The sequence below is a fragment of the Bacillus sp. FSL K6-0268 genome (assembly GCF_038005425.1).
GTDB lineage: Bacteria > Bacillota > Bacilli > Bacillales > Bacillaceae_G > Bacillus_A > Bacillus_A thuringiensis_S.
On the sequence record NZ_JBBOTF010000001.1, the window covers coordinates 4195928 to 4252287 of the forward strand.

A 56360-nucleotide genomic window follows, 5' to 3' on the forward strand; every position below is an offset into this window, starting at 1 on the left:
ATCTGAGAAATCTGAGAAGTCTTGGGATGAAGTACCTGATGAAATTAAAGCAACATTTGATAAATTAGGTATTCCAGAAGCTGAGCAAAAATATTTAGCTGGTGTATCTGCACAGTACGAATCTGAAGTTGTATACCACAACATGAAAGAAGACCTAGAAGCTCTAGGAATCGTCTTCAAAGATACAGATAGCGCATTAAAAGAGAACGAAGATATTTTCCGTGAGCATTTCGGAAAAGTAATCCCACCAACAGACAACAAATTCTCTGCATTAAACTCTGCAGTTTGGTCTGGTGGATCATTCATCTACGTTCCAAAAGGTATTAAAGTTGATACACCACTTCAAGCGTATTTCCGTATTAACTCTGAAAATATGGGACAATTCGAGCGTACGCTTATCATCGTAGACGAAGGTGCACACGTACACTACGTAGAAGGTTGTACAGCACCTGTTTACACTACTAACTCACTTCACAGTGCGGTAGTAGAAATCATCATTAAAAAAGATGCGTATTGCCGTTATACAACAATCCAAAACTGGGCGAACAACGTATACAACCTAGTTACAAAACGTGCGGTTTGTGAAGAAAACGCGACGATGGAATGGATTGATGGTAACATCGGATCTAAATTAACGATGAAATACCCAGCAGTTATCTTAAAAGGCGAAGGCGCTCGTGGTTTAACATTATCAATCGCGATTGCTGGTAAAGGCCAACACCAAGATGCTGGTGCGAAAATGATTCACTTAGCACCAAACACGTCTTCAACAATCGTTTCTAAATCGATTGCGAAGCATGGTGGTAAAGTAACTTACCGTGGTATCGTACACTTCGGACCAAAAGCGAAAAACTCTCGCTCTAACATCGAGTGTGACACGTTAATCATGGATAACCAATCTACATCTGATACAATTCCTTACAACGAAATCAAAAACGATTACGTTTCACTTGAGCACGAAGCGAAAGTATCGAAAGTATCAGAAGAACAATTATTCTACCTAATGAGCCGCGGTATTTCTGAGCAAGAAGCTACAGAAATGATCGTAATGGGCTTCATCGAGCCATTCACTCGCGAACTTCCAATGGAATACGCAGTTGAAATGAACCGCCTAATCAAGTTTGAGATGGAAGGTTCTATAGGATAAAGAGATTATAAGTGTATCAACGGCTAATTGCAAATCGTTATTTTTATGATACCGATATGATACCAATTAGTCGTCGAATACGCTCATAGCTTTTTGTTTCCGTTCAATATACAGATGTCCATAAGTATCAGCGGTTTCTTTGATATTTTCGTGACGCATTAATTCTTTAACGAGATAAATATCTACGCCTTTATTTATAAGATATGCTGCATAACTGTGACGTAATGAATGGATACGTAATTCTGGGAAAACTTCCTTATACTTTTTATGATAGTGGTTATAGTGATATGGAGTAACGCCACAAAATACAAAATGATTTTCATCGAATCCGTATGTTTTTTCTGCGGATTCTTTTTTTATCCCACCGAACATTCCTACTAATAATTTTGGGATTGGAACAATCGCTTCACTTGCAGCTGTTTTTACCGATGTTAAAACTCTCTCATTTAGACTCCATGATTTATTAACGTTAATTTGCTGTTCAGCTAAATCAATATCAATCCACTTTAAAGCAAGCGCTTCTCCTACACGTAATCCTGTATAAAACATGAGAATCGTTAACTCTTTATAGTAATGCATATTAAATTCTTGTACACGTTTATCAAAATCTTCTCTTTTAATAAAATCAATTCGTTTTTTGCCTCTAGGCATAGTTGGTACTTGCAATGTTGGATCATACCGAAGGTTATAGAATCTTTTAGCATGATTCATTAATACTTTGAAATTGCTATAGACGGTTCTTGCACTTTCAGGAGAACTTAATGAACTACTTAAATACTTTTGGAAATCTAGAACTTGTTGAGTATTAATATCTTTAACTTTAATGTGACCAAAACGTGGTTTGATATGTAGATTATACTCATTAGTACGACGACGAATAGTCTTAGGTTTGTAAGTTTTAAAATTGATATTATGTTCAAATACTTCATCAAAGGTCACTTCATCTGTGAATGCATCTTTAATACTTGCAACAAATTCAGCTTCAGCTAGAATAGCATCTCCACGTTTTTTAAAACCTCTTTTTAATTTTTGCTTATTTCTACCGTACATATCTTTATATCTAACTTTGAAATACCAAGTTTTTCTCTCTTTATCTTTATAAACAGGCATTAAGGTTACTCCTTTTATATATAGTTAAGAGCAGCAAACGTATATAGATTAGCTGCTCCTTCTGTATAATTCTCTTGCGCAAAAGAATTACAAATCTTGAGTAAATCTGATTGCTTTGCCGATTATCTTAGCTGGGTTATTTTCATCTATAATCATTGGATTGTGCGTTGGGTTATCTGGCATAAGCATAATGATATTCCCTTGTTTTTTAATTCTTTTTAAGGTGGCTTCGGTATCTCCATTTACTAGAACCGCAGCTATTTCTCCAGATTCTACGTTCGGTTGTTCGCGAATCATTACGTAAGCGCCATTAGGTATTGTCGGTTCCATTGAATTCCCTTTAGCTTTAAGATATAACAATTTTCCACTTGGAAGATGGTCAGCTGCTTCACAACGATATTCTTCGTAATTTTGTTCAGCTAGTATAGGAGAACCACAAGCAATGGCACCTAGTACTGGAATCTGAACACTTATTGAACATTCTTCATCATAATTTTGTTCTTCTTCGGTTAAATCTGATCGAGTAATTTTGAAATAATCTGCTAACATTTGAATTTTATCTGGTCTCGGATAAGTTTTTGCTTGCATCCAATTTGAAAAAGTAGTTTCTGGTATATTCAGTTCATTTGCTAAATCTGTTTGAGAAATCCCATTCCGATTCAAATATTTTTTTAGGTTATTTGAAAAAATTATTTTTAAAGTATTAGCATCCATGTTCCTTTGTTCACCTCACTTTCTAATACTATAATACCGAAAATCGGTAGCATTGTAAATGGGGAAACTACTTTTAAAAGGAATTTTTTTACCGAATTACCGTTGACAATTCGGTAAAACGGTAGTAAATTAAAATCAGAACTTGTCGAAAGGAGTTGAAAAAGATGTTTCAAATTACATTAGCCGCAGCGAGAGTTAATGCTGGGCTTAAGCAAGAACCGGCAGCCGAAAAGATTGGAGTTACTGCAAAAACACTTAGTAATTATGAAAGAGGTATTACTGCTATTCCCGGTACCGTGTTAAAAAAAGCATCTTTAGTATACGGCATACCTTCAGATATGATTCGTTTGCCACAAGTACACGATGGTATTTATGATGATGAATTTTTTTTGTATCACGGTACCGTTTAAAGGTAGTTAGGTCGGAGGTGTTTAAGAATGAATAAAAAACTTTTCTATAATTCAAAGGAAGTACAGTCAATGTTGGGGCTTGGCTGTATAAGAACCGCTCAAATAAGAATTAAAGTTATGAATGATGAACTAAAAGCAAAGGGATATTGGGTTGAGCGTGGGAAAGTGCCAATTGCATTTTTTTATGAAAAATATCCATATGTTGAACAAAGGTGAGGTGAATTAAATGAAAAATGGCAAAAAACCAACCAAGAAGGAAAAAATACATATTAAATCATACAATTTAAATCCTGATAATTGGTTGATATTTAAAAAGGTAAGTAATGAATTGTATTTAGTACATCGTTATACAAATGCAACTAAAGTGATTCCAAATTTATAGGAGGTAACTAATATGGATGGATTAACTATAGTAAATGAAAGAAAAAATAAATTGGTATTTGAAAGTAATGGGAAAATTGTAACTGACAGTTTGACGATTGCAAGTATGTTTGGAAAAGAACATAACAATGTATTGAAAGATGTCCGTAAACAAATCGATTATGCAGGTCAAGAATTCGGACAGGTAAATTTTCACCAGTCCACTTACATTAATACGCAAAACAAACGAATGCCCAAATACGATTTGACAGAAGAAGCTTTTGCGTTGGTTGCAATGAGTTACAACACAAAAGAAGCTGTTCAAATGAAAATTAGGTTTATTGAAGAGTTTAAACGAATGAAACAACACATACAAAATCAGCAACAACTTCCTAAAGATCCGATGAGTATTCTGAAACTCACATTTGATGTTTTAGAAGGTCAAAAACAAGAAATTCAAGATATTAAATCAGATGTGAAGGATTTAAGAGAAAACGCTCCTTTATATGCTATCGAATGTGATGAAGTATCAAAGGTTGTAAGAAAGCTAGGTGTTCTTCTATTAGGTGGTAAAGAATCTAATGCCTATAGGGATGTTAGCCTTAGAAAAAAAGTGTATAGCGATATTTATAGTCAATTACATAGAGAGTTTGGAATTAGTAGTTATAAAGCTATTAAACGTCATCATTTAGATAGAGCGATTCAAATCATTAATGAAGAATATTCACTTCCAATTATTTTAGAAGAAGAAATTACAGCTACAAATGCACAAATAAATATGGCGGAAGTTCAGTAGGAGGAGCAATCATGCAACAACAAATTCTAGTAATTGTTACGAGTTTATCCAGTACACCAAATGTTTTTGGATACAAAACAAAGGATGCAGCAAAAGAAGGAGTTCAAAAATTGATTAAAAAAGGAATGAGTCCTAATTCAATTATTGTAGCTCAAGAACTACCTATGAACATCGATATTCAAGTGGATATTGAATTTTAAGAAGAAAGGTTTAGGTGGGAAAAGCAATGGAAGTCATGATTGATTTAAATACATTTGCTGATGGAGCACTTGCTGAAAGATTTCATCAAGAGTTTGAGCGTGTAATGGAAAATATGGCGGATTTAAATACTGATCCTAAAAAAGCAAGAAAGATTGTTTTAACACTTTCGTTTGCTGGTGATAAAAAGCGTGATGTATGGAATTGTCAGGTTCAAGCCACTTCGAAACTAGCACCAACCGAAGCGGTAGAGTCTAAGATTCTATTAGATATGGATCAAAATGGAAACCTAGTTGGTCAAGAGCTAGCTTCTGGAATCCAAGGACAGTTTTATATGGATCTACAGGGTGATGTGAAAACAGATGTTGGACAACCTGTAGAAGAAGTAGAAGAAAAAGAACAAAGTCAGGCTGCTGAGAAGCAAACAGTAGTAATCGATTATTTGAAAACTAAATCTAATTAAGAAAAGAGGAAATAAAAAATGACTATGACAAGAGAAGCAATTGAAAAGGTATTAGAGATTGGAACAATTAAAACACACAAAATCGGTGAACAGACATATTCAACGCAACGCTTACATCTTGTGCAAGAACCAACACCAGCGGAAATTGTTGTACGTAGTTTATCTGGATTGGTAAGTTACATTAAATCGGAGTTTGATACAGCGGTACCTTTAATGATTCATATCGAGAACCCGATGACAGTTAGTGTATTTACAGCAGTTAATGGCGACAAGGTAAGAAGTACATTTATCCAAGCGAAAGCATCTATTCCACGTTTTAACTTTGATAGTTTTTATGACAGAGAAGAACTTAATATCGCATTACAGTCAGGATTTGTAGAAAATGATCATCGTGGCATTATTTTAAAGGTGATAGGAAATGTTGTAGACGAAATGGTAAAAGGAATTGAAGATGATGGTGTATCGCAAGCTGTAACTGTAAAAACAGGAACTGCTACAAGAGGGCAGGCGAAAGTTCCTAACCCAGTTGAGTTAATGCCATATAGAACATTTGTAGAAGTAGAACAACCAGAAAGTAGGTTTGTGTTTAGAATGCGTGAAGGTGCTCGTTGTGGTTTGTTTGAAGCTGACGGTGGGGCTTGGAAATTAGAAGCAATGAATAACATTAAAGAGTACCTAAATAAAGCATTATCGCAAGAAGTGGAATCTAAAAAGGTGTTTATTTTAGCCTAATGGACATTATAACGGTAGAAAGTACAACGAATGTCTGTATCTTTGGATTAGGGATTGCGATACTTGCGTATGGAGTTTATAAAGGCGGTACTTTCATTGAACGAAAGTTTGATGAAAGTGATCGTTTAGAAAGGGAGCGTTTAAACAATGGGAACCGAAAACAGAGTACTTCCAGAACATTTGATGATGGCATCAGAATTAGAAAAAGAGCGTAAGGAATGTATACAGAACCGACAACTTTTATATAAACAAATGGAGCAAGCCAATAGAAACGGCGACAAAATTGCTTATGTTGAACTTCATGATTTATATCAAAAGCAAAATAGCAGAGATTTAGAAATTTCAAAGGAGTTATCAGCTATGTACTTCAAGAAAATAAAAAATGATTCTTCTAAAGAAAGAAAAAAGGTTTTAGAAGTAGCAGATCGTTTGGAAGAAGTGGGAGGAAGAAAAGAAGTTGTCGATAGTATTCGACGGAATTCATAAAAAAGAACCCGCTGCAACGGGTCCTATTAGAAAAAATATTACTTGATAAGTATAACATTAAATATAGTTCTTGAGAATTTATGAGGTGGCTTTTATGGGGATTATCCGAGTGAAAAAAGACAGCAATTATTCTGTCATAAATAATACCGGTTTAAAAGATGAAAGGTTGTCTTGGAAGGCAAAAGGGATTTTAGCTTATGCACTTACATTACCTGATAATTGGACTTTTCATATAAGTGAGTTATCACAACACGCTAAGGACGGGGAAGACTCGTTACGTTCAGGGTTTAAAGAGTTAAAAGCGCTAGGATATATAAAGCGTTACCCTGTTCGTGATGAAAAGAGCAAGAAGATAACAAATTGGGAAACTGAAATTTATGAAACACCAGATATGGGGAAGCCACATGAGGAAGAGCTACTTATGGAAATTCCACATGTGGAAAACCCAGATGTGGAAAAGCCACTTGTGGGAAACCTACATGTGGAAAATCCGACACTACTAAATACTAATATACTAAGTACTAATAAATTAAATACTAATATACAAAATACTAATTATTATCATGATGATAAGAAAGAAACGAAATCACATGTATTAGTCGATGAAGAATTTAAAGTCAGTTATAACTTTTTAAAAGGTGAAGGAATTCCGTTAAGTGAAATTGCTATTACGGAATTAGGAGAGTTTTGTGATTCGTTTGGTAGCGAATTAATTAAACATGCTGCTCACAAAGCTATTGATGAAAATAAGCCAAAATGGAATTACATTAAGGCCATTTTGAAAAGCTGGGAAAAGCAAAAAGTAAAAACATTAGATGATGTTGCTGCATTAGATAGACGCTTTGAAATGAGTAAGAACAAGCGATTGAATGGTTCGGGACCAGGTCGTTCAAATAGAAAAGAAATTGTTCCAGATTGGTTACGTGAAGATGTTGAGCCAACTAAAAAAGAAATTGAAAAGCAAAACTCGCAATCTATTGATGAAGAGCGTGAGAGATTGCAAGAAGTGCTAAACAAATATAAATCATAGGAGCGATTTACATGTTAAATCTATTTGAAGATGTAATTGGAGAAGAGTGTTATAAATGCGAAAATCCTTTTCCTGAGTCTGATATGAGTAAAATATATATTTTTGGTTTGGAAAGGACTTTATGCAAGCAGTGTAGAGAGCAGCTTGAACAGAAAGTAAAAGTGTTAGATTTTCGTGTCATTCATGACGTACTAAAGGAATTAATAATAGGATTCGGCCGTGAGAAAGTCCGTCAATTTGATTTAGTAACTGCAAAAAGGTACGTGATTGACAACGAAGTAGGTCTAACAATTGAAAAACGTGGTGGCAGGTTCAATCAAGAACCTTTAGGAGAATTTGTTTCCTTATCTACCGAAGAGTTAATTGTAGTCATCGAATTTTTAATGAGAAAAATGAATCCTAATTTATGGATGAATGCTGTGATAGGGAACGTTTTAGAGCAACAAATGATTATTACACTTTCACCGATAGAAGGTGAGCGAAATGACTGAACAAATCACAATAGATCATGATTTTATTTATGAGCCACTTATAGATACATACATGGTGGATATTGTTACAGAATCAGGATTTAAATTAGAATTTTGTGAAGCTGAAACGAAAGAAGAAGCGGCGTTAAAAATTCGTGAAAAATATCGTAAGAATTATAGTTTTAAGATTCGTAGTATTGAAGTTTCGAATAGATCGTTAAAAGAAATTCAAGAACTTAATTAACAATTGAATAGGAGGAGATACTCATGCGGAATCCATATGATTATTATATAACTCCAGAAGAATATGAGGCGGCTGCAAAGAATGGAATTAGTAATGAATTACTGACACGTAGGATTAGAAATTTGGGATGGGACAAAGAAATTGCAATGACAAAACCATCAAGATATAACGCAAATAGATGGAAAAACATTAAAGAAATAGCTTTGAAAAATGGTATCTCTCATTCAACTTATACAGCAAGAATAAAAAAAGGTTGGAGATTGATTGATGCAATCAGTAAGCCACCTATAGATAAGTATCAAGCATTAAAATTGGCGGAACAAGCCAATTCAAAATGTAAAAATAAAGTGTTAACTGATGGACAAGCGGAACAAGCTGAATTAAATGGTATTAGTTATAGTACGGCACGTGACAGAGTTAAACGTTTGAAGTGGACTGTAGAAGAAGCCATAACAACTCCAGTGTTAACACGATCAGAATGTGGAAAGAAGGCAAAAGAAGCTTCACCTTGGTCAAAGTTGGTTATACCAGCAAGAGAAGAAATAATGAAGCGTAGAAAGCTAACTTATATAGCAAATTAGTTTGAATTCATAAATCTTGAATTAAGGAGAAATAGGAAATGAATTTACAAATTGATGAAAAGAAAGTAACTGCTGGTCAATGGGTTGTATGCGAATCGAAAGATAACAAAGTTATTACACAAGTGAAACGATTGATTAAGGATACATTTAATAACAAAGTGGAGTTATGGGGAACGTGGGGATGTGAAGGAGCAATACATGGTGATTGGGGATACAATCATGCGAATAAATGTAGATATGCAACAGTAGAAGAAATCAATGCAGAAAGTGTAAGACGTGTATTTGCACAAAAGGGACGCAAGCCAAATGAGTATCGTTCTGGTGATATTGTAACAGATGACGTGTACTCATCTCGTGTTTTACACGTAATGGATGATAGAGCAACAGTAGAAGTTATGAATTTGCATCAAACGTATGAAGTAGCAACAGGAAATTTAGAAATTCTATTTTTCGCTGAAGATATGGCTGGATAAAGTAAGTGAATAAAAGGAGTGATGCTATGTTCTCGTTATTTGTAGGAATTATAGTGTTTATCATAGTGTTGTCATTTTTGTGGATTATAGCAGGTAAATTAGGAGTTTTTGAGTGTATTGGAAACGTAGTATTAAAAATTAAAAACATGTTCAAGGAGGAAAAATAAAATGAATACAAAGAAAATCGTAGGTGCGGCATTAGTAGGATTCAGTCTTTTAACAGGTGGAATTTTAACTGCAATGAGCGTAAAGGTGATTGACCAGGGACATGCAGGTGTTGTTTATAACAGAAGTACAGGAATTGAAAAGGAGACCTTAGGACAAGGATGGCACTTAGTTTCACCATTTAAACGTGTAACAGCTTATCCTATTTCAACAGAAACGGTTAAAGTGGATAAATTCAGCGTACAAACCAAAGATGGTAAGCCTCTAACAGTGAGTCTATCTTATGATTACATGAATGATGCAGAGAAACTGCCTAAGATTTATAACAAGTTCAAAGGACAAGCTCCAGATGTAATTGAAAATGGTTGGTTACAAACTCGACTTAAGAAAGCTACATTAAACGTTTTCTCTAACTATTCAGTTCTTGAGGTATTTCAACATCAAGGGGAGATTAACGGATCAATAGAAAAAGAGTTTAGAAAAATGGTAGACACTACTGGATTCTTAGTAGATTCCGTTACGTTAGAAGCACCTAAACCAGATGCAAATACAGCGAAAGCAATTCAAGGAGTAGTAGACGCTCAACAAAACCTTGAAAAAGCTGAGATTGAGAAAAAGCAAGCTACAATCAATGCAGAGAAAGCCATTGAGGAAGCAAGAGGGAAAGCTGAAGCGAATGAGATTATTAAGAAGTCTTTAACTCCAGAAATTGTAGAAATTAAAAAAATTGAAAAATGGGATGGTAAGTTACCGCAAGTAAGTGGAGAAGCTAATCCGATGATTCAAGTTAAATAGATTATGTTCTCAGGACTTTCTGAAATGAGAGAGTCCTGGAGTGTTATTAAATTTGAATTTTATAAGCAAAGGAGAATGCAAAGTGCAGAAATGCAATTATGTTGGTTGTAAAAGTGATGCCACAACTAAGGGATTTGTATTAGCAAGAGATTCACAAGGTAGAAAGCACCTTCCTACAGATGTGTTTGCATGCGATAAACATAAAAAATCTAAAAGTTTCTTTGAATATAAAGTTACAAAGGCATAATTAACAAAATAGTATTTGAGAAAGGAGTTGTTATTATGGCTTACAGTGGGGATCATGGAGCTGCGTTTGAGAATCTAATTAATTTTTCGAATGATATGTACAAGAGAAAGAACATAGCATTAATTACAAAACGTGCTACACCTGTAGTTGTTACAAAGTTATTTAAAGATGGAAGAATAAAAGAAGGATATTTCGAAAAAAAGTCAACCGTTGATTATGACGGAATATATAAAGGGCGAATGATAGCATTTGAAGCAAAAGCGACAACAAATAAGACAAGCTTTGCTTTACAAAATATATCACCACATCAAATTGAGTATCTAGAACAAGCTGAAAAGTTGGGGGTGATTTGTTTCTTCTTAATTGAATTTAGTATAGAGCATTCCATTTTCTTAGTTCCGTTTGAATTAATAAAAGAATATGTTCATGCTGCGAAATTAGGTGGACGGAAATCAATACCACGAGCAGTATTTAATGATAAGGCTTATCTTGTAAAACCAACTGATAGGGCGTTAGTAGATTACTTGTACTATGTAGATAAGTTAGAGTGGGTAGCGATATGAATAAAAAAGAAGCCCGTATTGCAATTTTAGATTTACAAGAGAAACATTGCACAGGTTGTGATTATAGATGTAGTAGAGATGTAGCGCATTGTTGGACAGAATGTGCTACAGGAATAAGAATAAATAAATTAGGCGTTTTGTTAGGTGGTCGTATTGGTACGGACCAGAAGAAAACAAGAACAGTGAACGAATGGAATGCATTTTGTAAGAAGGCAGTAACCATGAGTGATAAAGGAATGACATATGTGGGGATTGCAAAGAAATTGGGTGTGACTACAGCAAATTTACATACTCAAATGAAAAAACGAGGATTGAAATAATTAATTTCACATACTGTAATTGTGATATCAAAATAAAAGACACGTTTCGACAAAGAAACGACCGTCAGAACCGTAGTAATTTGGAATTATTTTTCTTTCTGAATACAAATAGGTGTACAAGTGTTAAAACGTCTTAGAAAGGGAAATAAACGTGTTTTATGAAATTTGTTGTTTTTTAATAGAAAGTAGGTGAATCATCATTTGTTTAACTGGCTAAAGGTATATCAAGAATTAGAACAAGAAGTTGCTTATCTAGATTACAACTTAGATAAAACAAAAGCTGAATTAAAACGCTGGGTCAGTGGTGATTTGCAAGATGTACGTTTAACTGCTGAATCAGAAGGTGCAAAGGTAGAAGAACGTATTGAAGCAATTGAATACGAATTAGCACATAAGATGAATGACATGTATAAACTGAAAGAATTAATTAATACCTTTAAAGGGTTGGAACATAAAATTGCATATCTAAAATATGTGGAAGGCATGACATTAGAAAAGATTGCTGAGGAGCTTAACTACAGTTCACAGTACATTTACAACAAACATGCTGCCATGAGAGAAAAGATTGAGTACTCAAATAGAACTTAACATTTACTTAAGGTAAGTAATCATTATACAAACCCTTGAAAAAATGAATTATAGTAATAACATAAGATTTTGACGAAAGGATAATGGATGTTGTTCATTCTTTTTCTGTGTAGATAGAAAAAAGTTTTAGTGGGAATGGACTATTTGAGCCATAGTAGAAGGGCCTATATAAAAATGGCCCTTTTTACTATGTTGTAACTGTTGTCGTAGCGCTTGGTGTAAATTGTACAATTTCCAAAACAATAGGTGTTCCTGTTATTAAATCATCTGCACCAACTGGAACAGTAATGGCTAATGAACCAACGCCTGTTGCACCTGGGGTATACACTGAAATATCTCCCATTTGTAAAACACCATTTACAAACACGTTAACATAACTATTATCAGTAGGTAGAACGGGCAAAGCAGTAACAGCAGATCCATCATCTTGGAAAAAGTCTGCAGCATCAATAGTTAATGTATTTCCTGCTGTAGTGGGAGCTGCAGCAACATAGAAAAAACGTAAACTTTCAGGATCAATATTGGTAGAAGTAGAAGCTGTAATAGCGAGTTTCATAAGTTGTAATGCCATGAAAAAATCCTCCTTTTCTTTAATATGGCTGTCCTATTGTAGTATATGTGAGAGGGGGAATTGTGTTCCTACGGATAAATGCTAATGAATTGTAATGTAATAGGTGCATGTAAGGAAGGTGGCTCTTCTGATAATAAGATTAATTTTCCAGGTTCAACAGTATATGTTGAGAGAGGCTGGATAACGCCATTAATAAATAAATTGAAATAAGATACTTCAGAAGGAGCGAGAATATTGGAACTTTTATATTCAGTCAAACCATCTGCATTGGTATATACGAATTGATCTTGTTTAGCAAGAGTGTGATACATGGTGTTTTGGACAGATTTATAAGGTGAAAAAAGAATCGCCAAGGGGCGTTTAGGACTGCAGTTTGGCAGTTTACTTTTATAGTGCATAAAGAGGTCTCCTTTTAGTTGAGATATTATATTGTATGAAAAAATGAGGTAGACATGTATGGGTGGGAGCTTATTTTGATGAGAGGATGTTACTGTAGTATGTCGAAAGGGAAGCTGAAATACAATTTTCTTTTGTTGTATAAAAGAGAAAAATTTGGATAGAAAAGTTTCTAAAAGAGGAAAATGGATATGTAGTAGGAATGAAGAATGCAAGAATATGTAAGTGTGGTGGGTTATTCTAGATGAAAGGTATTCTGTGCATTCTTCAACCTTTTGAATAAAAATAGGAGGAAGAAGAACGAATATTATTTGGTATACGATACACGAGTGGGTATAAGCACATGCAGTGCACCAATTTGATGGTAGGTTCTTCCTCTATTTGTATTATGGACTTTGAATTGGTTTTTAATACCAATAAAAATGAATCAATAAAAAAAGGCGAATGAAATCGCTTCTTCTTTACATGGATACCAGGAAATGCAATAGAGCGTGTTCATATACTATATTATAACTTTGGTTATGTAAAAAACGAGTACGTGTGCCAGCGTACCCATTTTTTTGAATTTACAGTCACTATTACCGTTATGTGTGTGAGTCATGAACAAATAATAGTTCGAAAAGTAAGGGTTCAAGATAATATATGTAAATGAGTTGGGAATGGAACTAAAAGACAAAATAAATATGGTTTTTACAACCAAAAAATATCGATAGTCTTATCATATGACGTTAATTACACGTTTATTTTTTCTTTATTTACCAAAAAAATAGAACTTTTTAAAGGGATAAGCATATATTAAAGTGTAGGACAACACCTATTGATGGTGCTTTTTCTAGAAACCTTCCTTTCGATATAGATTATGTAAGAGCGGCCATTCTTTGGTAGCTCTCTTTTTCTTTAACTTAAATAGATCCATGCTCATTTTGGATGGAGTATGGAAAATAAAAGAACAGCCAAATTATGTTGTGATACATAATCTGGCTGTTCAGTGTGTGAATAGATAGTGAAAAACATAAATACCTTCGTAGGGGGAAGGATTATGTTTGATTGTAATTTTATACTAGCATGGATTTGTTAATAAGGTCATCTAAGAAATGGCATGTAATAAAGGTAAAATAAAGTTGGATGAAGAGCGACTGTATGATGATAAAGAGGAACTTTATGAATTGAGATACAAGTACGCTCGTCATCCACCTAAATGGAAAAGCTGAAGGGGAACATATGTATTTGATGCCATAGGGTGTTGTAAGAATGAGATATGAAAAAGAGAGTATCTTTACATATGTTCTTTATTCGTACTCTTAGTATAGGAAGTGATTAGGGTTTTTATACCAATTGAGTATACGAGTTAAAGCATCCATTCGAGTGCTTTATTTTGGATAAGGAGTGAGAACAAATGAAACTAACTAAACAGGAACAGGCGGTTGCGATTGGTACATTCATTTCACTGTTAGGGCAAGAGCTTGTAAATGAGCGTATTGATAAACGACAACTAGAGAGTGTAATTCCCATTTTTAATGAATTGGAAGATAACACAACACCAAAGCAAAGAAGAGAAGCGATGGTTAGCTTGTTAGATAAAACTATGGATGAACTTCTGAAGGAATAATAAAAAAAGCACAGTTACCGTATCAATTGTGGATGATAAGTAACTGTGCAAATAGAGAAACAGAAAGGTTTGATATAACTTGTATGTGATATCAAATATGATTAAGAGATTATTATTATAACATGAGGAATATACAATGGGATTGATAAAAATGTCCTTGACAAGGACAAAATGAGAGAAGATACCCCAGTATGGATGGAAGTCTATTTCCTGTTAGGAAACCTAAATATGTAAAGAATGGAAAAGGAATAAAGAACGACTGTATAATTGTAACAAAAGAAAATATGGTTTAGTTTTAATGTGAATTACATAGTACGTTCCTTATCCTTCATGGAGTGACTGAAAGGATGAAGCACATACATATTCATACATTTCAAAGATGTAGAATAGCTAATTGGGGTCATTCAATGTACAAAGCCGTAGTGAAAATTTTTCATCCACTCTTATTATTTGTTAGTTTTGGTTTTGTATACCAATAAAAATGAATATAAATTAACAAATGCCCCAATGGTATTGGAATGAGAACAGATACGAGGAGTGGAGAAGATGGAACATATTGAAACAGAGGTACAAAAGAAAATTGATGCGCTCGGTCTAAGTCCTTTGGACGATATAATTTATCATAGATATTTTAAAAATCGAACGGTAGTAGAAATGGATGAACTTCAGTTTAAATATTATAAAATGTATGGGCAACAACCTATGTTCTATTCAATGACTCATCTTATGGATTCGACAATAGAAGAATTAGTAAAGAATGATGAAAAGAATCAAAAACAATTCAATCCTTCCTTTTTTATGAGGTTAAAAAGAAGGGTTGATAGATGGTTGTTTAGAGGAGTAGTTCGAAAGTAGAGTGGTAAAGAGAGAATGAGAGAATATAAAACAAAACAACAAAAACGTAAGTTCTATGACAGTAGGGCATGGAAACAATTGCGAGAAGAAGTAAAAAAGCGAGACAATTATGAGTGTCAGGAATGTAAACGAAATGGTCGTGTACAAACTGATACCAATGAGTACAGTGAGCGTGCCAAGCGTAAGAAGATTCAACTCGTTGTCCATCATATAAAAGAACTAGGACATCATCCAGAACTTGCATTAGAAATAGATAACTTAGAAACAGTCTGTGTGGATTGCCATAATAAAGAACACGGTAGAACATTCAAAAAGAAACCGAACAAATGGGAAAACGATGAAAAGTGGTGAAAATGATTCAGGGATAAGGCCCCCCGGTTTGAAGGTTGGGCTTTTTTTCGTCTAAGGGGCACCGGAGGAGGGGGTCGTTTTTCCAGATTTTTATGCTGTTTCGTATAGGACCCCTACCCAGTATGAAAATATGATTGAATCGAGGTGATATTATGGCGGACATTGATGAACGTGAGGTACTAGTTAATAAAGAAAAAAATCGTTTAAAAAGATTATTTAAAGACATCCCACCCAGTAAGTTAAAAGTGGTTGAAGGATTAATTATTCAGGCAGCAAGATTACGAGTTTTATTAAATGAGATGTGGATGGATATATCTGAGAATGGTGACTATGAAATGTTCTCACAATCTGATAAAACAGAGCCGTATGAAAGAGAACGACCTGTTGCCCGATTATATAATACCCGTGATCAATCATATCAAAGGGTCATTAAACAACTAACGGATTTGCTGCCAGAAGGAAATAATAAAAAAGAAATTAAGAAATATTCGGCAAGTGATTTAATATGATTGTTCATAAGTATGTAAGTGAATATATAGAACTATTTGAAACGGGAACAGTATTATTAAATAAAGAACGTATCATGCTTATACATTATTTAAAGCAAGATATATTAACCCGTAATGACTTACATTTCGATATGGATTTAATTCATAAATGTGTAACTTTCATAGAAAAGTGGCATTTCAAATTAAATTCCTTTCAGAAATTTTTAATAGCATTTGTGTTTTTGTTTGATGAATATGAGGATGTTTATTTTGATCAGCATTTCTGGATGATGGCAAGGGGCGCTGGTAAAAACGGATTGATTAGTGCATTGACACACTTCTTTATTAGCGAATTGCATGGTATTGAGCATTACAACGTATCAGTAGTTGCTAATACAGAAAGGCAAGCTAAAACTTCTTTTATAGATGTTTATGAGAAGAATAAAAAACATGAAATATTAGATGAGTTATTTGTATCAACAAAACAATTGATAACAAATAAAGCTACTCGTTCGACTTTTGAATTTCATACATCTAATGCAGGAAGTAAAGACTCGTTAAGAGACGGTTGTGTTATTTATGATGAGATACATAGGTATGAAAATAGCGATGTTGTAGAAGTGTTCTCTAGTGGTTTAGGTAAAGTTCCTAACTCTAGGGAATTTTTTATTACCACAGATGGATTTGTTCGTGAAGGTTATCTTGACAAAATGAAAGAGCGAGCTATGAATATCCTGAAAGGGAAAGAAAAAGAAGATAGGTTGTTTCCTTTTATTTGTAAGCTTGATAACGCAGAAGAAGTAGACAATCCCGATATGTGGGAAAAAGCAAATCCGATGTTTAGTAAACCAATGAGTCAATACGCTAGAGGATTGTTTAAGAAAGTTATGCGTCAGTATAAAAATCTAGAAAACGATCCGTCTAACAGAGAAAATTTCATGACTAAGAGGATGAATATACCGGAAGTAGATTTAACCAAGGCTGTAGCTCCATGGGAAGAAATCATGCGTACAGGGTATGAAGAAGATGGAGAAACATTGAGAGAAATACCAGATTTAACACATAAAGTTGCTGTTGGTGGTCTCGATTACGCCAGCATTAAAGACTTTGCATCGGTGGGACTCCTTTTTAAGCATAGGGAAAACTATATATGGAAAACTCATTCCTTTGTAAGAAAAGGTTTCTTGGATAAAGTGAAATTAAAAGCTCCTATTTATGAGTGGGCTGAAAATGGATTACTAACTATAGTAGACGAACCTGTTATTAATATTTCTCACATAGTTGACTGGTTTGTAAAAATGCGTGAAATGTATGGAGTAAATACGATTGTAGCTGATACATTCCGTTTGGATCTTGTTAAAACAGCACTGGAAGCGGAAGGATTTAAATTGTTATATATTCGTAATCCGAAAGCTATTCATTCTTTATTAGCTCCACGTGTTGAAACGTTGTTTGCAAATGGACAAATCATATTTGGTGATAATCCATTAATGCGTTGGTACACCAACAACGTATATGTCCACATTAGAAAAGATGGAAACAAAGAGTATCTGAAAAAAGATGAATTTAAAAGGAAAACGGATGGATTCCAAGCCTTTATTCACGCTTTATGGCAAGCTGACAACATTCTTGAAGAAGAAGTTGAGTTTATGCTAGATGAAATTGATTTTTAAGGGGGTGATTACAATTGGGTGGCTTGATAATGTGTTTAATAGAAATAAAGAGTTAGGCTATATGTACGATGAAGATATAGTTTCAGAAACAACGAATAGGATTCATATGAAACGATTGGCTATTGAAATATGTGTATCTTTTTTAGGTAGGACAATTAGTCAATCAGAATTCAGAGTGAAAAATCAAAAAGAATTTTTAAAAAATGAATTGTACTATCGTTTGAATGTTAGACCGAATAAGAATATGACAGCAAGTACTTTTTGGGAAAGGCTAATTCGTAAACTTATCTATGATAATGAATGTTTAGTAATCCAAGCTGATGATAGTGATCTACTTATTGCGGATTACTTCCAACACAATGAATATGCTGTGTTTGAAGATACCTTTACAAACGTAATGGTAAAAGATTATGAATTTAAGCGATCTTTTAAACAAAGCGAAGTTATTCACTTGAAATATCGTAATGATAAGTTGTCACCGCTAATTGATGGGTTGTTTACTGACTACGGTGATCTATTCGGACGAATATTAAGTTCGCAAAAACGTAAAAATCAAATTCGTGGTGTAGTAGATGTAGAAGCACAGGTGGCAAAGACTGAAGAAGGTCGAGGGAAATTGCAAAAGTTTGTGGAGAAAATGTATAAAGCATTTGGAGAAAAAGATATTGCAATTGTACCCCAACAACCAGGTTTTAAATTCAGTGAGACATCATCTGGTGGTGGAAGTTCTGGACAAAGCGTGGAAGAAATCAATAAAGTGACGAATGGTTTTTTAAATCAAGTGGCAATGGCTATCGGAATCCCAACAGCTTTGTTATATGGCGAAATGGCTGATGTAGAGAAGCAAACGAAAAACTACATGCTTTTCACAGTAAGACCATTATTGAAAAAATTATCTGATGAAGCAAATGTAAAATTCTTTGAAATGAATGAATATCTTTCAGGACAAAAGATTGAAGTTAAGGCTGTTTCTTATCAGAGTATATTTGACCTTGCAACAAGTATTGATAAACTCATTTCTTCAAGTGCATTTACAGGAAATGAGATTCGTTCAGAAGTAGATTATGAAGAGTCTGATGATCCAAACTTAAATATCCATCATATTACGAAGAACTATACGAAACTAAATGAATCTGGAGGTGAGAAATGATGGAACATTTGAACATGAATAAGCTTTTAAATTTAAAACGAGATATTCGCTTTGAAGCTAAAGGTGAGAATGAGTATAAATTAACTGTTTATGGGTCAATCGGTGGATGGTTTAGTGAAAATAATGCTGAAGCTGTGAGAAGAAAAATTCAAGATGTTAAAGCAGAAAAAATTCACGTTCATATTAATTCGGGTGGAGGTTCCGCATTTGATGGTGTAGCCATTTGTAATCAGTTAAAGCAGCATGATGCAGAAATTATAGTTCATATTGATGGTTGGGCAGCTAGTGCCGCATCTGTAATTGCAATGGCAGGTGATAAAATCATTATGCCTAGTAATACTATGATGATGATTCATCAAGCAAGTACCTTTGAATATGGAAATGCAGACCTTTTTGAAAAAACTGCACGAGATCTACGAAAGATTGATTCAGCTTTAGCGGCATCTTATAAGAAACGTTTTGTTGGAACAGATGAAGAATTAAAACAGCTTTTAAAAGATGAAACTTGGCTAACAGCAGAGGAAGCAGTTGCTCTTGGTTTAGCTGATGAAATTGCTGATGAAATCGAAATAGATGACACGCAAGAAGATGAAGAAGAGGAAGTTGTAGAAAACTTCAAAGAAGATTTAGTAGCTAAGTATACGAAACAACCAAATAATCAAAATCCAAAAGAGCTTATTCAAGAGCCTGTTAATACAAAACAGAATCTGAGTACGCTCTTTTTAAATCTAGGAGGAAAATAAAACATGGTGATTAAAATTAATAATTTTGAAGAGAAAAAACTAGCTTTTGCGAAAGCAACACAGGAAGGAACACCAGAAGAACAAACAGCGGCATTAAATTCTATGATTGAAGCACTTGCTATAGATGTACGTTCGGATATCTTGAATCAAGTCAATGAATCTATTGTAGACCGTTCTATTATGCAGTCTCGTGGTTCTAACGTATTAACGAGTGAGGAAATGAAATTCTTTAATGCAGTCGTTCAAGATGGTGGGTTTAAAGATACTGAAACATTACCTAAGACAACACAAGAACGAATTTTTGATGATTTAGTTCAAGGTCATCCGTTGTTAGAACATATCGGATTAGAAAACTTAGGTGCTGTGACAGAATTTATCTATGGAGATCCAGAAGGTGCAGCTGTATGGGGACCATTATTCGGTGATATTAAAGGACAACTAAATGCTACATTCCGAAAAGAGTCTATCTCTCAACTTAAATTAACGGCATTTATCCCATTGGCAAATGACATGCTTAAACTTGGCCCAGTGTGGGTGGAACGCTATGTTCGTACAATGATTTCAGAAGCTATGTCTGTAGGTTTAGAACGCGGATTCGTAATTGGTACAGGTAAAGATGAGCCTATCGGATTATTAAAAGATCCAAGTGGAAGTGTTGTTGGAGGAGTATATCCAGATAAAAAAACAGCGGGGATTTTAACGTTTGAACCAGGTCGCAAAACAATCAACGAATTAAAAGGTGTGGTTAAATTACTGGCTAAAAAGCTAAATCCTGATGGTAAAACTGATGCAGACAGACCAAAAAACATTGCTGGGAAAGTCGTTATGGTAACAAATCCATTTGATACTTTTGATATCCAAGCAAATGCAACAATTCAAAATGCGGCTGGAGTGTATGTGACAAGCTTACCTTTCAATCCAACTCCTACAGAATCTGTGTTTGTACCTCAAGGAAAGGTCTTGTTTTTTGTTAAAGGAGAGTATATTGCAGCGATGGGTGGAACGGAACCAATTAAAAAATATGAAGAAACATTAGCTTTAGAAGATGCAACGCTTTATATCGCTAAGCAATTCGCTACAGGTAAGCCAAAGGATAAATATACATCACAAGTTTACACATTAAAACTTGAAGAAGCACCAACTCCACCAGCTCAAGGGTGATGTGAATGGAAACAGTAATTTCTAATGAAATATTGCAGGAATTCAAAGATAAGATGCACTTAGGTGATGATGAAGAAGATAACCTAAAGCGCATCCTATCTACGTCTAATAAGGCTTTATTAAGAGTTTGTGGGGATTATGATATTAACAATGACGAGGATGAAGAGTTCAAAGAATTAGTCTTTGAACGTTCTCGTTATGTTTATAATGATGCTCTTGAGTATTTTGACAAGAATTTTTTTAGTCAGATTAATAGCTTAAGTATCGAAAAAGCTTTAGAAGAAATAAAACTGGACGGTGATTAATATGCGTCCTTTTCAATACAAAAAACCTTTAAATACAGGTGATTTTAGGAATCGAATTATCATTGAACAACCTGAAGTAATAAAAGATGAATTGAATCAAGAAGTTGAAACAGGTAATTGGCAAGAAGTAAAAAAAGCATGGGCGATGATAAAAACGGTAAAAGGGTCTGAGTATATTGAAGCTTCCGCTTCACAAAGCACACGAATTTATCGGTTTGTAATTCCTTATACAACAGGTATTACAGAATTGATGCGAATTATTTTGAAGGATAAAACAAGGCTTAGAACCTTCGATATCATCGAACCGCCAATGAATGATGATGAAATGTATCAAACATTGACTATTATCGCAAAGGAGCATACTTAATATGAATGATTTTGCGAGTGAACTTGCTAGAGAATTACAAAGATATGCAAATGTTGTGGAAGAAGATTTGGAAAATGAAATCGATGAAGTAGCAGATATTGCTGTAAGTAAATTAAGGCAAAGTGGTCCTAAAAAAACAGGTGCTTATCGTAAAGGTTGGCGTAAGAAAAAAGAGGGGAATGGCGTTGTTCTTCATAATACAAAAGGGCAATTAACACATCTCTTAGAAAATGGGCATGCGAAAGTGGGTGGAGGTCGAGTGCCAGCACAAGTGCATATTCGCCCAGTTGAAGAATATGTAATCGATGAATTGCCAAGACGTATGGAAAGAGTGATTCAACAATGACATTAGGTGAATTAACAAAAATCCTTGAAGCTACAGGTTATCCTGTGGCTTATTCGCATTTTACAGCAACGCCAAGTAATCCAGTTCCAGCGCCGCCTTATATATGTTTTCTTGTGGATGGATCAGCAAACTTGATGGCTGATAACAAGGTCTATCACAAGATTAATGATGTAAATATCGAACTTTATACCACAAAAAAAGACTTGGTTGCAGAAGCCAAGCTTGAAAAGGTCCTAGACAATCATGAAATACCTTATGATTCGCCATTCGAAGGGATTATTGAAACAGAAAAAATATATCAAAAATTTTATGAAACGAGGTTGATGTAAATGAATGAAAATAAGGTAACATTCGGTTTGAAAAATGTACATTATGTACCATTAGATACTAAGGATTTTTTAGTTACATTTGGGACGCCAATTCCATTACCTGGTGGAGTTGAACTAACTTTTGAGCCACGCGGTGATTTAATTGAATTCTATGCAGACGACATGCTTTATTACGCGGCAAGTAATAACCAGGGTTACGATGGAACATTAAGTATTGCTACTATCCCAGAAAAATTTGCTATTGATGCACTCGGTGAAGAATTAGACGAAACGGATGGTGTATTAAATGAATTGGCTGATGCAAAAGGAAAACCATTCGCTTTATTATTTGAGTTTGATGGTGACGTGAATGCAACTCGACATGTTATGTATAACTGTTCAGCAAGTCGTCCAACACTTGCATCTAAAACAAAAACAAGTTCGGCTGAACCAAATACAAATGAACTGAAGTTTGTTTCTAGCCCAATTGTTTTAGTACCTGGTGGAAGACCAATGGTTAAAACGAAAACGACTGCTAAAACAACACAAGCAATTTATAACGACTGGTACAAAAAAGTATATGTAAAAACACCAGCAGCACCCAAAGGAGCGTAATAGTAAATGGAAAAGACAATTACAATAGACGGAAAACAAGTCCGATTAAAAAGTACAGCAGCTACTGTTAAACGATATAAAGCGCAATTCAGACGTGATTTATTTGCTGATATGTTTAAGTTAGGGATTTTGTCTCCTTCAAATCTTCAAGAGGGTTCACTAGCCACTATTGATTTAGCAAATGCAGATTTAAGTAAGCTAGATTTTGAAGTTGTATATGATTTAGTTTGGTTATATGCGAAAACAGCAAATCCAGAAATTGATGATCCAATTACATGGTTAGACGGTTTTGATGAATTCCCTATCTCAGAGATTATTCCAGAAATTATGGATATGATTCAAAATACGATGGGCGCAAAAAAAAAATAAAGAAAAATAATGGAGAGCAAGGGACGTTCAGTGATGAAGAATTAACCACTGATACGTTCCTTGCTCTTTGTTATAAAGCGAAATTAACGCATTGGGATTTGGAAGTCATGACAATTGGAGATTGTTTTGATTATATTGCAGAATTCGCTGAAATGGAGAATCCAGACAAAGAAAAAGTCAGAAAAGCAAACCAAAAAGACTTTGATTCATTCTAAGAAAGGGGTGAAAGAATGGCTGGAGGAAAAATCAAAGGGATTACGATTGAAATTGGTGGGAATACGCAGCCGTTACAAAACGCTTTAAAAGATGTAAATAAACAGAGTGATAGCTTAGCGACCGAACTGAAAGAGGTAGAGCGCCTTTTAAAATTTAATCCTGGTAATGTGGAAGCATTAGCCCAAAAACAACAGTTGCTTACACAACAAATTGAAAACACTACACAAAAGCTCGATAAATTAAAAGAAGCGGAGCAGCAGGTTCAAGCGCAATTCCAAAACGGAAAGATATCGGAAGAACAATATCGTGCGTTTAGACGTGAAATTGAATTTACACAAGGGTCACTTGATGGTTTGAAAAATAAGCTTGGTAATATGAAAGCTGAACAAGAAAATGTGGCAAGTTCAACAAGACAATTAGAAACGTTGTTTAGCGCTACAGGCAAAAGCGTGGATGATTTTGCAGGGGCATTAGGTAATCGTCTTGTAAATGCAATTAAAAGTGGATCGGCTACAAGTCGACAGTTAGAACAAGCAATTGGTCTTATTGGTCGTGAAGCTTTAGGAACTGAAGCTGATATTGAAAAGTTACAACGTACGCTACGATCTGTGGATGTGGGGAATTCAATTCAGCAAGTACGAAATGAACTGAGAGATTTACAACAAGAAGCTGGGAGAACTGAGAAAAAGTTTGAAGGATTAAAAATAGGATTGGAAAATGTCATTGGTGGTATGGCGGCTGGTGGCGGTATTGCTAGTGCAGTCGAAAAAGCAATGGATATGTCAAAATTGAAAACTAAGATTGATATCACTTTTGATGTTCCAGAGTCTTCGAAAAAATCAGTGGAAGAAGCTATTAGGGGCGTTAGTACTTATGGTATTGACGCTGAAGAAGCATTAGAAGGTGTTCGCCGACAATGGGCATTAAATAAGGATGCTTCTGATGAAACAAATGCCGCTGTGGTTAAAGGGACAGCGACTATTGCAGCATCCTATGCTGGAATTGATTTTAATGAACTTATACAAGAAACCAATGAGATTGGTGCAACGTTAGGTATTACTAACGAGGAAGCATTGGGGTTAGTTAATACATTATTAAAAACAGGATTTCCACCTGAACAATTAGATATTATTGCAGAATATGGGGATCAGATGATTCAAGCTGGATTTTCGGCTAAAGAAGTCCAAGGGATTATGTCAGCAGGAGTAGATACTAAGAGTTGGAATATCGATAATCTATTAGATGGTGTTAAAGAAGGGCGTATCAAAATGGCCGAATTTGGTGCGGGTGTAGATAAATCTATGCAAGAGGTTTTAGATAAAACAAAAATTTCAGCGGACCAGTTTGAAAAATGGGGGCAGGCAATTGCTGGCGGTGGTGAAAATGGACAAAAAGCTATGCTTGAAGCAACTAAGGCTTTAGCTGGTGTTGAAAATGCAACAGACAGAAATGCACTTGGCACGAAGATGTTCGGTACTCTTTGGGAAGACCAAGGAAAGAAAATCATCGACACCATTTTGAAAGCGGAAGGTAAACAAGTCGATTTAAAAAAAGGAGTAGAGGACTTACAGGGTGCTACTTCTAAAATAGATGCATCTCCAGCGGTTAAATTTCAACAAGCAATGCAAGATTTACAAGTTGCCCTTCAACCTGTTCTTGCAGTTATAGCAGATCTTGTCTCTAAATTCGCTGAATGGATTTCTAATAATCCTGAATTAGCAGCAACGTTAACAGCGATTGCTGTTGCTATTGGTGTAATTGCAGGGGCGTTCATGGCTTTAGCACCAATAGTTGCTGTTATAACAAGTATAGGATGGGCGATGACAGGATTGGTTGCTATTATTCCGATAATAGTAGCACTTGTTGTCGCTCTAGGTGTTGTAATTTATAAAAATTGGGATGATATCAAACAATGGACCATTGATGCCTGGAATGCAATTGGAGAATTTTTAGTAGGCATATGGGATGGGATAGTTGAGTCTTTATCTGAAATATGGAATTCTATTGTTGAAACGACTATAGAAATATGGAATTCCATTGTGGAGTATTTGACTGGAATTTGGGATGGAGTAGTTGAAACATTATCGGAAGTTTGGAATGGCATCAGTCAAACTACTTCTGAAGTGTGGACAGCGATTAGTGAGTTTTTCATTAATACTTGGAATGGACTAGTTGCCTTTTTAACTCCTATTTTACAAGGGATTGCTGATTTCTTCTCTATGATTTGGAATGGTATTTCCACGGTGATTCAAACGGTATGGGGTTTTATTACTCAATACTTACAAGCAATTTGGACGGCTATTTTATATTTCGCCACTCCAATTTTCGAGTCTATACGAGAGTTTTTAGCTTCGGTATGGGAATCTATTAAAGAAAAAGCTACGGTGGTGTGGGATGCACTTACAAATTTCTTAACAACTTGTTGGAATGGAATCGTTTCAATTGCAACAACTGTATTTGAGTGGATTAAAAATACAGTTACCACCGTTTGGGATGCAATCAGTTCAGCAACAATGTCTGTATGGAACGCTGTTAAGAGTTTCTTACAATCATGCTGGAACGGGTTAGTAGCTTTTGTAACGCCAATATTCACCTCAATAAAAGATTGGATTGTGAATACATGGAATACGATTAGTTCCACAACAAGTGCAGTATGGAATACGATTAAAAGCTATCTATCTAGCTTATGGAACGCAATTGTTTCCACAGCGAATTCTGTATTCAATAGCATCAAAGAAGCCATTTCAACGGTTTGGAATATGATTAGTAGCACAAGCAGTAGTATTTGGAATGGTATTAAATCTACACTTTCAAACATTTGGGAAGGTATCAAGTCAACCGCATCTTCTGTCTGGAATGGATTAAAAGAAGCCATTATGACTCCTGTTCGTTGGGTAACAGATGCGGTTAGTGGAGCATTTGAAGGCATGAAATCAGCGGTATTAGGCGTATGGGATGGTATTAAAAGTGGCATTCGTACAGCTATCAATGGAATTATTCGCATCATAAATAAATTTATAGATGGCTTTAATACACCAGCAGAATTACTAAACAATATACCAGGAGTTAGCGCGCCGACTATTCCGCATGTACCAATGCTTGCGAAAGGTGGAAAACCTGTAGGAGATGGCTCATTTATTACTGGAGAAAAAGGCCCTGAACTGTTTACCAAAAGAGGGAATTCTATCACGGTTACACCGTTATCTTCAAAAGAAAGATCCCTCGGTATCACTGGAACGATGAATCAACTAATGGGTGACATGAGTCGTATGATGGCTAATTCTATGAATCAATTATCAGGGTTAAAGAGTGTTATGAGTGGTGTGTATGGAAATATGTCAAATAGTAGACAAGCGATGGCAGCTAGTGTTGCGAATCAAGTGATTCATTATTCTTCGGGATCATCTGGTGGTGGAGTCATTCCAATGCTTGGTGGAGATTTCGTTGTGGAGGTTCCTGTTGTTTTAGAGGGACGAGATGTAGCGCGTGGTACATATCGCTATACAACCGAATATCAAGAACGAGAAACACAGAGGGATTCAGACTTTTAAGTTTGAGTCTCTTTTAATTTGAAAAGAAATGAGGTGGCAACGTGAGCTCTTTTACATTTAACAATATACGCAAGGATTTTATTCAAATCGAAAAAGGGTGGAAAAAACCAGCGTGGGCTCCGTTAAAACGGAACTTTTTAAGCGTTCCAGGTTATCCAGGTGCAAGATTATTAACGACAGAAACTGAAATGCGAGTTTTACCTGTTCCAGTCGGAATTATTGTTCCTGATGGATCAGACTTAGAAACAGTAAAAGAAGAAATAGCAGAGTGGTTAATTACAGAAAAACCTGTTGAATTAGTCTTTGATGTAACACCTGATAGGACATACTTAGCGGTTATTGATGAAGATTTTGATCCAGAGGATTTTGTTACGTTAGGTAAAGGTATTTTGAACTTTGTTTGCCCAATGCCTTATAAGTTAGGAAATGAGAAAACGGTTGATTTTGCAAATGAAGGTCGAGGGCTAATTGCCAATGTCCAAAACAAAGGCTCTGTGCATTCCAATCCGATTATTGAAATTGATATTAAAAAGCCACATACTTTTTTAGATGTATGGTTTGAAGATAAATGTGCAAAGGAACCAGATTATTTTCGTATTGGAATGCCATTAAAAATGGAGCAATTGCCTGTAGAAAGAAATCAACGTCTTATATGGGATGATATGTCCACAACTGTAGGGTGGAGCAAGGTTAGTTCTATGGAAGATGGTAATCCGGTTGGTGAAATGAAAACAGATAGTTACCAATTCTATTGTTCGGACTATGGCTCAGGTAATGGGTGGCATGGGGCAGCTGTTAAAAAGAGCATCCCTGGTGGACCAGTAGAAGATTTTATTATGCAAGCCCATGTTACATGTAAGAGTAAAAACATTAATGAAATGGGACGAGTTGAGATAGCGATACTCGATGAAAATAGCAAAGTTCTTTCAAAGATTGCTATGAACGACCTCTATTGGCAAGCTGAACAAAATTTTGGAACGATGGTAATTGGATATGATAATAAGCCTGGAAAAACAGGTTTAATTTATGAGAGTGGTGATTATCCCAATACGTGGAATCAGTATTATGGTAGGTTGTGGATTGCTAGAACGGGTAATGATTGGGAAGCGTATATTTCAAAGTTTCTTCCTGGAACAGAAAAAGATGATGCAGAGCGCTTTGCAAGATGGACTGATAAAGACAATAAACATATGGAAAAAGCAGCTCAAATACAGATTAGTATCATGCAGTGGCAAGATGTTCCGCCAGTAGAAGCGATGACCGTTTCTGATTTGAAATTTTGGAAAGTGAATTTAAATAATCAAAATACACCACCTTATATAGTCGATGTTGGTGACAAAGTTGTGATTGATACAGAAAGCAGCCATGTCAGTATTGAAGGGAAAAACGCTATTAACATAAAAGATATTTTTAGTAATTTTCCTGTTATCAATAAAGGTACGAATAAACTTGAAATCATACCTTCCGATATAGGAACAGCAAAGGTTACATATAGGGAGCGATTTAGATGAGAACACCAAGTGGAATATTACATGTTGTTGATTCACAAACAGATCAAATTATCGGAGCGATTCAATCAAAGGATTATTGGAATGACAATAGGCATTGGGAGATTAAAAATAATGTTGATAAGCTAGATTTTACGGTTTTTGATGGTACAACAGAAGCCGCAGCGCTTACGCAACAAAATTTAGTCTTAAAAGAGGTAAGGGGTGGGCGAATTGTTCCATACACAATTACTGAAACAGAAAAAGATTCTAATAATAGATCCCTTACAACTTACGCGTCTGGTGAATGGATTTTACTTGGTAAAGCAAATTATATTGATCCACAAAAATTTGAAGCAAAAACAGTAGGGGAGTATGTAGATATAGCTCTTAAGGGAACGAAATGGAAAAAAGGAAATATTTCTTATGAAAGTTTCCGTTCTATGACCGTTGATGAATTTATTGATCCATTAAGTTTTTTAAAAAAGATTGCTTCTCTATTTGAACTAGAAATTCAATATCGAACTGAAATCGTAGGGAATCATATCGAACGGTATGTTGATATGATGAAAAAACGCGGGCAGGATACAGGGAAAACAATTGAATTAGAGAAAGATTTAATTGGAATTAAGCGAATTGAGAACTCGCAAAATATCTGTACAGCTTTAATTGGTTTTGTGAAAGGTGAAGGCGATAACATTATTACGATAGAAAAAATTAATAATGGCCTTCCTTATATTACTAATATTGATGCTTTTCAACGATGGCATGAAAAGGGTAAACATAAATTTGGTTTTTATAGTCCAGAAACTGACAATGAAAACATGTCTCCTGAACGTTTGAAAACTTTAATGGAAATAGAAATGAAGAAATGTGTAAATGCGTCTGTTTCTTATGAGGTAAAAGCGGCATCCATAGGACGTGTATTTGGGTTAGCACATGAATTGATTAATGAGGGTGACACAATCCGAATTAAAGATACAGGATTTACACCAAAACTTTATTTAGAAGCAAGAGCAATAGCTGGAGACGAATCTTTTACTGATCCTACACAAGATAAATATGTATTTGGAGATTATCGAGAAATTGTAGACCCTAACGAAGAATTACGAAAGATTTATAATCAAATTCTTAGTTCGTTAGGTAGTAAACAAGAAATGCTAGATCAGCTAGACAAACTGGTAAAACAATTGAAACCATACGGAAAGAATCTCAAGCAGCTAAAGAGTTGGCAGAAAAAGTTCAAGAAAATCTAAAAAATAATACGGTAAATATTATTGAAGCTAAAAATCCACCAATTGATAATCTTATAGTAGGTAAAACATTATGGCGAGATATTAGTAACGGTAAACCTGGTGTTTTAAAAGTGTGGAACGGTAAAGGTTGGGAACTCCTTATTCCTGATGTGGAATCAATTAAAAAAGATACACTGGAGCAGGTTAATAAGGATATTAAACTCGCAAAAGAAGAATTAAATAAGAAAGTGGAAGAAGCGCAAGAAGAAACCACTGGCCAATTTAATGAAGTAACAGAAAGTCTTCAAAAAGTTACGAGAACTATTTCTGACGTACAAAGAGATCAAGGTGAAATTGATAAAAAAGTAACCCAGGTTGAACAGGATTCTGAGAAATTTAAACTGTCTATTGAAACATTAACGAAAAATAGTAGTGAGACTACAAATAAAATCAATACATTAGAAAGTGATGCGGACGGAAATAGGAAAGTTATTTCAGAAGTTAAAGAAAGTGTAGCAAACATTAATGACGATGTAAGAAACTTGTTAATCGGTTCTAAATCTTTTGATGGCGCTTTGACTTTTGCGCAAGCAGACAATCGTTGGTGGCTTAAATCAGCAGATAAAGTAAAAATTTCGAAGGATGTTTTTCAAGGGAATACAGTCGTAGAAACTCAATCATCATGGACTGCTTTAGCTTATAACTTCAAAGACTTGGTGAATCGGGGAGTTGTTAAAGTAGGAGATAAAGTAACCTATTCAATTTATACTCGCGTAAAAGGTTTACCGGATGGCCAAGATTTACAACAAACTTTCTATTTTGCAGCAGGTGCTACTGGAATTCGTCCAAATAAATCTACTAATCAATGGCAAAGAGTAAGCGTTTCGTTCACAGTGACAGCAAGTATGATGTCGCTACCGGGAACAGATACCGAGAGTCATTTACGTATAGAACCTGACGCAAACCCTCCTGCTGGTTGTTGGTATCAGCAGAGTTCACCACAATTGACTATAGGCAGTAAAGATTATTCGTGGCGACCTGCTCCTGAAGATATTGCAGATGGTAATGTTTTCACCAAGATAACAACCGAGATCAAAGAAGAAGCTGGAAGAATCTCTAAAAAATTAGAGCAGGTTGAAGATCGTACTGTTGGAGTTGAAAACTGGCTTATTAACACTGGGCCAAACGAAAAACCACAAACAATTGGAATGATTGGAGGCGCACAAGTAAACAAAGCTAAATTCGCTGTACAGCCTGCTGAATACATTGTATTAGAATGCTTGGATCATACTGACTCTTTCTATCAATTTCATTTAGATAATACGAAAATGGGTGACTTTGAAAAAGATAAAGATATGACTATATCTCTGGACATGCAAAATGATGCTCAAGTTGATTTCGTTTTATTCCAATTTATTAATGGTATATGGAATGAGGCTGTACAGAAAGGGGTACCTGTATCTAACGTGTGGAAACGCGAGTCCTGGACTTTCAAGATTGACAAACGATCCACAGGTTGGGGATTAAGGATAAGATTTGCTAGAAATGTAGACTCTGTAGGCAAAAGACTACGTATGAAGAAGCACAAACTCGAAAAAGGGTCGGTTCCTACAGATTTCACAAAATCGACTTATGAGTTGGAACAAAGTTTCAATGGCGTAAAAGAGCGTATTGAAAAAACGGAATCTATCATTAATGATGCTGGTGATCGTAACTATGCACGTAACGGAGATTTCACACACTATTGGGCCGATAACGATCTACAATGGGATAAGAACCTAAACGGTAATTTGCGCGCTGGTAATTGGGCTACAGGTTATAACGCTGGGACAACAGATCCTACAAAGGGTTATCATATGCACGTTAATGACAAAAAGTTTGGGTATCCTGTAGTTGCTGTTATTAACAAAAATGGTCAATTCGGTCAAGTTAAAAGGTGGCTTGGAATGCCTCAAGAAATGCCAGCTAGTTTCCGAAATGATTTCCAGCCAGGTGATACGTACACCATCGCTTTAGATGTATGGACGGAAACAGCAAACAACAAAATAGCGGTAGGATTACACCACTTTATTGAGGGTAACAATACAATGGGCTTTCATAGTGGAGGTACGCCAGAATTGACCATCGAACCTGTTAAAAAGTGGGTTCGAGTTCATACAACAATGAAATTACATGATAAATCAGATATGAAAAAAGGTTTTAGTTTGTATATTTATGGTGATCGTTCTGCTGATGGTAGTGAGTGCTACTTCAAAAATGTATCCGTGTTAAAAGGATCTATGCCGAAAGCATTCGCTCCGTCTCCGGAAGATGGTGTAAAAGAAAATGTATTCAGCCAGAAAGTAACGGAGATTACGAAGAACGCCGAAGGGATAACAAGTGATGTAAAAAAAATACAGGAAATACAAACTCAGCAAGGGCAAACACTGACTGAAGCTACTACAACGATCCTGCAACAATCTGAAGAATTGAAGCTAGCAATGAAAAAGAAAGATGTTGAAGCTTATGTAGGTGGTTTAGGTACTGTCAACGAGTTGCGTGATTCTAATTTTACGTTAGGACAGAAATATTGGTTTTGGAATAGCGGTAATGGGGCTACTGGTGCTGTTGATACGAATTTAAAATACAAAGGTATGAATACATTTGTAATTACCGTTACTGGCCAGTCCCAAGATCGTTGGTGGGGGCTTACAAGTCAATTTATTGAGTGTCAGGTTAACGAAGACTTTGTTGCATCAGGTTATTTCAATACTGACGGGAAAACACCTATTGATGGTGGCGGTGCATTTATTGAAATTGAATGGTGGACTGCTGACAAAAAAACTCGCATTAAGACAGCTAGAACGAATATCACTGTTGTAAATCATACAGGGGTTCGTGCTGTATGCACAGATAAAGCGCCAGCTAATGCGTCGTTTGTGAGATGGCGTTATTACGTTACAAGAAATGGGCGTTTATGGTGTGCTGCACCTATGTTACAACGTGGCACTATAGCTACAGAATTTTGGCTACATCCAAAAGATCAAACGGATGCTGACAAAATGTTAGAGGATATTGCTAATAGAGTAGCAACTAAAGATTACGATAAAAAAGTAACCGAATTAGAAAGAAGTATCGCTACTAATGAAGAAGGCGTTACTATCATTTCTAAGAAACAGGAAAGTTTTATTAATGAGACCTATAATGCCTATGTAAAGAAAACAGAATCGAAGTTACAGGTATTAGATGAAGGGATCTTAGCACAAATTTTAAAAGACGGTATCATTACTTCTATCAATATGTCACCTGGTAAGATTACAATCGATGCTGAGAAACTGAATATTAATGCCGATACAATGGTGAAATGGTTAACTGCAAAAGGCATTGATACGAATCTTATTAGAATTGACGGTGACAAGATAACCATTGATAAAGATGGTGTAACTGTTAAAATGCTAGATTTCCTATTCCAAGACGAATGGGGAACAAAAACAACCGCGGTATCAAGACGAAATCTAATAGCAGATCCAGACTTTTCTAGTGTTACAAAGAAAAACATTGGACATAACGATTATTATGGATTTGAAGGTGGATACGGTCTTACTTGGAAGTCCTGGGGAAATGTCGTAATTGAAAAGAATACACATATATTCGATTACGAGCAAATGGTAAATGCTGCAAGGGTAGATATGTATAACTATCCCGAAACAGTCGTGAATAACGGTATACATCCTGGTAACGAATATACAGTTTCTGCTCACTTTAGAACAGCTATGATAAATGGTGTACGTAAAACAGGGAAACCACGTTTACAAGTATGCTGCGTTAAATTCCGAGACAATGTAAGTTATGATATATGGAATGAACAAAAAATGGATTTCCCTGAACCGTCTACCTATTATGGAGAAATCAGAAGATACTCTTTCACTTTCAAAGTGCCGACAAACTATATTCCACAACAACACGCATTAATTATTAAAGTTTGTTCTGGAAATGCTGACATGAGACAAGGGACCGCGATTTGTGTAAGTGGTGTAACGCTATACAGTGGTAAGTATGCATCTATGTATAATTGGGATCGTGCTGCAGCAGAAAGAGCAGATGGTATTCAGCCGTTTAACGCACTTGCTGTAGGTGGTGTGAATAATAATATATCTCCAGCACCAGACGGACAAACGTTTGATATAAGTACTGAAAAAGAAGTGAAAATCTTTAGGAATATTCGAGCAATGCAGGGAATTAACTTAGGTGGCGGTGGATTCCAACAATGGGGGCATATTCGTTTTACAGACGGTAATGCTGGAGCGGGTTTTTATGCGAGTACTCCAAGTGGTTGGAAATTTAACGCGCTTGGATAGAAAGGAAGGATTAAACATGGATATTAACTATATGATGCCTTTTCAAGAAGGTGAAATGCTTCCTTATATGGGAAGAATAGTAGATGTAAAACGAACGGAAACAGGAGTCTTTATACAAGTACCTGCTGACATGTTAGATAATGCAGGGGTTTCCAATGATACGAGTAAAGTTGAGGTGTGGAGGGACATGTCTGACGGAACTATTGGTTTTAGGGTTTTAACGAAATGTGAGTTATGTGGTTGTGGAGCCAAATTATATGAATTGAACTTAGGAGTTGCTAAAAGGAACATTTGTGCAAATGATTATTTTAAACTTACAGGGAATTACCCATCTCAAGAACCGCCAACACCAACTAATGAAAATAACACACAAACAGAGCAGGAGCAGCAATAGTTGGTCTTTTTTATTATCTAAAAAAGGAGAGGAAAAGATGGATCGTATTGATGTATTATTAAAAACCTTTATTGCCACTTTCGGTGGCTTCTGTGGGTATTTCTTGGGAGGATGGGATACAACATTGAAAATCTTAGTGACGATGGCAGTTATTGATTATTTAACTGGCATGATTGCAGCAGGATATAACGGAGAATTAAAAAGTAAAGTGGGTTTCAAAGGCATCGCCAAAAAGGTGGTGCTTTTTCTTTTGGTAGGAGCGGCAGCTCAACTAGATTTAGCACTAGGAAGCAATAGCGCTATTCGTGAAGCGACGATTTTTTTCTTTATTGGGAATGAGTTGCTTTCACTTTTAGAAAATGCAGGGCGTATGGGAATACCTTTGCCTTCAGCTTTAACAAATGCAGTTGAAATTTTGGGTGGAAAACAAAAACAAGAAGAGAAAAAGGGAGATGTTCAATAATGGAAATCAGAAAAAAATTAGTTGACCCAAGTAAATATGGTACAAAGTGTCCGTATACAATGAATCCAGAATTCATTACAGTCCACAATACGTACAACGATGCTACAGCAGAAAACGAAGTAGCTTATATGATTCGTAATGACAACCAAGTATCGTTTCATATCGCGGTAGATGATAAGGAAGCTGTGCAAGGAATTCCTTTAGAGCGTAACGCCTGGCATACTGGCGACGGTAACGGCAATGGTAATCGTAAATCTATTGGGGTTGAAATTTGCTACTCTTTAAGCGGTGGAGAGAGATATTATAAAGCGGAAGACAATGCAACTATCGTTGTAGCACAATTAATGAAACAGTATGATATTCCAATTTACAAAGTTTGTACACACCAATCATGGAGTGGGAAGTACTGTCCTCATCGTATGTTGGCAGAGGGGCGTTGGAATAACTTTATTGAAAGGGTTCAACATGCATATAATGGAGGTAGTAGTCTAAGTAACCTAACGCCTACTCCATCTTTCAGTGGTGAAACAGGTATTGCATATATCGGAGGAAATAGCGTTAATCTTCGTAAAGGTCCAGGCACTGGATACGGGATTATTCGTCAATTAGGTAAAGGAGAATCTTACCAAGTATGGGATGAGTCAAATGGTTGGTTAAACCTTGGCGGCGATCAGTGGATTTATAATGATCCATCATACATTCGTTATACAGGAGAAAATGTGCCGAAACCTTCTAAACCTTTAAATGATGGCGTTGGTGTATTGACTATTACAGCTGATGTATTACGTGTTCGTAAAGGTCCAGGAACTAACTATGGTATTGTAAAAAATGTGTACCAAGGGGAACAGTATCAGTCGTGGGGATATAGAGATGGTTGGTATAATGTTGGGGGAGACCAGTGGGTTTCAGGTGAATATGTGAAATTTTAAAGATAAAATATATTATGTAAAAGTAAATGCAACAACCTATGCGTATGTGAAGTAAGGAAATGAAAAAGAGTATTCCTGGTTGGATTACAGTATCGGCATTCTAATTATATGAATCCACTACATACAATATGACTCGAAAATAATAAAGACACCTTCCCCAGCTGAAGGTGCCTCATGTGGTGATTCTCTAGATGTATAAATAGTATATCCAATATTAGTGAAGGATAGAACTTATTATTGGACGATAAATGTATATGTTAAATATATTTTCACCAAAGAATAGTTTTATTAAAATGAATAATAAAAACCAGAGTGCTCTTGAGGAGTACTCTGGCTACGTGGGATGCTTACTATACAAGAGGAACACGTGTGGTTTTATTTTATGTAGTAACAGACTGAAATATGAGAAAAACACTCCTGCGGTTGTGAACGGGAGTGTTTTTCTGTATATAAAATGGCATCATGCCAGCAGCAATTTATTATATGCTATTAGGGGGCACACGACCGAAAAAAGAATTTTATTCGTTCAAGAAAAATGTGGCAATTAAATATCCTGGTATTTATGTATCTCCTTAATTTAAGTTATTCAATGTATTATACCAGTTAAAGTTTTTTAGAGGTTTCTGTTTTTACATTGAATAATAGAATCCATCTATTAAAATTAAAATATAACTCTATCATTTTCCTGATTATTGAATTATAGTATAAATGTGTTAAAAAATAAGAGAAGGGGATTGAAAAATGAAAATTTTTAACAAGTGCCTCCTAGTAACCTTTACAACCATGCTAGCATTTTCCTACACTGCACCTACAAGTATTTCTTATGCTGAGGAAAGTCAGAATGTTAACACTATCAAGACCGAGGTTAGTGGTTTAGAAATCGCTAAAACTAAAGAGATTATGGATGTTATTCAAGAACTGGATCAAAATTTAGACATGGAGAATCTATCTAATAATACTCCAGAAGATATCTTAAAGCTGAGTAAAGCATCACAAGATTTTTATTATTCGTATAAAAATATAAACGATTTATACAATGGAAATGTAAGCGCAGATAATGTAGCAAACCTTATTGCATCTAAAGTCAATGAAAACTCTATTAATAATAGTCCGAATTACACAGCACAGTATGCTACAGTAAGATCAAAAGACTTTTATATTTCAAACTACCAAGTGAATGAAGTAGTAAAACTCGCTGGTTTACATGGAACAGGATGGGGATTTGCAATTGCATTAGCTAAAAAGTTTGGTAAAAGTCCTACCTGGGTAACTTTAATGATCGTAGCTGTTCCAGCCTTAGGCGCAGGTGCACTTAACTATTGTAATAATAAAAATAAAGGTGTTATTATTAATAGGCTTTCTATTGGTGCAACGCATAGTTTTACTTGTCGTTCACAATAAAAAGGGACAAGGAATTAATTCCTTGTCTTTTTGTTTATTATAAAATCACTTACAAAAAATATGATTAAACCCAGTACAAGTATTAGAAAGGAACTAGATATAAGCTCTCTATCAAACAATAACTCAAATACAGAATTCATAAATAACACAAGTCCCCAAAAACAAAAAGTAATCCAACATGCATTATTAGATGAACTCTTCTTTTTAGTACTATCGTTTTCAAAAAACATATATACCTCCATTAATTAAATGTGCGTGTTGTACCACTTTTATAACTAATTAGACATACTTCATAAAAACCCTTTATATTAAGGTTTAATCACAGGGGAGCTGTTCTAGTCTGTCAGATAAATTACTCTGGAAACCTTGGTGGGTCTTGTCTAAATACCTATACAACGTGGTTTTGCTAATTCCAGTCGCCGCTGTAATTTCCTTAATCGTGTAGTCTTTACTTTTATACATTTTAATGGCTATTGCAACTTTATCTTCTCTTTTATTAGGTCGACCACCTTTTTTTCCTCTTGTGTCGGGCCGCTTGCAGACCAGACTTTATTCGTTTACTAATAATACCTCTTTCTAATTCAGTAATACTGGCCATTGTACAAAAGCAAGAGTTGTCTGTATTTGTTAATATTTGTTATTAAAAGTCTGAAAATTATGTAGAAATATACTTTGATATTCTTTTTTCTTCCTTTTTTTGTTATCCTTTAATGTAAGACTATTCAGAAAGAAGGAAGTGATTTTATGGATGCTCCAGTGAAGGGGAATGAACAAGTTACGAAATTACTTAATGACTGGTATCAAGCAATGTTAACACAACAGTATGTAAAGGCGTCAAACTTGAAAGAAAAAATTGATCATTTAATTAATAATTTACAACATGAAAAAGACACAGAATTACAAGCCCAAAATTTATTATTATATTACTCTTTACTAGATTTTAGGTATAAGGTTCTAACTCAAGGTATTAATATTTTACCAAGTGAATTTGATGAAATTGAGAACTTCAATAAACCAGTAGACAATTATTTAGCTTATTACTACCACTTTTATAAAGCAATACATAATACATTTTTGTCTAATTATGCAGAGGCTGGGGAACAATTTGAAGAAGCAGAAGCACTTCTAAAATATGTCCCTGATGAAATAGAACAAGCAGAATTTAATTACCGTTTAGCAACATTCTACTATCAAACATATAAGCCCCTCCCCTCTATAACATATATAAATAAAGCAAAAACAGGTTTTCATAATAATGAAGGCTATGAGATAAACGTAGCATTATGTGAAAATGTACTAGGATTAACATGTATACAGATAAGACAATTTGAACAGGCTGAAGAACATTTAAATAAAGCAATAGATATTGTTAAAAAGGGTAATAACACAGAACTGTTATTACGTCTTAGAAATAATATAGGGTGGTTATATGCTAGTCAGGGGCTTTCATCTTTAGCTATCCGCCACTTATCAGAAGTAACTGAACATTTACCAAACCATTATAAGGCTATCTTTCTACAAGCTAAGGAACATTATAAATTGAGGGAACATACAGCAGCCAATAGGTTAATAGAACAGGGGCTAAGAACGTCTACTCAAATAGGAAATCAAGAGTATATACACAGATTTAATATATTAAAGGAATTGAATGATGAATCTGATTTAAATGTATTAGAAAGTGTAATAGAAGCAGGAATTTCCTATTTTGAAGTAGAAGGATTAACAAAGTGTGTTCAAGAATATGCTGAAATTCTCGCTACTATGTTTTATAAAGAAGCGAACGACAAAAAAGCAAGTAAGTACTTTTATATCAGTAATGAATCGAGAAAACAATTTGAAGAAAAAGGGGCGTTAGTGTGATGAAAAAGTTAAAGTCAGCATTATTACTTCCCATTATGGCAGTAGGGTTTATTGCAATGGCTGAAGGTGATACACCTGCACCACAAAGACCTGATTTAGCATATGGTGAGGGGCATAATAATGTTATAAGTAAATTAGAAGCACACGGGGATCATGGTGATGCACCCGCTTATGACCACGGAAGACCGCCTGCACCAGCATATGAATATGTGAAATAACAAAAAAGCCAACTTTATTTATAATAGGGTTGGCTTTTTGGGTGCTATGATGTTTAAAATTTATTTTTAGATAATGCCTTTAATATCGGATTTATAATTCTGCTAATTAAACGAAATCCCCTGAATATAGAGCTAACAACTTTCATAACATTAGAATCTCTTTTTATTTTGAACACCTACTTTCGCAATTCCGCTTGTAGAATAAAGTTTTCTTTTATACTACCTTTATATGTATACCTTATTTTATTCTTTTGATAAACCTTTGTATGATCTTTACTAAATACTGTTTCGTCACTAAGACCAAGTTCTTGTTTAACTAAATTACGTTCTCCAAAACTCAATGAATCATCTATCGTTCCTATTAATAATAAGAAAGCGAATTTGAAATCTTTTTGCTCAGTAAAGAAAGCATTTGGTGTCATAGCTAGCGAAGCCTTTTTAATTTGTTTTTCCTTATCGGTGTCTAAGAAAATAAAAATATTATTTGATAAACCAATTGAGGTTCTGCCATCTTCTAATACTTCGGTTGAATTAATTTTCAACTTTGTTTTTTCTCCCATTTCTTTCAATGCTGTTTCTACTCTTTGTTTGTATTCATCTACTGTTAATTTAGTTTCTTTATTTTCTGCAATCGCAGGTTTAGTGCTATCCTTTTTATTGCCACTAACACCAGCAGCAACAAAAATTATTAATAGTGCAGTAATAATCCAAACCCACCATTTTTTATAAAACGGTTTTTTCATATAATTTCCCTCCATAGATTTATACCTAAATCATACCAATTTCATGCAACAACTGTAAATGGTTAAGCTTCTGATTTGTTGACAAAATAGAACGTGCGTTCTATAATTGTGCAAACAAATGTTCTTGTGGAGGTCATTTTATGAATCATTTACTTACATACTCATTCAATCAAAAAACACCAATTGAATTAATTTATTTAAACGGTTCAGGAGATTTCTCTCAAAGAACTGTAATTGTCAGAAGGATATATGAAGATCGTATATTGGTGTATTGTATGAAAAAACAACAAGTTAGAACGTTGAAATTAACTAATATACTATCTGTTGATAAAGTAAGAACAAAATATCAATACGCTTAAAACGCTCAATGAGGTGATATTATATGACAAACGGAGTACCAAAACCACCAAAGAAGAAAAGTGGTTCAAAAAAGGAACCTAGACCATACATGGATGAATTCGAGCAACAAGAAGCTGCTGAATTAATACAATTGGCAGTACAGGATGATACAGAATTAGTATTTACTGTGTATCGAAAATATAAAGAAACAGGTATTATTCAAGGTAAAATTGTTAAACTGGAACAACAAATGGGTAGAATTGTAGTGAATGATGGACCGAATGCAATACATAAAATTCAATTCATGGATATTTTAAAAATCGAAACGCCTAGTTAATTTAGCTAGGTGTTTTTTATATGGCCATAAATTCTTTATCAAAGTAGAACTTGTCCATTAAATTGTTTACAATCCCGTTGAAATAAGCGAATTTACCCTTTTTCATTTTTACTCCGGATTTAATTTTCATAACAAATTCTTTAATAGCTTTTAAGCCAATAGTTAACTCTTGTTCTTTAGTAAATGCTGTATCACCTGTTGTATGGTTAACAATTTTATTACACTGTCTTACGACCTTCCACAGTTCTTGAATTGTTTTAGATTCACTGTAAAAAGAGCGAACTAAAGAAATAAAACGTTCTGGTACCCAATGAGCAATAAAGTCAGCTTGTTCCATATTCTCTTCTGGAGTATTGCTATTCTCATTACTATTACGTTTGTTTATATCTTTTATATTTTGTTTTAAGGAAACAGGTTTTGTTTTCATGGTAGGACACTTTTTAGGACTTTCACCTTGTGTCTTGTTGGACACTTCTTCCACAATAGGTTGAATAATAATAGCATTAGAAGTTTGAAGCATATCTTTTTTGCGTTTCATTGCCACCTGTTTAATCATTTCTAAATCCACAAGCTTCTTCATTAAACGTTGTACAGTTTTATATGAAACTTCCATTTTTTCTGCTATTCTGTTTTTGCACAGGAAACTAACACCTACATATTTGCAACTGTGGCGTTTTAGAATTTCAAGTAATGTAATGAGTTTAGATTGTACATCGGTACGCTTAATAAGCATACGGATAGAGTCTCTGTACGCACGTACAGTTTTGTTTAGTTCTTCTACTTCTATAAATGGTGATAAATTATGAAATGACTCTTTACTTGCTACAACCTCAATTCTTTTTCTTTCCATATATATTTCTCCTTTTTGGAAACAAAAAAGCAACAGAATGCCAAGTATAAGCAAACTGTTGCTAAGGAGCCCTTGCGTACTGTAAAATAGTTCGTAAGAGTACAGCAAGTGTTTGCCTAGTCATGGTAGGCGGACGGTATAAGGGTGTTGGTAGCACCACTTATACACGCTGTGCTTTTTTGTTTTTAATTTTTTTGTGATACCATTTGTGATACCGTTTTGTAAAATAAATAACGAAAAACATCAAAAAACAAATTTCATTAAACTCCTAAAACATTGATTAGATGCGGTTTTCTACGTTGTATTCTTTTATATATAGTCGAGATGGAAGGTTCTATTGGTTAAATAGAAATGCGGAGCCGACTGTTCAGACCCGTTGGCTAAGGTTCTTTCGCACAGAAGATGCTTTTTATCTTCTCGTGCGGAAGGTTCTTAGACATGAGGGTTTAGGAGGCAAAGCTGGACAATATTTAAAGTGGAAGCGGCTTGTTCAGAATGTGAGGGGGAAGAAGTGAAGCTACCGAACATTCTAGCCGCTAGAACTGGATAATATATGTATGAAGAAAGCGCCCTGCTGTGCAGGGCGCTTTTTTGTTTTGCGGATTTGTCTTGGCTTGGGAGAGGATACCCGGGTGGGTGTTCAGCTAAATATATCAACGATTTTTCAAATATATCGATCATAAACGGGAATATATCAACGATTATTTCAATATATCAACGTTTCGACAAGGAATATCGATTTGTCGACAAGATAAGACAAAAGAAAATTCTCACATACCCCAAACATTTTATAAGAACAGAGAACGACTAGGTTTAAGACAAAGAGACTGACAAATCCACTTGAACAATCAACCACTGAATTTTATATTAAACTTTTTGACAAATCCACCCCTCCCTCCACTATCTGGAATTCTTTCCTGCATTAGCAAAAATTTCTCATATAAAAAAGGGCAATCTTTTGCTTTTTCTCACAATGCGAGTACAATGTAAAATAGCAAGAAAAGACGAAAAGTATTTACAGGATTATTGTATGCGCATAGCGTAAATGGCAGTAAGGAACTGAGAGGAGGTTTTTTCTCTGAATATAAATAAGGAAACAATCATCCACCTTTATCATACAAACGATATACATAGTCATTTTGAAAATTGGCCGCAAATTTCTCGGTTTGTACAGGGAGAGAAAAAGCGAAGACAGGAAGCGGGAGAGACCGTTTTGACGGTTGATATCGGCGATCATGTGGATCGTTTTCATAGTATTTCGGAAGCGACGAATGGACTTGGTAATACGAAGCTTTTAAATGAGGCGTTATATGATTATGTAACGATCGGAAATAATGAAGGAATTACGTTAGCGAAGGAGCATTTGAATCGTCTATATGATGAGGCTGGATTTGAAGTGCTTGTCGCGAATTTATTTGAAAAAGAAGGTGTACGTCCGGAGTGGGCAAAGCCTTATAAATTACATACAACGACAGATGGGATTACGATTGCCTTTATCGGGTTAACGGTAGCTTATCCAGAGTTCTATCATATGCTCGATTGGCATATTGAAGATCCGCTTATCCATTTAGAGTCTATTTTAGAAGAAGTGCGAGATGAGGCTCATATTACAGTTGTCCTTTCTCACCTTGGAAAAAGCATGGATGAGTATATGGCAGAGCATTATGATATAGATGTGATTTTAGGTGCGCATACGCATCATTTATTTGAGCGTGGTGTTCTTATGAATAATACGTTACTTTGTTGTTGTGAAAAGTGGGGGCGTTACGTTGGTCACGTACAGCTTACTGTGGATATAGAGACGAAGAAACTACTGAAAAAAGACGGTAGAGCAATTAAGACGGAACGGTTAGGGGCTTATAGCGAGCCGTTATCCACAATTGAAATACTGCAGGAAGAAAGTAAGCATATAATGGCAGAGCCTGTCGTTCATTTAAAAGAGTCATTACCGGTTGATTGGTTTCATGAGGCGCCGTTTTCTCATATGTTAGCAAGTGCGCTGAAAACATGGTGCAGTGCAGAAATTGGAATGGTGAATGCTGGTGTACTTCTTGAAGGATTAGAAGAGGGTGTTGTAACGCGCGGAGATATTCACAGAATTTGTCCACATCCAATTAATCCGTGTGCTTTGAAAGTTCCAGGAAAGATATTAAGAGAAGTTATTTTGAAAGCACGTAAACCGAATATGGAAAACCTTGAGGTAAAAGGATTCGGATTTCGTGGAAAAGTGATGGGGAAAATGATTTACGCTGGTGTAGAAGTAATTCCAGATACGATTCCTGGGAATAAAATTTTATTAGAAGATGTATTGATTAACGGCGAATCGCTGGAGTTAGACCGTATATATACAGTAGGAACAATTGATATGTTTACGTTTGGATACTTATACCCAGAGCTATCCACACTTTCTAGCAAACAATATTATATGCCAGAACTACTTAGAGATGTGTTAACAGATATGTTAATAACTTATACATCTTCCGTTAAACTATAGGCTAGTTAACTTGTAACACTCATTTTTCTCTTGTCATACAGATAAGAAAGAGAGGAGTGTGAACTATGGTTAATGTGGAGCCAATTATAATTGATAATTATACGTTTATTGCGGTTAGCGTCAAACTTCCAAAGACGAATTTGCTAGCTGTAATGAGCGATAAAGGATATATTATGTGTGGTGCATTAGATGTAGGTCTTTTAAATGAGAAGTTAGGTGATCGAGGAATTATTGCTGGCCGTGCGGTTGGTGTAAGAACGATTGAACAACTTCTTGAAGCGCCACTAGAATCGGTAACGACTGGAGCTGAAGCATTAGGCATTCCAGCAGGAACGATTGGAAAAGAAGCATTATTAAAAATGAGATAAGCATATATCGTCCCTCCTTCTTGCATAGAAATGATATAAGAAGGAGGTTTTTTTATGAGTATATTTCGCTCGAAAAACTCGCGGTTTCGAAAGGGACCTATCGCCTTTCGGTATATACTGCTTATGTCGTTTATTCTTTTTGTTATATTACTTACGCAAGGGCTGTGGATTGTGAATAATAGTATTCAGCCGACCTTAATTAAATATGGAGAAGTAGAGACAAAGAAAATGGCGACTGCAATTATGACGAAGGCGGTAAAGGATCGAATTAATGAAGGATTCGATGTCGATTCGTTAATGAAAGTACAAAATGATAAAAACGGGAAAGTATCCACAATTAATTTAAATACGAAGCAAGTAAATGAAATCGTAACGTCAACGACTACGTACATAGAAAAATATTTGCAGCAAGTAGAACAAGGGAAGTTGAAGGAGCTAGGTATTTCTGAAAAAAACGGGGCGACTATGGCAGTTCCTTTTGGGCGTGTAACTGATAATGCGCTTCTTGGTAATATAGGACCAGATATTCCGATTCATTTCACGCCAATTGGGCATGTGAATACAGATATTAAACAAAAAATTGAGCCGCACGGGATCAACACTACAGCGATTCAAATTGTTATGGAAATGGAAGTAACGTTGCAAGTAATCATTCCATTTCATACGAAAGAGATAACGGTGAAACAAAATGTTCCGATTGCGACGCGTATCGTTCAAGGGGAAGTGCCTACGTATTATGGAAGCGGAAGTGTTGCTGTACCTGATAAAAAGAAAACAGATAGTTAATTGCATATAAAGTGAAACTTGAATCAATCGGGCTTTTACTGGATAAAAAATAACCGTAGCAATGCGCTACGGTTATCGTTTTGTATTTGCTCGTTCTTTGCGTTCCCAAAGGCTTAAATGCATATATGGATCGAAGGCCCATTCTGTATAGCCATTGTCTTTATATATGCCAAAATGTAAGTGGGGTGGGAATTTTCCGGCTGTACCAGGGGGGCCATAGCCAGTGCTACCAACAAACCCGATTACTTTTCCGGGCTCAACAATTTGTCCAAGCTGTATTTCTTTTGAGAACCCGCCTAAATGAGCGTAATAATGGTAATTGTTATGAAGGTCGCGAATACCAATGCGCCATCCACCAAGGCGGTTCCAACCTTTCGTTTCAATAATGCCATAGCAAGTCGATCTTACTGGCACGCCATATCCGGCAAAAATATCGGTTCCTTCATGAACTCGTCTGCCCCCAAAACTTCTTCCAGCACCGAAAGTACTACGGTAGCTATGGTCACTACGAATCGGAAGAGGAAAAGCATTTCCTTCTAAATTAATACGTCCATAATGTTTATAAATTTGGGCGTATTCGCTAATTAAATCAACTGTTTTTGCACGTCTATAATATTCCCAAAGCATAATTTTAATACGGTCTTCTGACGTTCCTTGTTTCCTTAAAATAGTCGCTGCGGTATGCAGAAGATCACGGTCGCTTTTTGCATTTGCAAATCCATCTTTGTCACCATCTAAACCTATTCCGCCAAATAGAGAAATTGTATGGGGGAGAGTGTCGTTACTATTAACAGGTCCAGCCCATATTTCTGGTTTGAAATAAAGGGAAATGATGGCATCTGGTTTTTTTGGAATATCTTTTCTTACGCTCCGTATATTTCTTTCATATTGATCCATTGCAGCTAAGTAATACCATGGAATGCCTGAAGACTGCTCGGTTTCTTTATATAGTACCATGCGCTTTTCGTATATGCTTTGCTGATTATCTTCACCGTAGGCGATGTTTTGGTGGAGAAGAAAACAAATAGAAAGCAAAAGAGAAATTTTTCGAAGCATGAAATAGACTCCTTTCACAACATCACTCTTTTTAGTGTGGGATATACGGAGTATTTCATTATAGGGAACGATTGGAAAAAATCTTAGAATCTTCATTTGAGCAAATCGCTTTCATACGTTAGAATAGATATGTTACATTGAAAGAAGCGAACACGGTAAACTATTTCATATTGTGCGGAGTTGATAACCATGACAAAACAAACAGAATATAAGCGCAAGCCCGAATGGTTGAAAATTAAGTTAAACACGAATGAAAACTATACAGGCTTAAAGAAAATGATGCGTTCTAAGAATCTTCATACCGTTTGTGAAGAGGCAAAATGTCCGAATATTCATGAATGCTGGGCTGTAAGAAAAACAGCAACATTTATGATTTTAGGTGCGGTTTGTACACGCGCTTGTCGTTTTTGTGCGGTTAAAACAGGCTTACCAACTGAGCTTGATTTACAAGAACCAGAACGCGTAGCAGATTCAGTAGTACAAATGGGCTTAAAGCACGTTGTTATAACAGCGGTTGCACGTGATGATTTAAAGGACGGCGGAGCAGCTGTTTTTGCTGAAACAGTACGAGCAGTACGTCGTAAAAACCCATTCACGTCTATCGAAGTATTACCATCTGATATGGCTGGGGTAGAAGAAAACTTAAAAATGTTAATGGATGCAAAACCAGATATTTTAAACCATAACATTGAAACAGTACGTCGATTATCTAACCGAGTTCGCGCTAGAGCAAAATATGACCGTTCATTAGAGTTTTTACGTCGAGCAAAAGAAATGCAGCCTGATATTCCAACTAAATCGAGCATTATGGTCGGCTTAGGTGAAACAAGAGAAGATTTAATTGAAGCAATGGATGACTTACGTGCAAACAATGTGGATATTTTAACTCTTGGACAATATCTACAACCATCTAAGAAGCATTTACCAGTTATTAAATATTATCCACCAGCAGAATTTGCAGAGCTTAAAGAAATTGCACTTAGCAAAGGATTTAGCCACTGTGAAGCTGGCCCACTTGTGCGTTCTTCTTACCATGCGGACGAGCAAGTACGTTCTGCAAAAGAAAAAACAGCAGAAGCTAAATAATGAAAAAAGAGAGCTAGCGATTAGCTCTCTTTTTGTTTGTACTCTAAAACGGTATTTGTACATGTTAATAAAATCTTTTTTAATTCTTCTGTGGATAATTCAATTGTAAATTCAGGAACACCAGGTGTAATTAAAATTTTATCGTACGTATAAATAGCGTTATCCACAATAATTGTTACATCGTGTGAATATCCGAAAGGAGCTACACATCCCGGCGTACAACCAGTTTTGTCTCGCAGTTCATCAGGAGAACAGAGAGATAAGCGTTCTCCTGTTAGCTCTTTCATCTCTCCCCGGTTGAGCCTTGTGCCCTCTAACGTAAAAAATACGTAATAATCTCCAGACTTTGATTTTAAAAATAAGCTTTTACTTGGAGAGCCTTGTAAGCCAAGTCTCTCACGTACGATCCGATCCGTCTCATAATCGAGTACTGGTTCGTGTTCGAATTTTTCATAAGAAACATTTGTTTTATGTAGTAAAGCAAGTACGTCTTCGTACATATGAAATGATACCCCTTTCTATTGTTAGAACAGTCTCTTCTCGTGGCGTCAACTGAATGTTTTGGAAAGGGATATTACTTGGACGATGCTTCCCATAAGCGTTTTATGATACATTGTTCGTCGATTGTAATTTCGTAAATATCAGGATTGGTTAAAGTTCTCCATTCATTAAAGCCAATCGTATGATCAAAATGCTTTAAAATGAGCGTAAGTAAATTGCCATGTGTAACAAGTAGTGTTGTCGTATGGTTTAATTGTAAAACGTCTTGAATAAGCGAAATGGCACGGTCTGTTGCTTGTTTTGTTGACTCTCCGCCTGAAAAGGCAATATCTATGTTCGTAAAAGTGGATTCTAGTTTTTGCATCCAATCATCCATTGGAACGTTGCTCAATATGCGTTCAGTTAATCGTTCATCTTCTTGGATAGATAAGTTAGCTTGGAGCGCATAGGGCCGAATGGAATCGATAGCTCGGACAAATGGGCTTGAAATAATATGATCGATTTGTAGATGATTTTCTAAGAGGAATGTAGCAAGAGTATTTGCTTGGTCTTTTCCATCGGTCGTTAATTCATCATCACGTTTTTGCCCAGTTGCTGAACAATGTCGTATTACAATAATTTTCTTCATAATTCATCCCCATCTTTCAAGTTGACGCTATATACTTCGACAAATGTGGAAATAATTCCTTTTTATTGGAAACGGCATATGGATTTAAATATGTGGAAAAGTAATGTGGATAATAAAAAATTGAGGTGCAATGATGAAAAAAATGATATGTATCATATTCATTATTTGTTTTCTTACGCAATTGTCCACAACATATGCAGAATCCAACCAAAAACTAAATTATCCAAGCAATCGAAATAAGTCATTTGTGAGTGAGGATGTTTTTTATAAACAGTTAGATAAGAAAATCTATAAAGAATATAAAAATGCAGCATATAGTGTTCGGAAAAAAATCTTATTTAAAGAAGTGCCTGATGAATAATTTTCTTTCCTAAAAAAAACAGCTGTCGGTTGTCGAAGTAGAGTGGTGCTTCAAGATTTTTTTGTTCACCCTGATCGCCAAGTTTATTTTTTCGCTTCTTTTACTCAAAATGAAGTAGAAGAGTTTCATAAGTACATCGTTATAGATGCAGAAACAAAGAGGGAGCTAAAGGAGGGTAAAAGTTATCATCATTGTGATAGTCCTTATAAAAAATAACCCACCAACCGGTGGGTTATTTTTTTACTCTGGTACACTCATTAATTTCTCTTTCATTTTGCGAATAAGAACGACAGCACCAATTGTACACAGAAGTGTAATTCCTTCGGCAACAAAGATATTGATTGTCTTTGTTTGGTAAAGTGCCGCAAAGAAGTCTACAAATGCGTGGAATAGTATAGCGTATACTAGGAAGATATATTTCTTCTGTTTTACTGCGTATAAAACAAGCATTGTAAAGGCGATTTGAAGCACGAGTGCCATAATTCTTTCTACGCTACCAAGGAAGTATAAGTAGGCAGGTTGCTGAATTAACATGTCTTGTAAAATGCTGAGTTCGGGTTTTTGTTCAATCAGTTGAGCGAAGCTACCATCGTTAATAGAATTAGCAAAGATTAATGCTTGTAATGCAGAAAAACCGCCAATTAAAATAGATTCAATTCCGCCGTGACCAATTCCATAAGCGAAGCCATCTTTATATTCTAGATATTTTTTTAGTAAGAAGAAGAAGGCAACGAAGCGTCCTAATTCTTCAAAAATACCAGCAGTCAATCCGCCATAAATTGCGAAGGCAAACGGATTTTCTAAAAATGGAGCGATTGTTGGATTACCGCGCATAAATAGGTGGAATGGTGTTTCAAGAATTTGGGTAAATCCGATAAAGATAAGAACACCAATGCCGACCACTTTCCAATTAATATTATATTTTTTACGGAAATAAACGAGTACGATAATTGGGACCAGAATCGAGACAATGAGTTGAAAGATGATGCTGGCAATTACAGTATTTGAAACCATACTTTCACCGCTTTCTAATATATGTACATATCTATTATGCATGAAATACGGGAGAGATGAAACTTTTAGAAAGAAAATGAATTTACTTATTGACTCTAACGTTGCGTCATACTTTATCGTATGTACTAAGGGGGAGATACACATGACAATGAAGGTAAAAGAAGTAGCTGATTTAGTTGGAATTAGTGTGCGCACACTGCATCATTACGATGAAATTGGGTTGTTAACCCCAGACGAGACGACAGAGTCTGGATATCGTCTGTATTCCAATGAAAATCTAGAGACATTGCAGCAAATTTTGTTTTTTAAAGAGCTTGGCTTCCCTTTGAAGAAAATTAAAGAAATTATCATGTGTCCATCATTTGATCGCGAAGAGGCACTACAGCTTCATAAGAAAATGCTTATTGAAAAGCGTGCCAGATTAGATAAGGTGATTGCGACGATTGATAAAACAATTCAGCATACAAAAGGAGAGATTGAAATGACGAACAAAGAGAAATTTGAAGGATTCGATTTCAGCCATAACCCATATGAAGAAGAAGCACGTGAAAAATGGGGAGACGCAGCTGTAGATAAAGCGAACGAATATGCAAAAGGTATGTCAAAAGAGAACCAAGAAGAGTTTAATACTATTTATAGAAATTTAGCGGTACTGAGACACGGTGCACCAGATTCTAAAGAGGCGCAGGGAGCAATCAAAGTATGGTACGATTACTTGCAAAACTTTAGTCACTATTCATTAGACGCTTTTAAGGGACTCGGTCAAATGTATGTCGCTGATGAGCGCTTCACGAAAAATATCGATAAGTTTGGCGAGGGGTTAGCGCAGTTTATGTGTGATGCGATGGAAGTTTATGCGGATCGTAATAAAAAGTAAAACAGGTGGAGATTTTCTCCACCTGTTTTACTTTTTAATCATATCATTTAAAGTTTGATCCCCCGTATTGTTCAAATGAGGATTTTTACTCATTTCACGTTTTAACATATCGAGGCTTTGCGTATATTCTGTATCATTTAATGCGCCAGATTGAAGGCCTTGAATTTGGGAAATCAACTTTTGGTCTGTTGATACATATGCTTTATAATAGCGAGGGACGATGGACAAGGCAGCTCTATATACTTGATCCGCTACAAGTTTCGGATCCGTTGTGTTTGCACGGTATACAACGAACACTTCATCATCGGTAACGAGTGTAGCAGCGTTTGTAACGTCAGGAAGTTTGACGGTCATGCTTGTAATCATTTCAGCGACTTTCTCGCGATTAATGGCCCCTACTTGTTTGTTAGATACTTCATGCTTTTGTTTAGAAGAATAACCGACTCTTGTGAGTCTTGTATTTGTATTTTCCGTATGATACATGTCATTTTTATTGGAAACAAGAACACGGCTTCCTTCTTCACGTTCCATTTCGGCTTTATTTGCTGGCTGGCAGCCTGCAAATAAGGAAAGAGTGAGGAGAGAGAGCATAATTTGTTTTTTCACGATGTATCACCTCCTTCTCCATAGCATGCACTAATTTTCAATTTTTTGTATTTGAAATTGTTGGTTGGTATGCTTTGTGATACGATAAAAAGAAGAATGCTTAGAGAGGAAGTTAATGATGGAGCAAAAGCAAGAGCAAGAGATTCATGCTACGGTGAGCATTAATAATGTTCAGTACGAAGTAATTAAAAACTTTCGTGACGGTTTTAGTGAAGAAGCATTTAAAGAGCGCTATGCAGAAATTTTAAATAAATATGATTATATCGTTGGGGACTGGGGATATGAGCAACTTAGATTGCGCGGATTCTTTGATGATAGTAACCAACGTGCGACATATGATACGAAAATTAGTACGTTAACGGAGTATTTATACGAGTACTGTAACTTCGGTTGTGCACATTTTGTATTACGAAAAGTGAAGAAATAAAAAAATCCTCTTACGATTGTAAGAGGATTTTTTGCATATTCTCATTTATAAACAAATCGAGATACGATCGCCTTCAGAAAGTATTGTATTTGGTTTCATTTGTTGCCGGGAAACATGATCATACTACAGATGCATTACGTTCCTTTTTGAGACTCCCAGGATTAAAGTCGCAAGCCTGAATCTTTGCGGAATGAAGGATGGGATTCTTGAATGACTAAACGTTCGCAGTCCATTTCTGTTTTGAACAGTCTTCAAGATGAGGGCATCTCATTGCCCCTCCTAAACCAGACCATATAGGTGCTTAGGCTGATTGACTGTTACCATCAATCACAGTTGCGTAGCGAATGTTCATCGCCCCAACGATATCACGATGTGTCTTAAATCCACATCGACACTTGTATTTTCTATCTCGCGCCTTGTTCTTTTCGGCACATTGCGGACAACTTTGACTTGTATAAGATGGATTCACATATTCAACTTGAATACCAGCTAGCATTGCTTTATACGCAATAAATCGTGATAAACGATAGAATGACCAAGTGTGTAGGTTTTTTTCGTTTTTACGGCTTGTTCTTGCCGTCTGTCTTATATTCGTTAGTTTTTCTAATCGAATGACAGAAATATGATTATCAACCGCAAAATTAATAATTTTACGACTTATTTTATGATCTTTGTCCTGCATCCATCTTTGCTCTTTATTATCTAATTGCTGAATGGCATTCAATTTTTTGTCTTTTCCTAACTTCTTACGAACACTACGAAACTGACGCTTCTTATATTTGTTTTGTCTACCATTCCCAAAGAAACGAACCTTATCATCATCTGTGATTGCTACCGCAGGGACCTTGAGGCCTAGGTCTATCCCTAAAATTTTCGTTCCTACTCCTTCATTCGTAGGAAGTGTGACAGATATTTGGGCCATCCACTTATTCGATTTCTTTGTGATACGAAGTGTGCCTAACTTATGTTTTAACAAATTTAAATTGCGATTGTTTTTATCGACTAATAAAGCGCGTACCTTTAAACGAGTTGACTTTCCATTTATCATTAACGGGATAGAAATATGATTGTAATCGAAGGAATAATTTTGATTGTTCCATACGCAAATAGGCTTCTTTAGAATCGGAATAGTTTTATAATTGCTCTTCTTTACTTTTGTAGCAAACAAACTTTTCGCATCTTTAATCGCTTGATTCTTCACCGCGCTTGGGATATTCGCTTTAATATCTTTTGTGCTTTTCTTTGTACTTTTCTTTGCTTCAACCATTTCTGATACAAGTGTATTTATAACTTTGATATATTCATGGCTACTTTGTTCCAATAAACGAATTTGTACTTTTGTTGGAATCAATTTCACTTTCACTGTCAGGGTCTGTGACATATGTTTCATCCCCTTATTTTTGGATTTCCGGCATCGGTTATTCGATAAGTTTTTAGCAACATGTTGAAATGTTCTTCTATCAATTACTTATTTCCGGAAAACTACAACAGGAAAAAGACAGAAGAAACTACTTATACTTTGGCGTTCCTTCTATCTATTTTTAATTATAATACATCAAATTGAATATTAAAAATATTTATAATAGAAAAACACCAGCTAAAAACTGGTGTTTGAGATAAATTATATAAGTTCAAATAAAAATGAGCGTAACTCTTCTGCAATTTCTTCAGTCATAGAAAATGCGTGCTCTAAGTAGCCTGGTTCGTTTAAATCGTCAGCACCGATAATTGCAAATTTATTACTTTGCATATCAAGTACAATTGTTTTACCGTAATGACGATCGGAATATAAAAGCGCTAAATCATGACGCTCATTTTCTCCCATAAAGCTAACGAAACGAGTTTTTGTAGCGACAGTGTCGTCGTACAGAAAGAAACGTTCTTCCATACACATGGCTCCTTTTATTAAATATCTAAGTTTAAGTGTGGCTTATGATCTAAATGGTGATGCGTTTTAATGAATCGTACTGTTCTTGTTTTGTAACGCATTACGATAGAGTATGTTTCAGCTAAATCTCCGCCTAGGAATTTCACGCCGTCTAATAACTCACCAGCAGATACACCAGTTGCTGAGAAGATTGCATCATCACCAGATACTAAATCGTCTAACATAAGAAGTTGACGAGGATCTTCTAATCCCATTTCACGACAACGAGCTTCTTCTTCTTCGTTCATTGGAACTAAGCGAGCTTGCATTTCACCTTCAAGGCACTTTAATGCTGCTGCAGAAATAACACCTTCTGGAGCTCCGCCAATACCTACGAATAAGTCGATACCCGTTCCAGGTAGTGCTGTTGCGATTGACGCACCAACATCACCGTCACCAAATAATTTTACGCGTGCACCTTTTGCACGAACACGGTCAATAATATCTTGATGACGCTCACGTTCTTGAACGATAACTGTTAGATCACGAATCTTTTTATTGTTAGCTTCTGCTACAATTTCAATTGTTTTTTCAATTGGATCATCTAAGCTAATTTTACCAGCTGCTTTTGGACCAACCGCGATTTTTTCCATGTACATATCAGGAGCATGAAGAAGGTTCCCTTTGTCTGCGATTGCAATAACTGCCATTGCATTTGCAAGACCTTTTGCAACGATGTTTGTACCTTCTAATGGGTCAACGGCGATGTCTACTTCTGGACCGTTACCTGTTCCTAGTTCTTCACCAATATACAACATCGGTGCTTCATCAAGTTCTCCTTCACCGATTACAACTGTACCTGCCATGTTTACTGAATCAAACATATCACGCATTGCTGTAGTTGCTGCATCATCTGCTTCGTTCTTCTTTCCGCGGCCCATCCACTGTGCGGATGCTAATGCTGCTGCTTCTGTTACACGGACAATTTCTAGTGCGAGTTCACGTTCCAAGATTTCATTCCTCCAATTTCAAAAATCATACAAATATAACTATAACAAATAACGGAGAAAAGGTGAATTCGAAAAATTGTCGATTTTTTCAGAAGAAAGCGTTACAATTAAAATGTAAATGCTTTAATTTCCAGGTAGGTGACATTCATGTATTTTGTAGACAGAAAGAAAATAGAACAAATGCTAGTATGTTTAGAACGAGCAACAAGTACATTTCAAGAGAAAAAGATATATGAAACCGAGTTTGAATTTTACGCATTAGAGCGCATAGCCCATCTTATTATTGATACTGTATTAGATGTAGGAAATGCGATGATTGATGGATTTATTATGCGCGATCCAGGAAGCTATGAAGATATTATTGATATTTTAATGGATGAGCGAGTGATAAGTGAAGAAGATGGACAAGGGATGAAAGAAATTATCCTTCTTCGAAAAATGCTTACGCAAGATTATATTCAAATGAATCATGATGAATTATATAAGACGATTCAAAAACATATTGCAGTGGTAGAAAAATACCCAGCAAATATTCGCAGTTATTTAGAAAAGGAATTAGGACCTGTATCTGCATTTGTACCAGAATAATTATGCTTATAAGATCCCCAGAGAATGCCTTTTGGGGATCTTATATTGTATGTGAGAAAGAAAAGGGAGAAGGGTGAAGTATGGGGGAAGCACGTACTACGAAAGACGAGATTGTACAATTGTTGAAAGTAAAGGGAGAGCACACAGTAGCGGAACTAGCTGACGTTTTAGAGATTACAGAAATGGCAATCAGAAGACATTTAAGTAATCTTGAGAAAGATGGACTCATTTATTCTAAGATGGTAAGGCAACATGTCGGAAGACCAACTTATTTGTATGGATTAAGTGAAAAGGGAGAAGATACATTCCCGAAAGAGTATAAGCAATTTGCGATTGATATGCTAGAAGATTTAGCTCGGATGGGCGATGAAAAAATACTTCAATATGTTTTAAAAGAAAGAACGAAGCGTATGGAAGAACAGTTGCAAAAGAGAGTAAGTAATCAAAAGAATTTAGCATATAAAGTGCAAGAGATAGCAGCTATGCAAGAGAAAAATGGTTATATGGTTCAAATAAAGAGAGATGGAGAGAAATCTTTCGTAATTGAAAAACAAAACTGTCCGTTAAAAGAAATTGCAGAGAGATTCCCACAAGTATGTAAAGATGAAAAAGAGATGTATAAGCGTTTATTTACGAACGCAGATGTGAAAACGCTAGCAAACATGTGCGAGGGCGATTGTAGTTGTTCTTACCAAATAAAAGAGAAAAAATGAACGTTATGGGGCGCTTTAAGGTAAAGCGTTTTTTTCTTTTGGAAAAGCGGGTAATATAAGAGTGGTATGATAAGGTGAGAACGTTAGCATAAAAGGAGAGACATAATCGATGTATAAAGGTTACTTAATTGACTTAGACGGTACGATGTATCGCGGGGAAGAACAAATTGAAGAAGCAAGCGACTTCGTCAAAGCATTAGGAGAGCGCGGCATTCCATACTTATTCGTTACGAATAACTCAACTCGCAAACCAGAACAAGTGGCAGAAAAGCTTGTTCGTTTCGATATTCCAGCGAAAGCGGAGCAAGTATTCACAACGAGTATGGCGACTGCGAACTTCATTTATGAACGTAAACAAGATGCAACTGTATATATGATTGGTGAAGAAGGCTTACACGATGCACTTGTGGAAAAAGGAT

General features: G+C 35.6%; 69 protein-coding genes and 2 pseudogenes (2 of these 71 running past the window's edge). 56 read left to right on the top strand and 15 right to left on the bottom strand.

Translation table 11 applies throughout. From position 1 onward, the window contains the following. A protein-coding gene (gene sufB, locus MHI28_RS21670) for a Fe-S cluster assembly protein SufB (RefSeq protein WP_001118824.1) crosses the window boundary here: on the top strand, positions 1-1147 show its 3' portion. It extends 251 nt beyond the left edge of the window; 1147 of the gene's 1398 nt are visible here — the last part of the coding sequence; its start codon lies beyond the left edge, outside the window; the stop codon is at positions 1145-1147. A gap of 66 nt (positions 1148-1213) precedes the next feature. On the opposite strand, the gene MHI28_RS21675 is transcribed toward sufB, so the two are convergent. Further along, the gene (locus tag MHI28_RS21675; protein WP_327946528.1) at positions 1214-2257 is read right to left on the bottom strand and encodes a site-specific integrase; all 1044 of its coding nucleotides are present in this window, start codon (positions 2255-2257) and stop codon (positions 1214-1216) included. Between the two features lie 87 nt (positions 2258-2344). Next, entirely contained in the window at positions 2345-2971 is a 627-nt protein-coding gene (locus tag MHI28_RS21680) for a LexA family protein (protein ID WP_000339851.1), read from the bottom strand. A gap of 164 nt (positions 2972-3135) precedes the next feature. Between MHI28_RS21680 and MHI28_RS21685 the strand changes: the two genes are divergently transcribed. From MHI28_RS21685 to MHI28_RS21775, 19 genes are all read left to right on the top strand, one after another. Further along, the gene (locus MHI28_RS21685; RefSeq protein WP_327946527.1) at positions 3136-3381 is read left to right on the top strand and encodes a helix-turn-helix domain-containing protein; all 246 of its coding nucleotides are present in this window, start codon (positions 3136-3138) and stop codon (positions 3379-3381) included. A gap of 27 nt (positions 3382-3408) precedes the next feature. After that, the gene (locus MHI28_RS21690) at positions 3409-3597 is read left to right on the top strand and encodes a hypothetical protein (protein ID WP_327946526.1); all 189 of its coding nucleotides are present in this window, start codon (positions 3409-3411) and stop codon (positions 3595-3597) included. A 10-nt stretch (positions 3598-3607) separates the two neighbouring features. Further along, positions 3608-3763 (top strand): DUF6906 family protein, encoded by a 156-nt coding sequence (locus tag MHI28_RS21695; RefSeq protein WP_016099148.1) that lies wholly within the window; start codon positions 3608-3610, stop codon positions 3761-3763. A gap of 12 nt (positions 3764-3775) precedes the next feature. Further along, on the top strand, positions 3776-4537 hold the full coding sequence (locus MHI28_RS21700) for a Rha family transcriptional regulator (protein WP_327946525.1): 762 nt from the start codon (positions 3776-3778) through the stop codon (positions 4535-4537). A gap of 11 nt (positions 4538-4548) precedes the next feature. Continuing rightward, positions 4549-4737, top strand: coding sequence for a hypothetical protein (locus MHI28_RS21705; protein ID WP_327946524.1), 189 nt, complete (start codon positions 4549-4551; stop codon positions 4735-4737). 26 nt (positions 4738-4763) lie between these two features. Further along, the gene (locus tag MHI28_RS21710; RefSeq protein WP_197263183.1) at positions 4764-5198 is read left to right on the top strand and encodes a replication terminator protein; all 435 of its coding nucleotides are present in this window, start codon (positions 4764-4766) and stop codon (positions 5196-5198) included. An 18-nt stretch (positions 5199-5216) separates the two neighbouring features. Next, positions 5217-5930 (top strand): hypothetical protein, encoded by a 714-nt coding sequence (locus MHI28_RS21715; RefSeq protein ID WP_042597301.1) that lies wholly within the window; start codon positions 5217-5219, stop codon positions 5928-5930. Then, positions 5930-6145 (top strand): hypothetical protein, encoded by a 216-nt coding sequence (locus tag MHI28_RS21720; RefSeq protein WP_014894867.1) that lies wholly within the window; start codon positions 5930-5932, stop codon positions 6143-6145. Before MHI28_RS21715 ends, MHI28_RS21720 begins: the two co-directional genes overlap by 1 nt. Next, positions 6078-6416 carry a hypothetical protein gene (locus MHI28_RS21725; RefSeq protein WP_000536404.1) on the top strand — a complete coding sequence of 113 codons (339 nt, stop codon included), beginning with the start codon at positions 6078-6080 and terminating at the stop codon, positions 6414-6416. Before MHI28_RS21720 ends, MHI28_RS21725 begins: the two co-directional genes overlap by 68 nt. Before the next feature lie 94 nt (positions 6417-6510). Then, on the top strand, positions 6511-7446 hold the full coding sequence (locus tag MHI28_RS21730; RefSeq protein WP_197263182.1) for a DnaD domain protein: 936 nt from the start codon (positions 6511-6513) through the stop codon (positions 7444-7446). 11 nt (positions 7447-7457) lie between these two features. Then, entirely contained in the window at positions 7458-7937 is a 480-nt protein-coding gene (locus tag MHI28_RS21735) for a hypothetical protein (protein ID WP_078187452.1), read from the top strand. Further along, complete coding sequence (locus tag MHI28_RS21740; RefSeq protein WP_000139235.1) at positions 7930-8160, top strand: hypothetical protein; 231 nt, start codon at positions 7930-7932, stop codon at positions 8158-8160. The genes MHI28_RS21735 and MHI28_RS21740 overlap by 8 nt, the downstream gene beginning before the upstream one ends. A 23-nt stretch (positions 8161-8183) precedes the next feature. Beyond that, on the top strand, positions 8184-8741 hold the full coding sequence (locus MHI28_RS21745) for a hypothetical protein (RefSeq protein WP_078187451.1): 558 nt from the start codon (positions 8184-8186) through the stop codon (positions 8739-8741). A gap of 38 nt (positions 8742-8779) precedes the next feature. Beyond that, the gene (locus tag MHI28_RS21750; RefSeq protein WP_197263180.1) at positions 8780-9214 is read left to right on the top strand and encodes a hypothetical protein; all 435 of its coding nucleotides are present in this window, start codon (positions 8780-8782) and stop codon (positions 9212-9214) included. 168 nt (positions 9215-9382) lie between these two features. Then, positions 9383-10174 (top strand): prohibitin family protein, encoded by a 792-nt coding sequence (locus tag MHI28_RS21755; protein ID WP_078187449.1) that lies wholly within the window; start codon positions 9383-9385, stop codon positions 10172-10174. Positions 10175-10256: 82 nt separating this feature from the next. Continuing rightward, positions 10257-10421 carry a hypothetical protein gene (locus MHI28_RS21760; protein ID WP_001168009.1) on the top strand — a complete coding sequence of 55 codons (165 nt, stop codon included), beginning with the start codon at positions 10257-10259 and terminating at the stop codon, positions 10419-10421. Between the two features lie 35 nt (positions 10422-10456). Further along, entirely contained in the window at positions 10457-10984 is a 528-nt protein-coding gene (locus MHI28_RS21765) for a Holliday junction resolvase RecU (protein WP_000331717.1), read from the top strand. Next, positions 10981-11304 carry a hypothetical protein gene (locus MHI28_RS21770; RefSeq protein ID WP_078187448.1) on the top strand — a complete coding sequence of 108 codons (324 nt, stop codon included), beginning with the start codon at positions 10981-10983 and terminating at the stop codon, positions 11302-11304. The genes MHI28_RS21765 and MHI28_RS21770 overlap by 4 nt, the downstream gene beginning before the upstream one ends. 201 nt (positions 11305-11505) lie before the next feature. Continuing rightward, positions 11506-11892 (top strand): hypothetical protein, encoded by a 387-nt coding sequence (locus tag MHI28_RS21775; protein WP_078187447.1) that lies wholly within the window; start codon positions 11506-11508, stop codon positions 11890-11892. 187 nt (positions 11893-12079) lie between these two features. On the opposite strand, the gene MHI28_RS21780 is transcribed toward MHI28_RS21775, so the two are convergent. Both MHI28_RS21780 and MHI28_RS21785 read right to left on the bottom strand, forming a co-directional pair. Beyond that, on the bottom strand, positions 12080-12463 hold the full coding sequence (locus tag MHI28_RS21780; protein WP_072192506.1) for a DUF4183 domain-containing protein: 384 nt from the start codon (positions 12461-12463) through the stop codon (positions 12080-12082). Positions 12464-12531: 68 nt separating this feature from the next. After that, positions 12532-12861: a DUF4183 domain-containing protein gene (locus tag MHI28_RS21785; RefSeq protein ID WP_072192505.1), complete on the bottom strand. Its 330-nt coding sequence runs from the start codon at positions 12859-12861 to the stop codon at positions 12532-12534. 1394 nt (positions 12862-14255) lie between these two features. On the opposite strand from MHI28_RS21785, the gene MHI28_RS21790 reads away from it, so the two are divergent. From MHI28_RS21790 to MHI28_RS21895, 22 genes are all read left to right on the top strand, one after another. After that, positions 14256-14468, top strand: coding sequence for a hypothetical protein (locus MHI28_RS21790; RefSeq protein ID WP_078187446.1), 213 nt, complete (start codon positions 14256-14258; stop codon positions 14466-14468). A 546-nt stretch (positions 14469-15014) separates the two neighbouring features. After that, positions 15015-15323 carry a hypothetical protein gene (locus tag MHI28_RS21795; protein ID WP_061656728.1) on the top strand — a complete coding sequence of 103 codons (309 nt, stop codon included), beginning with the start codon at positions 15015-15017 and terminating at the stop codon, positions 15321-15323. A 15-nt stretch (positions 15324-15338) separates the two neighbouring features. Beyond that, positions 15339-15674 carry an HNH endonuclease gene (locus MHI28_RS21800; protein WP_078187444.1) on the top strand — a complete coding sequence of 112 codons (336 nt, stop codon included), beginning with the start codon at positions 15339-15341 and terminating at the stop codon, positions 15672-15674. Positions 15675-15826: 152 nt separating this feature from the next. Further along, entirely contained in the window at positions 15827-16183 is a 357-nt protein-coding gene (locus tag MHI28_RS21805; protein WP_000763336.1) for a hypothetical protein, read from the top strand. Then, positions 16180-17835: a terminase TerL endonuclease subunit gene (locus MHI28_RS21810; protein WP_016123350.1), complete on the top strand. Its 1656-nt coding sequence runs from the start codon at positions 16180-16182 to the stop codon at positions 17833-17835. Before MHI28_RS21805 ends, MHI28_RS21810 begins: the two co-directional genes overlap by 4 nt. Positions 17836-17839: 4 nt before the next feature. Beyond that, entirely contained in the window at positions 17840-18985 is a 1146-nt protein-coding gene (locus MHI28_RS21815; protein WP_438801297.1) for a phage portal protein, read from the top strand. Then, the gene (locus MHI28_RS21820) at positions 18985-19728 is read left to right on the top strand and encodes a head maturation protease, ClpP-related (protein WP_016123348.1); all 744 of its coding nucleotides are present in this window, start codon (positions 18985-18987) and stop codon (positions 19726-19728) included. Before MHI28_RS21815 ends, MHI28_RS21820 begins: the two co-directional genes overlap by 1 nt. A gap of 3 nt (positions 19729-19731) precedes the next feature. Continuing rightward, positions 19732-20889 (top strand): phage major capsid protein, encoded by a 1158-nt coding sequence (locus MHI28_RS21825; RefSeq protein WP_340828294.1) that lies wholly within the window; start codon positions 19732-19734, stop codon positions 20887-20889. A 5-nt stretch (positions 20890-20894) separates the two neighbouring features. Continuing rightward, on the top strand, positions 20895-21194 hold the full coding sequence (locus MHI28_RS21830; RefSeq protein ID WP_327946291.1) for a hypothetical protein: 300 nt from the start codon (positions 20895-20897) through the stop codon (positions 21192-21194). Position 21195: 1 nt separating this feature from the next. Next, positions 21196-21561: a phage head closure protein gene (locus MHI28_RS21835; protein ID WP_001247292.1), complete on the top strand. Its 366-nt coding sequence runs from the start codon at positions 21196-21198 to the stop codon at positions 21559-21561. A gap of 1 nt (position 21562) precedes the next feature. Continuing rightward, positions 21563-21907: an HK97 gp10 family phage protein gene (locus MHI28_RS21840; RefSeq protein WP_000997561.1), complete on the top strand. Its 345-nt coding sequence runs from the start codon at positions 21563-21565 to the stop codon at positions 21905-21907. Then, positions 21904-22236, top strand: a complete 333-nt coding sequence (locus MHI28_RS21845) for a hypothetical protein (RefSeq protein WP_016123345.1) — start codon at positions 21904-21906, stop codon at positions 22234-22236. The genes MHI28_RS21840 and MHI28_RS21845 overlap by 4 nt, the downstream gene beginning before the upstream one ends. Continuing rightward, complete coding sequence (locus tag MHI28_RS21850) at positions 22237-22830, top strand: major tail protein (protein ID WP_016123344.1); 594 nt, start codon at positions 22237-22239, stop codon at positions 22828-22830. Between the two features lie 6 nt (positions 22831-22836). Next, the gene (locus tag MHI28_RS21855; RefSeq protein WP_340828295.1) at positions 22837-23199 is read left to right on the top strand and encodes a hypothetical protein; all 363 of its coding nucleotides are present in this window, start codon (positions 22837-22839) and stop codon (positions 23197-23199) included. A gap of 230 nt (positions 23200-23429) precedes the next feature. Beyond that, positions 23430-26966, top strand: coding sequence for a phage tail protein (locus tag MHI28_RS21860; protein ID WP_327946496.1), 3537 nt, complete (start codon positions 23430-23432; stop codon positions 26964-26966). A gap of 41 nt (positions 26967-27007) precedes the next feature. Beyond that, positions 27008-28477 (top strand): distal tail protein Dit, encoded by a 1470-nt coding sequence (locus MHI28_RS21865; protein ID WP_144489601.1) that lies wholly within the window; start codon positions 27008-27010, stop codon positions 28475-28477. Next, a complete protein-coding gene (locus tag MHI28_RS21870; protein ID WP_340828296.1) occupies positions 28474-29709 on the top strand; it encodes a phage tail spike protein in 1236 nt (411 codons plus the stop codon). The genes MHI28_RS21865 and MHI28_RS21870 overlap by 4 nt, the downstream gene beginning before the upstream one ends. After that, positions 29682-34025 (top strand): hypothetical protein, encoded by a 4344-nt coding sequence (locus tag MHI28_RS21875; RefSeq protein ID WP_340828297.1) that lies wholly within the window; start codon positions 29682-29684, stop codon positions 34023-34025. The genes MHI28_RS21870 and MHI28_RS21875 overlap by 28 nt, the downstream gene beginning before the upstream one ends. 16 nt (positions 34026-34041) lie before the next feature. After that, entirely contained in the window at positions 34042-34419 is a 378-nt protein-coding gene (locus MHI28_RS21880) for a hypothetical protein (RefSeq protein WP_044797904.1), read from the top strand. A 37-nt stretch (positions 34420-34456) separates the two neighbouring features. Continuing rightward, positions 34457-34882 (top strand): phage holin family protein, encoded by a 426-nt coding sequence (locus MHI28_RS21885; protein WP_044797905.1) that lies wholly within the window; start codon positions 34457-34459, stop codon positions 34880-34882. Continuing rightward, entirely contained in the window at positions 34882-35811 is a 930-nt protein-coding gene (locus MHI28_RS21890; RefSeq protein ID WP_327946498.1) for an N-acetylmuramoyl-L-alanine amidase, read from the top strand. Before MHI28_RS21885 ends, MHI28_RS21890 begins: the two co-directional genes overlap by 1 nt. 741 nt (positions 35812-36552) lie before the next feature. Next, the gene (locus tag MHI28_RS21895; protein ID WP_327946499.1) at positions 36553-37212 is read left to right on the top strand and encodes a hypothetical protein; all 660 of its coding nucleotides are present in this window, start codon (positions 36553-36555) and stop codon (positions 37210-37212) included. A gap of 315 nt (positions 37213-37527) precedes the next feature. Here the strand turns inward: MHI28_RS21895 and MHI28_RS21900 are convergent. Beyond that, positions 37528-37819, bottom strand: a pseudogene (locus MHI28_RS21900) (helix-turn-helix domain-containing protein); the annotation flags it as partial. Positions 37820-37956: 137 nt separating this feature from the next. Here MHI28_RS21900 and MHI28_RS21905 point away from each other — a divergent pair. Further along, entirely contained in the window at positions 37957-39072 is a 1116-nt protein-coding gene (locus tag MHI28_RS21905) for a Rap family tetratricopeptide repeat protein (protein ID WP_340828298.1), read from the top strand. Beyond that, the gene (locus MHI28_RS21910) at positions 39072-39290 is read left to right on the top strand and encodes a hypothetical protein (protein WP_327946501.1); all 219 of its coding nucleotides are present in this window, start codon (positions 39072-39074) and stop codon (positions 39288-39290) included. Before MHI28_RS21905 ends, MHI28_RS21910 begins: the two co-directional genes overlap by 1 nt. A 176-nt stretch (positions 39291-39466) precedes the next feature. Here the strand turns inward: MHI28_RS21910 and MHI28_RS21915 are convergent, their stop codons facing one another. After that, positions 39467-40033, bottom strand: a complete 567-nt coding sequence (locus MHI28_RS21915; RefSeq protein WP_002083668.1) for a hypothetical protein — start codon at positions 40031-40033, stop codon at positions 39467-39469. A 140-nt stretch (positions 40034-40173) separates the two neighbouring features. Here MHI28_RS21915 and MHI28_RS21920 point away from each other — a divergent pair, with 140 nt between their 5' ends. Both MHI28_RS21920 and MHI28_RS21925 read left to right on the top strand, forming a co-directional pair. Beyond that, a complete protein-coding gene (locus MHI28_RS21920) occupies positions 40174-40392 on the top strand; it encodes a hypothetical protein (RefSeq protein ID WP_327946502.1) in 219 nt (72 codons plus the stop codon). Positions 40393-40415: 23 nt separating this feature from the next. Further along, positions 40416-40709 (top strand): YolD-like family protein, encoded by a 294-nt coding sequence (locus MHI28_RS21925; protein WP_327946503.1) that lies wholly within the window; start codon positions 40416-40418, stop codon positions 40707-40709. A gap of 16 nt (positions 40710-40725) precedes the next feature. Here MHI28_RS21925 and MHI28_RS21930 read toward each other — a convergent pair whose 3' ends face one another. Then, the gene (locus MHI28_RS21930; RefSeq protein ID WP_340828299.1) at positions 40726-41559 is read right to left on the bottom strand and encodes a helix-turn-helix domain-containing protein; all 834 of its coding nucleotides are present in this window, start codon (positions 41557-41559) and stop codon (positions 40726-40728) included. A gap of 1102 nt (positions 41560-42661) precedes the next feature. On the opposite strand from MHI28_RS21930, the gene MHI28_RS21935 reads away from it, so the two are divergent. The 3 genes from MHI28_RS21935 to yunB all read left to right on the top strand — a co-directional run bounded on the left by MHI28_RS21935 (position 42662) and on the right by yunB (position 45207). Further along, positions 42662-44053, top strand: a complete 1392-nt coding sequence (locus MHI28_RS21935; RefSeq protein WP_074790678.1) for a bifunctional metallophosphatase/5'-nucleotidase — start codon at positions 42662-42664, stop codon at positions 44051-44053. A gap of 65 nt (positions 44054-44118) precedes the next feature. Beyond that, entirely contained in the window at positions 44119-44421 is a 303-nt protein-coding gene (locus tag MHI28_RS21940; protein WP_000248466.1) for a YunC family protein, read from the top strand. Between the two features lie 54 nt (positions 44422-44475). Next, positions 44476-45207 carry a sporulation protein YunB gene (gene yunB, locus MHI28_RS21945; protein ID WP_000021795.1) on the top strand — a complete coding sequence of 244 codons (732 nt, stop codon included), beginning with the start codon at positions 44476-44478 and terminating at the stop codon, positions 45205-45207. A 72-nt stretch (positions 45208-45279) separates the two neighbouring features. On the opposite strand, the gene MHI28_RS21950 is transcribed toward yunB, so the two are convergent. Further along, positions 45280-46263, bottom strand: coding sequence for a M23 family metallopeptidase (locus MHI28_RS21950; RefSeq protein ID WP_000944692.1), 984 nt, complete (start codon positions 46261-46263; stop codon positions 45280-45282). A 189-nt stretch (positions 46264-46452) separates the two neighbouring features. Here MHI28_RS21950 and lipA point away from each other — a divergent pair, with 189 nt between their 5' ends. Continuing rightward, positions 46453-47349 (top strand): lipoyl synthase, encoded by an 897-nt coding sequence (lipA, locus tag MHI28_RS21955; protein ID WP_000166367.1) that lies wholly within the window; start codon positions 46453-46455, stop codon positions 47347-47349. A gap of 20 nt (positions 47350-47369) precedes the next feature. Here the strand turns inward: lipA and MHI28_RS21960 are convergent, their stop codons facing one another. After that, entirely contained in the window at positions 47370-47849 is a 480-nt protein-coding gene (locus MHI28_RS21960; RefSeq protein ID WP_000272740.1) for a YbaK/EbsC family protein, read from the bottom strand. Positions 47850-47923: 74 nt separating this feature from the next. Continuing rightward, positions 47924-48478 carry a histidine phosphatase family protein gene (locus MHI28_RS21965; RefSeq protein ID WP_000721052.1) on the bottom strand — a complete coding sequence of 185 codons (555 nt, stop codon included), beginning with the start codon at positions 48476-48478 and terminating at the stop codon, positions 47924-47926. 133 nt (positions 48479-48611) lie between these two features. Between MHI28_RS21965 and MHI28_RS21970 the strand changes: the two are divergent. Then, a pseudogene (locus tag MHI28_RS21970) lies at positions 48612-49055 on the top strand (hypothetical protein). Between the two features lie 24 nt (positions 49056-49079). On the opposite strand, the gene MHI28_RS21975 reads toward MHI28_RS21970, so the two are convergent. Then, positions 49080-49895, bottom strand: a complete 816-nt coding sequence (locus MHI28_RS21975; protein WP_002083707.1) for a YhfC family intramembrane metalloprotease — start codon at positions 49893-49895, stop codon at positions 49080-49082. 100 nt (positions 49896-49995) lie between these two features. Here MHI28_RS21975 and MHI28_RS21980 point away from each other — a divergent pair, with 100 nt between their 5' ends. Continuing rightward, complete coding sequence (locus MHI28_RS21980) at positions 49996-50730, top strand: MerR family transcriptional regulator (RefSeq protein WP_000178110.1); 735 nt, start codon at positions 49996-49998, stop codon at positions 50728-50730. Positions 50731-50757: 27 nt separating this feature from the next. Here MHI28_RS21980 and MHI28_RS21985 read toward each other — a convergent pair whose 3' ends face one another. Further along, on the bottom strand, positions 50758-51336 hold the full coding sequence (locus tag MHI28_RS21985) for a YhcN/YlaJ family sporulation lipoprotein (RefSeq protein ID WP_000744207.1): 579 nt from the start codon (positions 51334-51336) through the stop codon (positions 50758-50760). A gap of 115 nt (positions 51337-51451) precedes the next feature. Between MHI28_RS21985 and MHI28_RS21990 the strand changes: the two genes are divergently transcribed. After that, positions 51452-51763 carry a YutD family protein gene (locus tag MHI28_RS21990; protein ID WP_000970508.1) on the top strand — a complete coding sequence of 104 codons (312 nt, stop codon included), beginning with the start codon at positions 51452-51454 and terminating at the stop codon, positions 51761-51763. Between the two features lie 301 nt (positions 51764-52064). On the opposite strand, the gene MHI28_RS21995 is transcribed toward MHI28_RS21990, so the two are convergent. The 3 genes from MHI28_RS21995 to glpX form a co-directional block, all read right to left on the bottom strand. Continuing rightward, on the bottom strand, positions 52065-53144 hold the full coding sequence (locus tag MHI28_RS21995) for an RNA-guided endonuclease InsQ/TnpB family protein (RefSeq protein ID WP_000084193.1): 1080 nt from the start codon (positions 53142-53144) through the stop codon (positions 52065-52067). Positions 53145-53384: 240 nt separating this feature from the next. Then, positions 53385-53651 carry a DUF3055 domain-containing protein gene (locus tag MHI28_RS22000; RefSeq protein WP_000392611.1) on the bottom strand — a complete coding sequence of 89 codons (267 nt, stop codon included), beginning with the start codon at positions 53649-53651 and terminating at the stop codon, positions 53385-53387. A gap of 17 nt (positions 53652-53668) precedes the next feature. Then, positions 53669-54640 carry a class II fructose-bisphosphatase gene (gene glpX, locus MHI28_RS22005; RefSeq protein ID WP_000439090.1) on the bottom strand — a complete coding sequence of 324 codons (972 nt, stop codon included), beginning with the start codon at positions 54638-54640 and terminating at the stop codon, positions 53669-53671. A gap of 147 nt (positions 54641-54787) precedes the next feature. On the opposite strand from glpX, the gene MHI28_RS22010 reads away from it, so the two are divergent. The 3 genes from MHI28_RS22010 to MHI28_RS22020 all read left to right on the top strand — a co-directional run. Continuing rightward, a complete protein-coding gene (locus tag MHI28_RS22010) occupies positions 54788-55228 on the top strand; it encodes a DUF86 domain-containing protein (RefSeq protein WP_000274010.1) in 441 nt (146 codons plus the stop codon). Between the two features lie 80 nt (positions 55229-55308). Beyond that, entirely contained in the window at positions 55309-55941 is a 633-nt protein-coding gene (locus MHI28_RS22015; RefSeq protein ID WP_000503340.1) for a helix-turn-helix transcriptional regulator, read from the top strand. Positions 55942-56050: 109 nt separating this feature from the next. Next, positions 56051-56360, top strand: partial view of a TIGR01457 family HAD-type hydrolase gene (locus MHI28_RS22020; RefSeq protein WP_000276467.1) — the 5' portion only. It continues 455 nt past the right edge of the window; 310 of the gene's 765 nt are visible here — the first part of the coding sequence; it begins with the start codon at positions 56051-56053; the stop codon falls past the right edge of the window.

Coding starts and splice junctions, on each gene's coding strand:
- MHI28_RS21755 (WP_078187449.1), top strand. CDS start 9,383: ATGAATACAAAGAAAATCGTAGGTGCGGCATTAGTAGGATTCAGTCTT.
- MHI28_RS21795 (WP_061656728.1), top strand. CDS start 15,015: ATGGAACATATTGAAACAGAGGTACAAAAGAAAATTGATGCGCTCGGT.
- MHI28_RS21920 (WP_327946502.1), top strand. CDS start 40,174: ATGAATCATTTACTTACATACTCATTCAATCAAAAAACACCAATTGAA.
- MHI28_RS21905 (WP_340828298.1), top strand. CDS start 37,957: ATGGATGCTCCAGTGAAGGGGAATGAACAAGTTACGAAATTACTTAAT.
- MHI28_RS21860 (WP_327946496.1), top strand. CDS start 23,430: ATGGCTGGAGGAAAAATCAAAGGGATTACGATTGAAATTGGTGGGAAT.
- MHI28_RS21980 (WP_000178110.1), top strand. CDS start 49,996: ATGACAATGAAGGTAAAAGAAGTAGCTGATTTAGTTGGAATTAGTGTG.
- MHI28_RS21830 (WP_327946291.1), top strand. CDS start 20,895: ATGGAAACAGTAATTTCTAATGAAATATTGCAGGAATTCAAAGATAAG.
- MHI28_RS21780 (WP_072192506.1), bottom strand. CDS start 12,463: ATGGCATTACAACTTATGAAACTCGCTATTACAGCTTCTACTTCTACC.
- MHI28_RS21840 (WP_000997561.1), top strand. CDS start 21,563: ATGAATGATTTTGCGAGTGAACTTGCTAGAGAATTACAAAGATATGCA.
- MHI28_RS21710 (WP_197263183.1), top strand. CDS start 4,764: ATGGAAGTCATGATTGATTTAAATACATTTGCTGATGGAGCACTTGCT.
- MHI28_RS21715 (WP_042597301.1), top strand. CDS start 5,217: ATGACTATGACAAGAGAAGCAATTGAAAAGGTATTAGAGATTGGAACA.
- MHI28_RS21810 (WP_016123350.1), top strand. CDS start 16,180: ATGATTGTTCATAAGTATGTAAGTGAATATATAGAACTATTTGAAACG.
- MHI28_RS22015 (WP_000503340.1), top strand. CDS start 55,309: ATGGGGGAAGCACGTACTACGAAAGACGAGATTGTACAATTGTTGAAA.
- MHI28_RS21880 (WP_044797904.1), top strand. CDS start 34,042: ATGGATATTAACTATATGATGCCTTTTCAAGAAGGTGAAATGCTTCCT.
- MHI28_RS21940 (WP_000248466.1), top strand. CDS start 44,119: ATGGTTAATGTGGAGCCAATTATAATTGATAATTATACGTTTATTGCG.
- MHI28_RS21950 (WP_000944692.1), bottom strand. CDS start 46,263: ATGCTTCGAAAAATTTCTCTTTTGCTTTCTATTTGTTTTCTTCTCCAC.
- MHI28_RS21745 (WP_078187451.1), top strand. CDS start 8,184: ATGCGGAATCCATATGATTATTATATAACTCCAGAAGAATATGAGGCG.
- MHI28_RS22000 (WP_000392611.1), bottom strand. CDS start 53,651: ATGGAAGAACGTTTCTTTCTGTACGACGACACTGTCGCTACAAAAACT.
- MHI28_RS21885 (WP_044797905.1), top strand. CDS start 34,457: ATGGATCGTATTGATGTATTATTAAAAACCTTTATTGCCACTTTCGGT.
- MHI28_RS21990 (WP_000970508.1), top strand. CDS start 51,452: ATGATGGAGCAAAAGCAAGAGCAAGAGATTCATGCTACGGTGAGCATT.
- MHI28_RS21750 (WP_197263180.1), top strand. CDS start 8,780: ATGAATTTACAAATTGATGAAAAGAAAGTAACTGCTGGTCAATGGGTT.
- MHI28_RS21825 (WP_340828294.1), top strand. CDS start 19,732: ATGGTGATTAAAATTAATAATTTTGAAGAGAAAAAACTAGCTTTTGCG.
- MHI28_RS21680 (WP_000339851.1), bottom strand. CDS start 2,971: ATGGATGCTAATACTTTAAAAATAATTTTTTCAAATAACCTAAAAAAA.
- MHI28_RS21855 (WP_340828295.1), top strand. CDS start 22,837: ATGGAAAAGACAATTACAATAGACGGAAAACAAGTCCGATTAAAAAGT.
- MHI28_RS21910 (WP_327946501.1), top strand. CDS start 39,072: ATGAAAAAGTTAAAGTCAGCATTATTACTTCCCATTATGGCAGTAGGG.
- MHI28_RS21960 (WP_000272740.1), bottom strand. CDS start 47,849: ATGTACGAAGACGTACTTGCTTTACTACATAAAACAAATGTTTCTTAT.
- MHI28_RS21790 (WP_078187446.1), top strand. CDS start 14,256: ATGAAACTAACTAAACAGGAACAGGCGGTTGCGATTGGTACATTCATT.
- MHI28_RS21740 (WP_000139235.1), top strand. CDS start 7,930: ATGACTGAACAAATCACAATAGATCATGATTTTATTTATGAGCCACTT.
- MHI28_RS21845 (WP_016123345.1), top strand. CDS start 21,904: ATGACATTAGGTGAATTAACAAAAATCCTTGAAGCTACAGGTTATCCT.
- MHI28_RS21690 (WP_327946526.1), top strand. CDS start 3,409: ATGAATAAAAAACTTTTCTATAATTCAAAGGAAGTACAGTCAATGTTG.
- MHI28_RS21725 (WP_000536404.1), top strand. CDS start 6,078: ATGGGAACCGAAAACAGAGTACTTCCAGAACATTTGATGATGGCATCA.
- MHI28_RS21995 (WP_000084193.1), bottom strand. CDS start 53,144: ATGTCACAGACCCTGACAGTGAAAGTGAAATTGATTCCAACAAAAGTA.
- MHI28_RS21835 (WP_001247292.1), top strand. CDS start 21,196: ATGCGTCCTTTTCAATACAAAAAACCTTTAAATACAGGTGATTTTAGG.
- MHI28_RS21720 (WP_014894867.1), top strand. CDS start 5,930: ATGGACATTATAACGGTAGAAAGTACAACGAATGTCTGTATCTTTGGA.
- MHI28_RS21770 (WP_078187448.1), top strand. CDS start 10,981: ATGAATAAAAAAGAAGCCCGTATTGCAATTTTAGATTTACAAGAGAAA.
- lipA (WP_000166367.1), top strand. CDS start 46,453: ATGACAAAACAAACAGAATATAAGCGCAAGCCCGAATGGTTGAAAATT.
- MHI28_RS21700 (WP_327946525.1), top strand. CDS start 3,776: ATGGATGGATTAACTATAGTAAATGAAAGAAAAAATAAATTGGTATTT.
- MHI28_RS21705 (WP_327946524.1), top strand. CDS start 4,549: ATGCAACAACAAATTCTAGTAATTGTTACGAGTTTATCCAGTACACCA.
- MHI28_RS21735 (WP_078187452.1), top strand. CDS start 7,458: ATGTTAAATCTATTTGAAGATGTAATTGGAGAAGAGTGTTATAAATGC.
- MHI28_RS21925 (WP_327946503.1), top strand. CDS start 40,416: ATGACAAACGGAGTACCAAAACCACCAAAGAAGAAAAGTGGTTCAAAA.
- MHI28_RS21915 (WP_002083668.1), bottom strand. CDS start 40,033: ATGAAAAAACCGTTTTATAAAAAATGGTGGGTTTGGATTATTACTGCA.
- MHI28_RS21685 (WP_327946527.1), top strand. CDS start 3,136: ATGTTTCAAATTACATTAGCCGCAGCGAGAGTTAATGCTGGGCTTAAG.
- MHI28_RS21975 (WP_002083707.1), bottom strand. CDS start 49,895: ATGCATAATAGATATGTACATATATTAGAAAGCGGTGAAAGTATGGTT.
- MHI28_RS21765 (WP_000331717.1), top strand. CDS start 10,457: ATGGCTTACAGTGGGGATCATGGAGCTGCGTTTGAGAATCTAATTAAT.
- MHI28_RS21930 (WP_340828299.1), bottom strand. CDS start 41,559: ATGGAAAGAAAAAGAATTGAGGTTGTAGCAAGTAAAGAGTCATTTCAT.
- MHI28_RS21730 (WP_197263182.1), top strand. CDS start 6,511: ATGGGGATTATCCGAGTGAAAAAAGACAGCAATTATTCTGTCATAAAT.
- MHI28_RS21965 (WP_000721052.1), bottom strand. CDS start 48,478: ATGAAGAAAATTATTGTAATACGACATTGTTCAGCAACTGGGCAAAAA.
- MHI28_RS21890 (WP_327946498.1), top strand. CDS start 34,882: ATGGAAATCAGAAAAAAATTAGTTGACCCAAGTAAATATGGTACAAAG.
- MHI28_RS21820 (WP_016123348.1), top strand. CDS start 18,985: ATGGAACATTTGAACATGAATAAGCTTTTAAATTTAAAACGAGATATT.
- yunB (WP_000021795.1), top strand. CDS start 44,476: ATGAGTATATTTCGCTCGAAAAACTCGCGGTTTCGAAAGGGACCTATC.
- MHI28_RS22010 (WP_000274010.1), top strand. CDS start 54,788: ATGTATTTTGTAGACAGAAAGAAAATAGAACAAATGCTAGTATGTTTA.
- MHI28_RS21785 (WP_072192505.1), bottom strand. CDS start 12,861: ATGCACTATAAAAGTAAACTGCCAAACTGCAGTCCTAAACGCCCCTTG.
- MHI28_RS21695 (WP_016099148.1), top strand. CDS start 3,608: ATGAAAAATGGCAAAAAACCAACCAAGAAGGAAAAAATACATATTAAA.
- MHI28_RS21800 (WP_078187444.1), top strand. CDS start 15,339: ATGAGAGAATATAAAACAAAACAACAAAAACGTAAGTTCTATGACAGT.
- MHI28_RS21870 (WP_340828296.1), top strand. CDS start 28,474: ATGAGAACACCAAGTGGAATATTACATGTTGTTGATTCACAAACAGAT.
- MHI28_RS21805 (WP_000763336.1), top strand. CDS start 15,827: ATGGCGGACATTGATGAACGTGAGGTACTAGTTAATAAAGAAAAAAAT.
- MHI28_RS21675 (WP_327946528.1), bottom strand. CDS start 2,257: ATGCCTGTTTATAAAGATAAAGAGAGAAAAACTTGGTATTTCAAAGTT.
- MHI28_RS21895 (WP_327946499.1), top strand. CDS start 36,553: ATGAAAATTTTTAACAAGTGCCTCCTAGTAACCTTTACAACCATGCTA.
- MHI28_RS21850 (WP_016123344.1), top strand. CDS start 22,237: ATGAATGAAAATAAGGTAACATTCGGTTTGAAAAATGTACATTATGTA.